55 protein-coding genes and 1 tRNA gene (2 of these 56 running past the window's edge) are annotated in these 56,689 nt (G+C 66.6%); 38 read left to right on the forward strand and 18 right to left on the reverse strand.

The genetic code is table 11. From position 1 onward, the window contains the following. A protein-coding gene (locus DK847_RS12110) for a trimethylamine methyltransferase family protein (protein ID WP_111198781.1) crosses the window boundary here: on the reverse strand, positions 1-649 show its 5' end (the start). The gene continues 899 nt to the left of window position 1, outside the view; only the first 649 of its 1,548 coding nucleotides appear in the window; its start codon is at positions 647-649; the stop codon falls past the left edge of the window. An 87-nt stretch (positions 650-736) separates the two neighbouring features. Then, positions 737-1,675 carry a LysR substrate-binding domain-containing protein gene (locus DK847_RS12115; RefSeq protein ID WP_146256106.1) on the reverse strand — a complete coding sequence of 313 codons (939 nt, stop codon included), beginning with the start codon at positions 1,673-1,675 and terminating at the stop codon, positions 737-739. A 195-nt stretch (positions 1,676-1,870) separates the two neighbouring features. On the opposite strand from DK847_RS12115, the gene DK847_RS12120 reads away from it, so the two are divergent. The 4 genes from DK847_RS12120 (at position 1,871) to DK847_RS12135 (ending at position 7,137) form a co-directional block, all read left to right on the forward strand. Next, entirely contained in the window at positions 1,871-3,442 is a 1,572-nt protein-coding gene (locus tag DK847_RS12120; RefSeq protein ID WP_111198783.1) for an amino acid permease, read from the forward strand. Positions 3,443-3,510: 68 nt separating this feature from the next. Next, complete coding sequence (locus tag DK847_RS12125; RefSeq protein ID WP_111198784.1) at positions 3,511-4,866, forward strand: NAD(P)/FAD-dependent oxidoreductase; 1,356 nt, start codon at positions 3,511-3,513, stop codon at positions 4,864-4,866. Next, a complete protein-coding gene (locus tag DK847_RS12130; RefSeq protein ID WP_161957249.1) occupies positions 4,853-5,719 on the forward strand; it encodes an NAD(P)/FAD-dependent oxidoreductase in 867 nt (288 codons plus the stop codon). The genes DK847_RS12125 and DK847_RS12130 overlap by 14 nt, the downstream gene beginning before the upstream one ends. Next, positions 5,716-7,137 carry an FGGY family carbohydrate kinase gene (locus tag DK847_RS12135; RefSeq protein ID WP_111198786.1) on the forward strand — a complete coding sequence of 474 codons (1,422 nt, stop codon included), beginning with the start codon at positions 5,716-5,718 and terminating at the stop codon, positions 7,135-7,137. The genes DK847_RS12130 and DK847_RS12135 overlap by 4 nt, the downstream gene beginning before the upstream one ends. Here DK847_RS12135 and DK847_RS12140 read toward each other — a convergent pair. The 9 genes from DK847_RS12140 to DK847_RS12180 all read right to left on the reverse strand — a co-directional run bounded on the left by DK847_RS12140 (position 7,134) and on the right by DK847_RS12180 (position 17,590). Continuing rightward, positions 7,134-7,658, reverse strand: coding sequence for a GNAT family N-acetyltransferase (locus tag DK847_RS12140; RefSeq protein WP_111198787.1), 525 nt, complete (start codon positions 7,656-7,658; stop codon positions 7,134-7,136). The two genes, DK847_RS12135 and DK847_RS12140, sit on opposite strands and share 4 nt — an antisense overlap. Positions 7,659-7,756: 98 nt before the next feature. After that, entirely contained in the window at positions 7,757-8,893 is a 1,137-nt protein-coding gene (locus DK847_RS12145; RefSeq protein ID WP_111198788.1) for a type III PLP-dependent enzyme, read from the reverse strand. A 319-nt stretch (positions 8,894-9,212) separates the two neighbouring features. After that, entirely contained in the window at positions 9,213-9,818 is a 606-nt protein-coding gene (locus tag DK847_RS12150) for a CDP-alcohol phosphatidyltransferase family protein (protein WP_111198789.1), read from the reverse strand. Next, positions 9,811-10,455, reverse strand: a complete 645-nt coding sequence (locus tag DK847_RS12155) for an ATP-binding cassette domain-containing protein (protein WP_111198790.1) — start codon at positions 10,453-10,455, stop codon at positions 9,811-9,813. Before DK847_RS12155 ends, DK847_RS12150 begins: the two co-directional genes overlap by 8 nt. After that, positions 10,446-12,044, reverse strand: coding sequence for an ABC transporter permease family protein (locus tag DK847_RS12160; protein WP_111198791.1), 1,599 nt, complete (start codon positions 12,042-12,044; stop codon positions 10,446-10,448). Before DK847_RS12160 ends, DK847_RS12155 begins: the two co-directional genes overlap by 10 nt. Continuing rightward, on the reverse strand, positions 12,041-13,234 hold the full coding sequence (locus DK847_RS12165) for an ABC transporter substrate-binding protein (protein ID WP_111198792.1): 1,194 nt from the start codon (positions 13,232-13,234) through the stop codon (positions 12,041-12,043). Before DK847_RS12165 ends, DK847_RS12160 begins: the two co-directional genes overlap by 4 nt. 185 nt (positions 13,235-13,419) lie before the next feature. Further along, a complete protein-coding gene (locus DK847_RS12170) occupies positions 13,420-15,018 on the reverse strand; it encodes a CRTAC1 family protein (RefSeq protein ID WP_111198793.1) in 1,599 nt (532 codons plus the stop codon). Beyond that, a complete protein-coding gene (locus DK847_RS12175; protein ID WP_245414594.1) occupies positions 15,015-16,337 on the reverse strand; it encodes a vanadium-dependent haloperoxidase in 1,323 nt (440 codons plus the stop codon). Before DK847_RS12175 ends, DK847_RS12170 begins: the two co-directional genes overlap by 4 nt. Next, entirely contained in the window at positions 16,334-17,590 is a 1,257-nt protein-coding gene (locus tag DK847_RS12180) for an ROK family transcriptional regulator (protein WP_111198794.1), read from the reverse strand. The genes DK847_RS12175 and DK847_RS12180 overlap by 4 nt, the downstream gene beginning before the upstream one ends. 220 nt (positions 17,591-17,810) lie before the next feature. On the opposite strand from DK847_RS12180, the gene DK847_RS12185 reads away from it, so the two are divergent. The 14 genes from DK847_RS12185 (at position 17,811) to DK847_RS12250 (ending at position 29,339) form a co-directional block, all read left to right on the forward strand. Further along, positions 17,811-18,866: a substrate-binding domain-containing protein gene (locus tag DK847_RS12185; RefSeq protein ID WP_111198795.1), complete on the forward strand. Its 1,056-nt coding sequence runs from the start codon at positions 17,811-17,813 to the stop codon at positions 18,864-18,866. A gap of 132 nt (positions 18,867-18,998) precedes the next feature. Then, complete coding sequence (locus DK847_RS12190) at positions 18,999-20,345, forward strand: sugar ABC transporter permease (protein ID WP_111198796.1); 1,347 nt, start codon at positions 18,999-19,001, stop codon at positions 20,343-20,345. Positions 20,346-20,357: 12 nt separating this feature from the next. Beyond that, positions 20,358-21,194 (forward strand): ATP-binding cassette domain-containing protein, encoded by an 837-nt coding sequence (locus tag DK847_RS12195; RefSeq protein ID WP_111198797.1) that lies wholly within the window; start codon positions 20,358-20,360, stop codon positions 21,192-21,194. Then, positions 21,191-22,111 carry a sugar kinase gene (locus DK847_RS12200; RefSeq protein WP_111198967.1) on the forward strand — a complete coding sequence of 307 codons (921 nt, stop codon included), beginning with the start codon at positions 21,191-21,193 and terminating at the stop codon, positions 22,109-22,111. The genes DK847_RS12195 and DK847_RS12200 overlap by 4 nt, the downstream gene beginning before the upstream one ends. An 81-nt stretch (positions 22,112-22,192) precedes the next feature. After that, on the forward strand, positions 22,193-22,711 hold the full coding sequence (locus tag DK847_RS12205; protein ID WP_161957250.1) for a hemerythrin domain-containing protein: 519 nt from the start codon (positions 22,193-22,195) through the stop codon (positions 22,709-22,711). 190 nt (positions 22,712-22,901) lie between these two features. Further along, a complete protein-coding gene (locus DK847_RS12210) occupies positions 22,902-23,198 on the forward strand; it encodes an STAS domain-containing protein (RefSeq protein WP_111198799.1) in 297 nt (98 codons plus the stop codon). After that, on the forward strand, positions 23,195-23,560 hold the full coding sequence (locus DK847_RS12215) for a response regulator (protein WP_111198800.1): 366 nt from the start codon (positions 23,195-23,197) through the stop codon (positions 23,558-23,560). The genes DK847_RS12210 and DK847_RS12215 overlap by 4 nt, the downstream gene beginning before the upstream one ends. 11 nt (positions 23,561-23,571) lie before the next feature. Next, positions 23,572-25,668, forward strand: coding sequence for a chemotaxis protein CheA (locus DK847_RS12220; protein WP_111198801.1), 2,097 nt, complete (start codon positions 23,572-23,574; stop codon positions 25,666-25,668). A 3-nt stretch (positions 25,669-25,671) separates the two neighbouring features. Continuing rightward, positions 25,672-26,142, forward strand: a complete 471-nt coding sequence (locus tag DK847_RS12225) for a chemotaxis protein CheW (RefSeq protein ID WP_111198802.1) — start codon at positions 25,672-25,674, stop codon at positions 26,140-26,142. A gap of 38 nt (positions 26,143-26,180) precedes the next feature. Then, positions 26,181-27,038 carry a CheR family methyltransferase gene (locus DK847_RS12230; protein WP_111198803.1) on the forward strand — a complete coding sequence of 286 codons (858 nt, stop codon included), beginning with the start codon at positions 26,181-26,183 and terminating at the stop codon, positions 27,036-27,038. Further along, positions 27,035-28,051, forward strand: coding sequence for a protein-glutamate methylesterase/protein-glutamine glutaminase (locus DK847_RS12235; protein ID WP_111198804.1), 1,017 nt, complete (start codon positions 27,035-27,037; stop codon positions 28,049-28,051). The genes DK847_RS12230 and DK847_RS12235 overlap by 4 nt, the downstream gene beginning before the upstream one ends. Positions 28,052-28,063: 12 nt before the next feature. Then, a complete protein-coding gene (locus DK847_RS12240) occupies positions 28,064-28,453 on the forward strand; it encodes a response regulator (RefSeq protein ID WP_111198805.1) in 390 nt (129 codons plus the stop codon). Beyond that, the gene (locus tag DK847_RS12245) at positions 28,453-28,977 is read left to right on the forward strand and encodes a chemotaxis protein CheD (RefSeq protein WP_111198806.1); all 525 of its coding nucleotides are present in this window, start codon (positions 28,453-28,455) and stop codon (positions 28,975-28,977) included. Before DK847_RS12240 ends, DK847_RS12245 begins: the two co-directional genes overlap by 1 nt. A gap of 2 nt (positions 28,978-28,979) precedes the next feature. Further along, positions 28,980-29,339, forward strand: coding sequence for a hypothetical protein (locus DK847_RS12250; protein WP_111198807.1), 360 nt, complete (start codon positions 28,980-28,982; stop codon positions 29,337-29,339). 45 nt (positions 29,340-29,384) lie between these two features. Here the strand turns inward: DK847_RS12250 and DK847_RS12255 are convergent, their stop codons facing one another. Further along, complete coding sequence (locus DK847_RS12255) at positions 29,385-30,032, reverse strand: hypothetical protein (RefSeq protein WP_111198808.1); 648 nt, start codon at positions 30,030-30,032, stop codon at positions 29,385-29,387. Positions 30,033-30,506: 474 nt separating this feature from the next. Between DK847_RS12255 and DK847_RS12260 the strand changes: the two genes are divergently transcribed. The 5 genes from DK847_RS12260 to DK847_RS12280 are packed head-to-tail and all read left to right on the forward strand — an operon-like array spanning position 30,507 to position 35,654. Further along, entirely contained in the window at positions 30,507-31,640 is a 1,134-nt protein-coding gene (locus tag DK847_RS12260) for an aminomethyl transferase family protein (protein ID WP_111198809.1), read from the forward strand. Between the two features lie 15 nt (positions 31,641-31,655). Then, on the forward strand, positions 31,656-32,261 hold the full coding sequence (locus DK847_RS12265; RefSeq protein WP_111198810.1) for a dimethylamine monooxygenase subunit DmmA family protein: 606 nt from the start codon (positions 31,656-31,658) through the stop codon (positions 32,259-32,261). Beyond that, positions 32,258-33,223, forward strand: a complete 966-nt coding sequence (locus DK847_RS12270) for a PDR/VanB family oxidoreductase (protein ID WP_111198811.1) — start codon at positions 32,258-32,260, stop codon at positions 33,221-33,223. Before DK847_RS12265 ends, DK847_RS12270 begins: the two co-directional genes overlap by 4 nt. Before the next feature lie 12 nt (positions 33,224-33,235). Further along, positions 33,236-34,279, forward strand: coding sequence for a heme-dependent oxidative N-demethylase family protein (locus DK847_RS12275; RefSeq protein WP_111198812.1), 1,044 nt, complete (start codon positions 33,236-33,238; stop codon positions 34,277-34,279). Positions 34,280-34,313: 34 nt separating this feature from the next. After that, a complete protein-coding gene (locus DK847_RS12280; RefSeq protein ID WP_111198813.1) occupies positions 34,314-35,654 on the forward strand; it encodes an NAD(P)-binding domain-containing protein in 1,341 nt (446 codons plus the stop codon). A gap of 267 nt (positions 35,655-35,921) precedes the next feature. Here the strand turns inward: DK847_RS12280 and DK847_RS12285 are convergent, their stop codons facing one another. Beyond that, the gene (locus DK847_RS12285) at positions 35,922-38,285 is read right to left on the reverse strand and encodes a trimethylamine N-oxide demethylase (protein WP_111198968.1); all 2,364 of its coding nucleotides are present in this window, start codon (positions 38,283-38,285) and stop codon (positions 35,922-35,924) included. A 227-nt stretch (positions 38,286-38,512) separates the two neighbouring features. On the opposite strand from DK847_RS12285, the gene DK847_RS12290 reads away from it, so the two are divergent. Together DK847_RS12290 and DK847_RS12295 are read left to right on the forward strand one after the other, a co-directional pair. Next, complete coding sequence (locus tag DK847_RS12290) at positions 38,513-40,276, forward strand: trimethylamine N-oxide permease (RefSeq protein WP_111198814.1); 1,764 nt, start codon at positions 38,513-38,515, stop codon at positions 40,274-40,276. A 112-nt stretch (positions 40,277-40,388) separates the two neighbouring features. Then, positions 40,389-40,751, forward strand: coding sequence for a cupin domain-containing protein (locus DK847_RS12295; protein ID WP_111198815.1), 363 nt, complete (start codon positions 40,389-40,391; stop codon positions 40,749-40,751). A 6-nt stretch (positions 40,752-40,757) separates the two neighbouring features. On the opposite strand, the gene DK847_RS12300 is transcribed toward DK847_RS12295, so the two are convergent. The 3 genes from DK847_RS12300 to DK847_RS20620 form a co-directional block, all read right to left on the reverse strand. Beyond that, entirely contained in the window at positions 40,758-41,918 is a 1,161-nt protein-coding gene (locus DK847_RS12300) for an LptF/LptG family permease (protein WP_111198816.1), read from the reverse strand. Between the two features lie 199 nt (positions 41,919-42,117). Further along, positions 42,118-42,193 (reverse strand) — tRNA-Ala (locus DK847_RS12305). 83 nt (positions 42,194-42,276) lie between these two features. Further along, on the reverse strand, positions 42,277-42,690 hold the full coding sequence (locus tag DK847_RS20620; RefSeq protein ID WP_161957251.1) for a TIGR02300 family protein: 414 nt from the start codon (positions 42,688-42,690) through the stop codon (positions 42,277-42,279). Between the two features lie 136 nt (positions 42,691-42,826). On the opposite strand from DK847_RS20620, the gene aroA reads away from it, so the two are divergent. After that, the gene (aroA, locus tag DK847_RS12315; RefSeq protein ID WP_111198970.1) at positions 42,827-44,170 is read left to right on the forward strand and encodes a 3-phosphoshikimate 1-carboxyvinyltransferase; all 1,344 of its coding nucleotides are present in this window, start codon (positions 42,827-42,829) and stop codon (positions 44,168-44,170) included. Next, the gene (cmk, locus tag DK847_RS12320) at positions 44,167-44,781 is read left to right on the forward strand and encodes a (d)CMP kinase (RefSeq protein WP_111198817.1); all 615 of its coding nucleotides are present in this window, start codon (positions 44,167-44,169) and stop codon (positions 44,779-44,781) included. The genes aroA and cmk overlap by 4 nt, the downstream gene beginning before the upstream one ends. Here the strand turns inward: cmk and DK847_RS12325 are convergent. Then, positions 44,778-45,248: a DUF1203 domain-containing protein gene (locus DK847_RS12325; RefSeq protein WP_111198818.1), complete on the reverse strand. Its 471-nt coding sequence runs from the start codon at positions 45,246-45,248 to the stop codon at positions 44,778-44,780. The genes cmk and DK847_RS12325 overlap by 4 nt on opposite strands. Positions 45,249-45,613: 365 nt before the next feature. Between DK847_RS12325 and rpsA the strand changes: the two genes are divergently transcribed. The 11 genes from rpsA to DK847_RS12380 all read left to right on the forward strand — a co-directional run bounded on the left by rpsA (position 45,614) and on the right by DK847_RS12380 (position 55,779). Continuing rightward, the gene (gene rpsA, locus DK847_RS12330; RefSeq protein WP_111198819.1) at positions 45,614-47,320 is read left to right on the forward strand and encodes a 30S ribosomal protein S1; all 1,707 of its coding nucleotides are present in this window, start codon (positions 45,614-45,616) and stop codon (positions 47,318-47,320) included. 245 nt (positions 47,321-47,565) lie between these two features. Beyond that, on the forward strand, positions 47,566-48,498 hold the full coding sequence (gene sppA / locus DK847_RS12335; protein WP_111198820.1) for a signal peptide peptidase SppA: 933 nt from the start codon (positions 47,566-47,568) through the stop codon (positions 48,496-48,498). Positions 48,499-48,511: 13 nt separating this feature from the next. Further along, a complete protein-coding gene (locus tag DK847_RS12340; protein WP_111198821.1) occupies positions 48,512-48,799 on the forward strand; it encodes an integration host factor subunit beta in 288 nt (95 codons plus the stop codon). Positions 48,800-48,834: 35 nt separating this feature from the next. Continuing rightward, complete coding sequence (locus DK847_RS12345) at positions 48,835-49,179, forward strand: LapA family protein (RefSeq protein WP_111198822.1); 345 nt, start codon at positions 48,835-48,837, stop codon at positions 49,177-49,179. Further along, a complete protein-coding gene (gene lhpI / locus DK847_RS12350; RefSeq protein WP_111198823.1) occupies positions 49,176-50,099 on the forward strand; it encodes a bifunctional Delta(1)-pyrroline-2-carboxylate/Delta(1)-piperideine-2-carboxylate reductase in 924 nt (307 codons plus the stop codon). The genes DK847_RS12345 and lhpI overlap by 4 nt, the downstream gene beginning before the upstream one ends. A gap of 34 nt (positions 50,100-50,133) precedes the next feature. Further along, the gene (gene pyrF / locus DK847_RS12355; RefSeq protein WP_111198824.1) at positions 50,134-50,835 is read left to right on the forward strand and encodes an orotidine-5'-phosphate decarboxylase; all 702 of its coding nucleotides are present in this window, start codon (positions 50,134-50,136) and stop codon (positions 50,833-50,835) included. Beyond that, a complete protein-coding gene (locus DK847_RS12360) occupies positions 50,825-51,472 on the forward strand; it encodes a phosphoribosylanthranilate isomerase (protein ID WP_111198825.1) in 648 nt (215 codons plus the stop codon). Before pyrF ends, DK847_RS12360 begins: the two co-directional genes overlap by 11 nt. A gap of 39 nt (positions 51,473-51,511) precedes the next feature. Then, positions 51,512-52,732, forward strand: a complete 1,221-nt coding sequence (gene trpB / locus DK847_RS12365) for a tryptophan synthase subunit beta (protein WP_111198826.1) — start codon at positions 51,512-51,514, stop codon at positions 52,730-52,732. Next, a complete protein-coding gene (gene trpA / locus DK847_RS12370) occupies positions 52,729-53,547 on the forward strand; it encodes a tryptophan synthase subunit alpha (RefSeq protein WP_111198827.1) in 819 nt (272 codons plus the stop codon). The genes trpB and trpA overlap by 4 nt, the downstream gene beginning before the upstream one ends. A gap of 4 nt (positions 53,548-53,551) precedes the next feature. Continuing rightward, positions 53,552-54,451, forward strand: a complete 900-nt coding sequence (gene accD / locus DK847_RS12375; protein ID WP_111198828.1) for an acetyl-CoA carboxylase, carboxyltransferase subunit beta — start codon at positions 53,552-53,554, stop codon at positions 54,449-54,451. A 2-nt stretch (positions 54,452-54,453) separates the two neighbouring features. Continuing rightward, positions 54,454-55,779 (forward strand): bifunctional folylpolyglutamate synthase/dihydrofolate synthase, encoded by a 1,326-nt coding sequence (locus tag DK847_RS12380; RefSeq protein WP_245414595.1) that lies wholly within the window; start codon positions 54,454-54,456, stop codon positions 55,777-55,779. A gap of 123 nt (positions 55,780-55,902) precedes the next feature. On the opposite strand, the gene DK847_RS12385 is transcribed toward DK847_RS12380, so the two are convergent. After that, positions 55,903-56,689: the 3' portion of a M24 family metallopeptidase gene (locus DK847_RS12385; RefSeq protein ID WP_111198829.1), read on the reverse strand. Its footprint extends 311 nt past the window's final position; only the last 787 of its 1,098 coding nucleotides appear in the window; its start codon lies off the right edge, out of view — the gene reads right to left on this strand; the stop codon is at positions 55,903-55,905.

Below are 56,689 nucleotides of genomic sequence, written 5' to 3' on the forward strand. Positions count from 1 at the left end.
TGCCGGACATCTTCATCACGTCCTCGGCGCGCTCCTTCGAGGTGACGATGCCCATGAAGGGCTTGTCGGAATGCGTCAGTGCCGAGTGGATGATGTGCAGGTGGCGCTTCGGCACCGGGATCTCCATCGGCTCGACGCAGATCGAGCTCGAGGAGTGGAGTGCGGGCAGCATGTAGGCGAGCTTGTGGAAGTTGTTGAGATCCTCGAGCGAGCCATAGCGGCGGACGTTGTCGAGGTCACGCACGTAGGGAGCCCCATACATCGGCACGAAGACGGAGTTGCGGCCGCCGATCCGCACCGTGCGCCCGGGATTGCGGGCGTTGAGGGTGAATTCCTCCGGCGCCTTCGCCACGAGGCTCATGAGCAGCGCCCGGTCGATGCGGACGCGGGTGCCTGTCACATTGGCGCCGGCGGCCTTCCACATGGCGATGGCCTCGTCGTCGCGGAACTCGCAGCCCACCTCCTCGAGGATCTTCAGCGATTCATCGTGGATCAGCTCCACCGCCTCGTCGGGGACGAGATTGTAGACCGGAATGTCGCGCACCAGCGTCGGGAAGGACGCCATGGGAGTGGCGCGCAGCGCGCGGCGACCGTCGCGCCCGCCGCTGCGGCGTGCGTTGGGGGTTGTGGCGGGGCTGGCGTCGGTCATTCTGCGTCTCCTGCTGCGAGCCGCCATAGAACGCCGCACCGGTGCCGGCTTCAAGCGAGGCTTTTGCGCCCCTTGCTTGAGTTCATCTCAAGCTGGCTGCTGCAGCAGCCAGTCGCGCAGGATCTCCGCTTCGGGCGTCAGCGGCTGGCGCGCTGGCCAGGTGAGATAGAAGGACTGCGGCGCCTCGATCTCCGCCGGGCCCGCCTTGGCCAGCAGCTTGCTTGCCAGCAGGGGCTTGACCAGGCTCATCCAGCCCAGCGCCACGCCCTGGCCCGCCTGCGCAGCCTGAAGTGCGATGACATAGGAGTTGAAGCGCCGCACATTGAGCTTGCGATGGGACGCGCCGGCAGCCTTCAGGAAATCGGCCCAGGTGGTCCAGGTCCAGTCCACGCCTTCGACCGACAGCAGCGGCAGGGACGAAAGGTCCTGCATGCTCTTCACCTTGTGGCGCGCCAGGAAGGCGGGTGCGGCCACCGCCACGATCCGGTCGCCGAACAGCAGTGTCGCGGTTTCGTCGGTGAAGCTGCCATCGCCATAGCGCACGCGCAGGTCGATATCCGCACGGCTCGCCTCATGCGGCCGGTCGGAGATGATGTGGTCGAGCACGATGTCCTGGTGCCTCGTCCAGAAGTCACCGAGCCGCGGCATCAGCCACAGCTGCGCGAAGGCCATGGTGGTGCCGATCGAGACGGAGCGCGGGCTTCCCGAGAGCCCGACCTGCCGGATCGTGCTCGACACGCGCTCGAAGGCATCCTTCAGGCTCTGGTAGACGGCGTGGCCCTCGGGGGTCAGTTCCAGTGCCCGGTGCAGGCGCAGGAACAGCGGCCGCCCGATCTGGTCCTCCAGCGCCTTCACCTGCTTCGACACGGCGCCAGGCGTGACGTTCAGTTCCGCGGCGGCGCGGGTGAGGCTCAGGTGGCGGGCGGCAGCCTCGAAGGCTGCGAGCGCGTTCAGCGAGGGGAGATCGTAGTGGCGGCGGACCATGGCATCGGACGTGGCAGTTCGGTTGACGTGAGGAAAGCTCACGCGAACAGAATGCACTGCCTCTCCCGCGCGCACAACTGCTCGCTTTGCAATCAGTTACGACACGTTGACCGATTGTAAATTCCGTTACAGAATGATCACGGGGAAAAGGGGCTTCGCTGGCCCAAGCCAGCGATTCCAGCACAGCAAACACAACAACACGCCAAGAATCCCCTGGGGCGTGGGGGAGATGCCTTTATGGAACACATGACCGAGGACGAAAAAGTCCTCCACAACATGGGTTATGCGCAGGAACTTGCGCGCCGCATGAGCGGGTTCTCGAACTTCGCGATTTCCTTCTCGATCATCTGCATCCTGGCCGGTGGCATCACCGCGTTCCCGGTGGCCTTCTCGTCGGGCGGCGGCTTCTCGGTGTCGATCGGCTGGCTGGTGGGCGGCTTCTTCGCCCTCGTGGTCGCCGCATCGGTCGGCCAGATCGCCTCGGCCTATCCGACTGCCGGCGGCCTCTATCACTGGGCCTCCATCCTCGGCGGCCGCGGCTGGGGCTGGCTCTGCGCCTGGATCAACCTCGTCGGCCTCATCTTCGTGGTCGCCTCGGTGAACTTCGGCGTCTACCTGCTGCTGAAGGACCTCGTGATCACCGGCGTCTTCGGCGTCGACACCTCGGCCTGGGGCGCGCTGCATGCCAGCATCTTCGTGACGATCTTCGCCGTCACCCAGGCGCTGTTCAATCATTTCGGCATCAAGATCACCACGATGCTGACGGACTTCTCCGGCTACCTGATCTTCGTGGTGGCGATCGGCCTCACGCTTTCGATGCTGATCTGGGGGGCGTCCTTCGACCTGTCGCGGCTGTTCACCTTCGTCAACAACTCGGGCGAGCCGGGCGGCCTCGTGGTGCCGGAGCCGCGCACCGCGCTGGTGGCCTTCCTCATCGGCCTGCTCTACCCGCTTTACACCATCACCGGCTTCGATGCCTCGGCGCACACCTCCGAGGAAACCATCAATGCCAGGTCCACCGTGCCGAAGGGCATGCTGAACTCGGTGTTCTGGTCGCTGCTGTTCGGCTTCTTCCTCGCCTCGTCCTTCGTGCTGGCCATGCCGGACACGACGGTGGCGGCAAAGGACGGCTTCAACTCCTTCTTCAACCTGTTCAACACCCTGCCGATGCCGGAGCTCCTGCGTGACCTGCTGGCCATCGGCATCGTGATCGCCAACTACATCTGCGGCCTCGCCGGCATGACCTCCACCTCGCGCATGATCTATGCCTTCGCGCGTGACGGCGGCCTTCCGGCCTCCAAGGCCCTGGCGACCATCCACCCCAAGCACCGCACGCCCGTCAATGCCATCTGGCTGACGGCGGCGCTGTCGGCGGGTGCCTGCTACTATGCGCCCTTCATGTTCGCGCTGGCCGCCGGCTGTGCGCTCTTCCTCTACATTTCCTACGCCATGCCGGTGGCCGCGGGCCTGTTCGCGGAAGGCAAGACCTGGACCGAGTACGGCCCGTTCCGCCTCGGTGCCTGGTCGAAGCCCTTCGCGATCATCACCATCATCGGCGTGGTCATCCTCGCCTATGCCGGCATTCAGCCGCCCTTCAACCCGATCATCCTGCCGCTGTTCCCGGACCTCGTGTTCCCGCTGAACCAGCTCACCAATCCGCTGATCTTCCTGGCGGTTGCGATGGGACTGGGCTGGTTCCTGTCGGAGCGCAAGCGCTTCAAGGGCCCGCCCATCGGCGAGGAGATCAAGCGCCGCCAAGCCGAGATCGCGGCCCGCGAGAAGGCGCTCGACGCGGCGGAAGCCTCGTAAGCCACACCACGTCCGAAGGGGCGGCGCGCAAGTGCCGCCCCTTTTTCGTTTGTGCTAGGATCGCAGCCATGCAGCGGAGCTTCGACATCGCGGTGATCGGCGGCGGCGTGGTGGGCCTCGCCATCCTGCGCCGCTTCGCCATGGCCGGTCTTTCCGCCGTGCTGCTGGAGCGCGGTGCCGATATCCTGAGCGGCGCCTCCAAGGGCAACAGCGCGCTGCTGCATACGGGCTTCGATGCGCCCACGGGAAGCCTCGAGCTCGCCTGCATGCAGGCGGGCCATGCCGAATATCTCGAAATCCGTGACCGGCTGAATCTGCCGCTGGTGAGGAGCTCCGCCCTCGTCGTGGCGTGGTCGGAGGAGGAGCAGGCGAAGCTCGACGGCATCGTGGCCAAGGCCCATGCCAACGGCGTCGCCGACGTGCGTCCTGTCGCGCGCGATGAATTGCGGCTGCTCGAGCCTGAACTCGCACCTGCAGCGCGCGCCGCCGTGCTGGTGCCGGGCGAACACATCATCGATGCCTGGTCCGCCCCGCTCGCCTATGCCCACCAGGCGCTGGCCCATGGCGCGGTGATCCTGCGCCATGCGGAGGTGACGGGCGGTGACTTTGCGAACGGAGCGTGGACGCTTGCCAGCAAGGCAGGTCCCGTCACTGCGCGCGTGGTCGTCAATGCCGCCGGGAATTTCGGCGACCTCGTGGAAGCGATCGCGCGGGCCTCTCCCTTCACCATCACGCCGCGCCGCGGGCAATTCGTGGTCTTTGACAAGCAGGCCTCCCGGCTGGTCGATGCCATCATCCTGCCCGTGCCCACCGAGCGCACCAAGGGCGTGGTGCTGTTCCGCACCGCCTTCGGCAATCTCGCCATCGGCCCCACGGCGGAGGACGTTCCTGAGCGCGAGGTGGCCGCGACCGACATCGCGACACTGGAAAAACTCAAGGCACGCGCGCTGGAGATGGTGCCCGCCCTGCAGGGCATCGGCGTCAACGCCATTTATGCGGGCTTGAGGCCCGCGACGGAACACAAGGACTATGTGATCGAAGCGCTGCCCGACCGCGGCTGGATCACCGTGGGCGGCATCCGCTCCACCGGCCTCACGGCCAGCCTCGGCATCGCGCGGCATGTGGCGGGGCTCTATGCGTCCAATTTCGGCGCGCTGCCTGAGGCGCCACAGCCTGTCTGGACGCCGGTGCCCAACCTCACCGAGGGGCGGCCGCGGCCCTACATGGACGGCGGCGAGATCGTCTGCCATTGCGAATGGGTGACGCGGGCTGAGATCGAGCGGGCCCTCGAAGGGCCTCTGCCCGCAGGCGACCTTGGCGGCCTCAAGCGCCGCACGCGCGCCATGATGGGGCGCTGCCAGGGCTTCAACTGTTCCGCCCATGTCGAGGCCATGTTCCGGGAGAAGACCTATGGAACGGCGTGACGTGGTCATCATCGGCGGCGGACCCGCAGGGCTTTCCGCCGGGCGGCGCTTTTCCGAACTGGGCATCGCTGCCACGGTGCTGGAGCGCGAACAGCAGGCGGGTGGCATTCCGCGCCATTGCGGGCATCTGGGCTTCGGCTGGCAGAGCCACCGCCGCATCTGGACCGGCCCGCGCTTTGCCCAGCAGCTGCGCGCAGACTCGGAGAAGCTCGACCTGCGCACCGGCCACACCGTGCTCGGCATCGACGGTGACATTCTGCGCGTCCAGAACGCGCAGGGCATCCACGACATGTCGGCCGGCAGGATTCTGCTTGCGACGGGCACGCGGGAATCACCGCGCGCCCCGCGCTTCGTCGGCGGCGCGCGCCCGCGCGGGGTGATGACCACCGGCGCGCTGCAGGCCAATGTCTATCTGCAGAACTTCAAGCCTTTCGAACGGCCTGTGATCATCGGCAGCGAACTGGTCGCCTTCTCCGCCATCCTCACCTGCCGCCACTTCGGCATCCGGCCCGTGGCGATGATCGAGGCGCAGGACAGCATCTCCGCGCCCCGCACCGGCGATCTCGTCGCGCGGCTTCTCTATGGCGTGCCGGTGTGGACGAAGACCAAGCTCGTCGCCATCGAGGGGCGCGCGCAGGTGGAGGCGGTGGAGATCGAGCGCGAGGGCCGGCATGAGCGCGTGGCCTGCGATGGCGTGATCTTCACGGGCCAATGGGTGCCGGAGGCCGCGCTGCTGGTGAACCGGCCGAAGGTGACGCTCGCCGGCAATGTGCATGGCGCGCTCAAGACCTCCGGCGCCTGCTGGCGCGAGGGCCGCGCGATCGCGGAGAAGATGGCAGGAGAATTGGCGTGAAAGTCGTTGCAGTCGACCAGGGCACCACGGGCACCAAGTCCTATGTCTATGACGCGGACGGACGCTTCACCTCCGTGGCCGGTTTCGAGCATGCGCAGGTCTATCCGCAGCCGGGCTGGGTGGAGCATGATCCGGACGAATTGCTGCGCCATGTCACCGAGGCCATCGCCGCGGCAGGAGAGGTCGACGCGATCGGCATCGACAACCAGGGCGAAACCGTCATCGCCTGGGACTCTGCGACGGGCCGCCCCATCCACAACGCCATCGTCTGGCAGGATGACCGCACCAAGGACGTGACCGCGCGGCTCAAGGCCGAGGGGGCCGAGGAGCTGACGCAGCGCGTGGCGGGCCTGCCGCTCGACCCTTACTTCTCCGCTGCCAAGCTGCGCTGGTTCATCGACCATGTGCCGGAGGCGAAGCAGCTGCTGAAGGAGAAGCGCCTGCGGCTCGGCACCTCCGAGGCCTTCTTCCTCGCGCGCCTGACCGGACACTTCGTCACCGACGTCACCAATGCCTCGCGCACCAGCCTGATGTCGCTCGATTCGTTCCAGTGGGATTCGCAGCTCTGCGATCTCTTCGGCGTGCCGGTGGAGTGCCTGCCGGAGATCAGGCCTTCGACCGGGCCCTTCGGCGAGCACAGGGGCGTGCCCGTCACCGCGAGCTTCGTCGACCAGCAGGCGGCCCTCTTCGGTCATGGTTGCTCAGGTCTGGGCGACGTGAAGATCACCTTCGGCACCGGCGCCTTCGCGCTGGCGATTGCCGGGGCGGAACGGTTGAATGGCAGCCGCTTCGGCATCGTGCCCACGGTCGCCTGGCAGCAGATGAGGGACAGGCCCCATTTCGCGCTGGAAGGCGGTGTCTACAATGCGGCCTCGGCGGTGAACTGGGCCAGGCAGCTCGGGCTTTTCAGCGACCTTGCGGAGATCAACGCCTTCGACAAGCCACCCGCCATCCTGCGTGACCTCGCCTTCGTGCCTGCGCTTTCGGGCCTCGCATGCCCGCACTGGGACCGCGCGGCCTCAGGAATGTGGATCGGGTTGGGGCTGGATACGACGCGCGCCGACCTGATGCAGAGCCTCATCGAGGGCGTGGCGCTGCGTGCGGCGGAGGTGATCGCGGCGATGGCCGAGTTGCTGCCGCTGTCGGCCACCGTCTCGGTCGATGGCGGCATGGCGCGAAACCCTTACCTCTTGCAGGTGCTGGCGGATGTGACGGGGCGGACCATCGTGGTTCCGTCCTCCACCGACCTCACGGCACTGGGAACCGCCCGCATGGCGATGCGGGGGCTGGGTGCGGCACGTCTTCCCGACATGCCGCCCCCGGCCAGCAGCGTGAAGCCGGTGGGGACCTATGGCCCTCAGGCGCGCAGCCGCTTCGCCACAGCGATAACGCGCGCCCGGGGCTGGAAGGAAGCTTAGGCGGCCTGCCGTTGAGCGGCCTCGCGCCGGCCGCAGCCGGCGACGAAACCTTCCGCGCCGTCGAGCGCACCGGGGATCAGTTCGATCCCGAGGAAGCGCGCGCGGTCCACCGGGCCCGGCAGGTGCAGGTCCGCCATCGGGGCACCCGAGAAGCCGAAGCGCGCATAGTAAGGCGCATCACCGACCAGGATGATGGCCGCATGGCCGAGGAGCTTCGCCTCGGCGATCGCATGGCGCATCAGTGCCGCGCCGATGCCCTTGCCCTGGTGCCTGCAGTCGACGGCCAGCGGCCCCAGCAGCAGGGCAGGGCCGGCGGAGCCCGCCACCACGTCCCACAGGCGCAGCGTGCCGACGAGCCTGCCCTTCTCGTCGACGGCGCTGAAGGCGAGGCCTTCCGACGGCAGGCGGCCCTCGCGCAGGCGCTCGGAGGTCTTGCGGCGGCGGCTCTTGCCGAAGGCGCGGTCGAGCAGGCGCTCGCGGGCGGCCACGTCGGCCTGGGTCTCGGTGCGGATCTGGATCATGTCGAAAGCCTTCCTGTCATCCCGGCGATACGCGCCGGAACCCAAAGAGTGAGGAGGTCCCCCGGCACGGGCCGGGGGCGACGGGAGTGTGGGTTACGTCAGATGACGTAGGACTTGAGCGGCGAGAAGCCGTTGAAGGCCACGGCCGCATAGGTCGTCGTATAGGCGCCGGTGGCCTCGATCAGGACCTCGTCACCCACGGTGAGCGTCACCGGCAGGTCGTAGGGCACCTTCTCGTAGAGCACGTCGGCCGAGTCGCAGGTCGGGCCTGCGATCACGCAGGGGGCCTTCTCGTCGCCGTCCTTCGCCGTCACGATCGGGTAGCGGATCGCCTCGTCCATCGTCTCGGCGAGGCCGCCGAACTTGCCGATGTCGAGGTAGACCCAGCGGTGGTTGTCGTTGGCGTGCTTCTTCGAGATCAGCACCACCTCGGCCTTCACCACGCCGGCATTGCCCACCATGCCGCGGCCCGGCTCGATGATCGTTTCGGGGATCGCGTTGCCGAAATGCTTGGTCAGCGCCTCGTGGATGGCATTGGCGTAGCTGCCCGTGCCCGGCACCTCTTTCAGGTACCTGGTCGGGAAGCCGCCGCCGAGGTTCACCATCTTGAGCGTGATGCCGCGAGCCTGCATAGCATCGAAGATCGCCTTCGACTCCTCGAGCGCCTGGTCCCAGGCCTCGAGCCTGGTCTGCTGCGAGCCGACGTGGAAGGAGATGCCATAGGCCTCGAGCCCCAGCCTGTGGGCATGCATCAGCACGTCCACCGCCATGGCGGGCTCGCAGCCGAACTTGCGCGACAGCGGCCACTCCGCACCGGCCCCATCGGTGAGGATGCGGCAGAACACCTGCGCGCCGGGGGCGGCGCGGGCGACCTTCTCCACTTCCTCGTCCGAATCGACGGCGAAGAGCTTTACTCCGAGGGCGTGGGCGCGCGCGATGTCGCGCTCCTTCTTGATGGTGTTGCCGAAGGAGATGCGGTCCGCCGTGGCGCCGGCGGCAAGGGCCATCTCGATTTCCGGCACCGAGGCGGTGTCGAAGCAGGAGCCCATGTCGGCCAGCATCTTGAGGATCTCCGGTGCCGGGTTGGCCTTCACCGCATAGAAGATGCGGGTGTCGGGCATGGCGCGGCGGAAGGCGCGGTAGTTGTCGGCAATGACCTCGAGGTCGACGACGAGGCACGGGCCTTCGGGACGTCGGTCACGCAGGAAGTCGAGAATGCGGGCGGTGGCGGCCATGGGTCTATCTCCCGGAATCAAGAATGCGTTGCCTGCGCCGGAATGATGACGCTCGCCCCGCGCTGTGGAGACGCGGGATACGCTCGGATCAGACTGACGTTCGCCTTGGCTTGATCGGGAATGTCCCAATCGCACATGGGGCAAGGATAGTGGTGCCTCTCAGTAACCCCGGCCTTTGGAGGAGCCGGCAGAGACCAAAAAGCCCGCACCGTCGTTGCTTTGGGGATGTCCTTGAGGCACGTGCGACTTTGGGCGAGCGCGATATGTTCCTGTTCGCCGTCACATGCAAGGATTTTTTGCCCCCGCGGGCAAAGTTTTTTCAGCCGAAGGCCTTCCAGCCGGCGTGAAGCCGCGTCGCCGCTGTCAGCGCACAGAGCGCTGCATAGAAATACGCCAGCACCGCGAAGTGCTCCGGCCACACGCACATGGCGAGGAAGCAGGCGATGGTCTCGGTGCCCTCGGTGAGGCCGCCGAGATAGTAGAAGGCCTTGGAGGGATAGTCGGTGCTCTTGAGGCCGCGCTTCTCCGCCAGCACGGCGAAGGCGAGGAAGCTCGTTCCCGTCACCACGAAAGCGGCGAGCAGCACGGCGGCGGCGAGTGCATTCTCGCCCGGTGCGGCGATACCGAAGGCCAGCGGGATCGCGGCGTAGAAGACGAAGTCGAGCGAGATGTCGAGGAAGGCGCCGCGCTCCGAGGAGGTGGAAAGCCGTGCGAGTGCGCCGTCGATGCCATCGAGGGCGCGGTTGGCGAGCAGTGGAACGAGCGCCAGCAGGCTGTGGCCGGAGGCCACCAGCCCGGCGGCCAGCATGCCAAGCGCAAAGCCCGCCAGCGTCACCTGGTCCGCCGTGATGCCACGCGCGGCCAGCCACCGGGCAGCGGCGTCGACGGCGGGCTTCACGAGCTTCAGGGCCAGCCGGTCAAGCATGGGCCACCTTGCCGTCCTTCAGCCGCAGCACGCGGCCGCCGGGCGGCACGTCGGCGTCATCATGCGTCACCATCAGGCAGGGAATGCGGCGGGCCGCGATGTGCTCGAACACGAAGCGGCGCATCGCCTGGCGCAGTTCCGCATCGAGCTTGTTGAAGGGCTCGTCCAGCAGCATGGCCCGGGGCTCCGCCACCAGGGCGCGCATGAGCGCCACGCGGGCGCGCTGGCCGCCCGACAGCGTGTGCGGCGGCCGGTCACCGAAGCCCGGCAGCTCCGCTTCGGCCAGCGCGGCGTCGACCTTCGCCAGCCGCTCCGCACGGGCCCCGCGCGGCATGCCGAAGAGCAGGTTCTCCGCCACGGTGAGATGCGGGAAGAGCAGGTCGTCCTGGAACAGCCGCCCGATGTGCCGCGCCTCGGGCGGCAGGCCGCCGAGGGCCGCGCCGTCGAGGCTCACGCCGCCCGCGGCGGTGAAGAGCGGGTCGAGGTCGCCTGCGATGAAGGACAGCAGCGTCGACTTGCCGGAGCCGCTGCCGCCCATCAGCGTCACCGTTTCGCCGGGCGCCACGGTGAGCGACAGGGGCTGGATCAAGCTCCAGTCTCCGAGGCGGATCGACACCTGCTCCAGCCTCAGCGCCATCGGGGCCTCCCCAGCAGGGCAGCGGCGAGGAAGGCGATGAGCGGCGGCGCGGCCAGCGCCAGTGCGAAGGCGGCGGTGAGGGCGCGGTTGCCGCCAGCGGCGAGCGTCACCGCCTCCATCGGCAGCGTGCTGAAGCGTCCCGCGGCGATGAGTTGTGCGGGCACGTATTGCGCGATCGACACGGCGAAGCCGATGGCGGCCGCCGTGAGCAGCGGCGCCTTCAGCAGCGGCAGCTTCACGGCGAGCAGCGCGCGCATGCGGGACGCGGAGAGGGCGCGTCCCGCCGCCACGTAACGCCCGTCGAAGCTGCGCCAGGGCCCTGCGAGCACGATCAGCACATAGGCGGCAACCGGTGTGAGATGCGCGAGGAATAGCCCGGCCAGCGTGCCGGTGAGGCCCAGCGGCAGGAACAGCCGGTATTGCCCGCCGGCACTCGCCATCTGCGGCAGGGCGAGGGCGACGAGCGCGAGGCCGATCACCCAGCGGTCACGCGACGGCGCCTGCGTTTCGAACCACATCATGGCCAGCATGACGGCCGTGATGGCGGCGGCGAGTGACAGCGTGAGGCTCAGCCACAGGGGCGCTGCCGTCACCTTCATCCAGGCCGCGCCATCCGCTGCTGGCGGCAGCAGCGCAGGGTAGGGCCAGCGCGGCGCCAGGGAGAGGATGACCAGCACCACCATCGCGAGGACGAGAATGGCAAGTGCAAAGGCCCCGACAAGCGCAGCGAGGCCGCGGGGTGCGCGCAGTGATGACGGACCCACGGTAAGAAGCCGGTGCAGCGGGCCATGGGCCTGCCGCAGCACCAGCGCCACGCCGCCCAGCAGCAGCGCGAGCGCGGCGGTGAGCAGCAGCACCATGGCGAGGCCCATGCCATTCATGGCCGTGTCCACGTCGTTGAGTGCATGCCAGATCACCACGGCCAGCGTCGGCGGCTGCGTCGGCCCCAGCACCAGCGCCATGTCCACCACCGTGGCGCCATAGACGAAGACGATCACCAGCGGCCAGCGCAAGTCCTTGAGCAGCGGCGGCAGCACCACGCGCAGGAAGGCGGAGCCCGGCGAATGGCCGAGGCTCGCTGCCGCGCGGCAGGCCTGCCGCAGCCGCAGCGCCGCGTCACCGCGTGACAGGATGCCGAGCCCGGCGGTGAGCAGGAAGGGCAGCTCCTTCAGGGCAAGGGCCAGCGACAGGGTCAGCCCCCAGGGGTCCTGGACCGTCACCCATTGCGGCGGCGCCTCGCCCCCGATGACGAGCCGCGCCAGCAACCCCGATGGCATGACGAGGAAGCCGAAGCCGATCGCGAAGGCGAGGTGCGGAATGGCGAGGCCCGCGGCCGCGAGGGATTGCAGGCTGTACCAGAGCCGGCTGCGGTAGAGCCCGGCGAGCAGCGTCAGCGTGAGGGCCAGCGCGAGAAGGGTGGAGATGGCCCCGGTGCCGAGCGACAGGGCGAGCGCCGGCCACAGCTGCGGATGCGCCAGCGCCATGCGCCAGGCCTCACTGTCGCCTGCTGCGGGCAGCAGCATCGCGAGGCCTGCAAGCAGCGGCAGCGCCCAGAACAGCAGCAGCGGTGCGGCACCTAGTCTCGTCATGCGCCGTAGCGTTCGAGCCAGGCCGCCTCGAGCAGCGGCACCCAGCTGCCATGCGGCTCGGGGATGGTGCGGGCGGGGTCCTTCACGGCACCCGGCGCATCACCGCCGGTGAACAGCGCGCGCTGCGCGGGCGTCAGCTTGTCCATGTCGAGCACGGTGGGGTCGCCCCAGATCTTGAGATCCGCCTTGCGCGCCTGGGCTTCGGGCGAGAGCAGGAAATCCGCCACCACCTGTGCGGCCGCCTTTGAATTCGAGTTGATCGGGATCGCCACGAAATGCGAGTTGCCGATGCTGCCGCCGCGGTTCTGCCAGGCAATGGTCGTGTCGGGCAGCGTGCCGGCGGAGACGAGGTTTGCCGCCTCGTTGGGGTTGAAGGTGAGGCCCATCAGCAATTCGCCGTCGGAGAGCATCTGCGTCACCTGCGCCTGGGTCGGCGGGAACTGCTTGCCCTCGCGCCACAGATAGGGGTGAAGCTGATCAAGGAACTCGAACAGCGGCTGCGTGGCCTCGGTGAAGGTGTCCTTGTCGATGGCGAGCGGCAGCAGCGCGCGGTCATCGATGGTCTCCACCAGCGCCTGCTTGACGAAGGTGGTGCCATGGAAATCGGGCGGTGCCGGATAGGTGATGCGGCCCGGTTCGTCGCGCGCCAGGTCGAGCAGCTCCAGCATCGACATGGGTGGCGTGTCGAGCTTCGCGCCGTCGGCGAAGAAGGTGAGCTGCGCCATGCCCCAGGGCGATTCGAGCCCCTCGGTGCCCTCGGCGAAATCGACGAGTGTCGTCGGCTTGCCGTCGGTGTCGACCAGCGCGAAATTGGGGAGGTCACCGGTGAAGGGGCCGAAGAGCAGCTGCTCCTCCTTCATCACGTGGAAGTTCTGGCCATTGATCCAGATGAGATCGACACTGCCTTGCCTGCCCGCCTTCACCTCGTCGCGCACCCGGCGCACGGCTTCCCCCGTGTCGCTGAGCTTCACATGCTCGAGGGTGATGCCATGACGCGTGGCGAGTTCACCCGCCGCCCAGGCGATATAGTCATTGACCTGCGGCGAGCCGGCCCAGGCATTGAAATAGACAGTCTGGCCCCTGGCCTGCTTCTCGATGTCGTCCCAGCTCTCCTCGGCGCGGGCAGGCGAGAGAAAGGGCGTCAGCGCCAAGAGGCTCGCGAAGCCGCGGCGGGTGAATGTCAGGGGCATGGGTCCGTCTCCGTCTGCAACCCTCATAAGGGGGTGGAGCGGAAAAGAAAATCAGCTTGGCGTGAAGGAACCAGCAGGGATCATCTTTCTCGAAGATCGTCATCCCGGCGAAAGCCGGGACCCAGCTTTCTGTCCGCTGGGTTACTGCCCGAAGCTGGGCCCCAGCTTTCGCTGGGGTGACGGGACTAACGGTTGGGCGTCCACGCCTCGGCCGCGGCCTTCGCCTTGTCCAGCACCGCGAAGCCATTGGCGTCGACTGTCATCGGTTTCCCCCAGTCCTCGCCCGGCCAGCGCACACGGACCTCGGCCTGCTTCGCATCGCCGATGCCGAAATGCACCCAGCCGGACTGGCCGGAGACATGGCCGCCGCCGGACACGACTTCCCGCGCCTGGCGGCCCAGCTCCGTCTTCACCTCGACCATCGCGCCGATGGCATTCACGTTGCCGCCGGGCTGCTGCAGCTTCACCTCGATCCAGTTGCCCGCCCCCGGCGTCACGTTGCGCCAGAGCTGTGTGGGCGCATAGCGGTTGACCACCAGCAGGTCGACGAGGCCATCGAGGTTGAAGTCGGTGAGCACGCCGCCGCGCGCCGTCTCGGTCGAGGCGACGCCCGCCTTGTCCGCCATCTCGATGAACGTGCCGTCTCGTGCCTGGACGAGCAGGTTGTTCGGATCCTTCATCGCGAAGTCCGGCATCTCGGAGACATTGCCCTTGGCGATGAAGATATCCGCAAGGCCATCATTGTTCACGTCCTGGAAATCGATGTGCCAGGCGGTGGAGGGCTTGAGGTCGTCGCCGGTGAAGGGCCGGTGCGCGGTGACGCCTTTCGGCCAGGCCACGTCCTTGAACGTCGGCTTGGCCGCGCCGCCATCCTTGGGCGGCTCCTTCAGCGTCTGCAGCTTGTTGTCGGCCATCGAGGTGATGGCATATTCCTGGTAGCCGTCGCCATCGAGGTCGTAGCCGGCGATCCCCATGCCCCAGATGCGCAGATAGGCCCAGCCGTCCTCCTTGGTGTAGAGCTTCGGTGGTTGGCCCGGCCGGACTTGCCACATCTGCTCCTGACCGCCCTCGTAATACTCGCGGTCATTTGCCATGCGCAGGTCGGCGGTGCCGGAATTGTTCCAGTCGGTGAACAGCATGGAGAGCGGGCAGTAGCTGGGCGTCAGCGCGACCGGCGCATCGAAGCCTTTGGCGCCGGGCTTCGGCCGCTGCATCACGTTGGGCGTGCAGGAGCCCCAGGGTTCGAGTTCCTGGGCGCGGTCGATGTAGTTGCCGATGGCGATGGTGGGCCACTGATTGCCCTTCTCCCAGGTCGCGGCATAGGCGGTGGACCAGCCGTCGCCGCCCGCGAAGCCCCAGTCCTCGTTGGCGCGGGTGAACTGGCAATCGCCCTTGCCCTTCATCACGATGTTCTCGCCCACGCGCAGCACCACCACATCCATGATGCCGTCGCCATCGATGTCGATGGGATAGGCGCCGGTCATGGCGTCGAACTCGAGGCCGCTCTGCTGCTTCGCGAATGTGAGCGCGCCACCCCTGGCGCTCCTGTTGACATAGAAGGCCGCGGGCATCTCGCCGCCGGCGATCAGCACGTCCTCGAAGCCGTCCCCGTTGCAGTCGAAGGCAGCGGCACCGCCGCCCACCATGTATTGCCACTGGCCGGTATAGACGCTGTCGATGCCGGAGGTCTTCGTCTCCTCGGTGAAGGCGGGCACGACCGGCGTGTCCGCCGCATGGGCCTGCCCCGCCGCGAGCATCAGCAGGGCAAGGGCAGCCCGCCTCATGCCGCGCTCCGCGTTCGCAGTGCGATGGCGAACTGCGCGATGCAGCGGCCCTGTTCGAGACCCTGCTCGATGGCGGGGCGGAAATGGATGCCGCCATACATGCGCGACATGCCGGCCTCGTCCGCGGCGGCCGTGAAGCTCGCGAACTTGCGCTCGCCCAGCCCGTCGCGCACATGGCTGCGGTCGGTGAAGGCGACGTTGTCGCCATAGATCGACGTCAGCACAGCTGCGGCAGCGCCCGACTCGGTCGAATGCCCGCTCGGATACTCCGGGAACGGAGGCGTGATGAGGAGCGGTTCCCACTTGGCGTCGATCAGCTTCTTGATGACGGTGACGGGGCGCACGTAGTCATACTGGTACTTGGCGTTCCAGCAGCCGATGAATCCATCCGCCATGGCAACGCCCAGCCGCATCATCACCTCGGCCGTCTCGTCGAGGCCCGCCTTCTTCTCTGCCAGCAGGTCATGCGCGATGGCGATCCAGTGGCCGGGCGGCGTGAAGGACAGCATCGGGTCATCCGACCAGAAGCGCGCGATGGCGACCTGTTCAGGCATCAGGCGCATGGTGACGTCATAGACCTCCTTCGCCTGCGCGTAGAACTCCGATGACGGGTCTTCGCTGTAGGTCGGCGGCGGCGGCAACCCGCAGCTGGCGCCCGACGGCATGGCGAAGCTGCGGTTCTGCCCCCATGTCGGCAGCAGCGGAACCTGCTGCTGGCGGATGGCGCTGGTCGGCACCCAGTGGCCGGGCTCCTTCGACACATCGTAAGCCATGGGAAAGCCCATGTTCTCGATCACCGCGCCGCCATCATCCTTGGACCAGTCGATGATCGCCGCCTTCAGCGTCTCGCCATAGGCGAGGCTCGCCTCCACCACGTCACCGGGAAGCCCCTGCAGCGCCGCGCCCTTCAGCTTCTTCTCGGCCGCAGCCATGACGCGCTGGCCGGTTGGGCCCGTATTGCCGAAGAAGGTCTTGACGGCGGAGGCCATCACGCAATGGGTGATGACGGCATCGCTGTAGCGCTTGGCGGGATCGCGCGGCGGCAGGGCCTTCAACCCGTTGAGCTGGCCTTCGAGCGAGACGAGCGAAGTGGAGCCCGAGGCCACCGCCTGGTAGGCGGCGACACCGAGATAGGCGAAGGCGCGGCTGGCCACGGGCGGTGAATAGGTGGCGGTGTGGCGCACCAGCATCAGCACCACCTTGTACCATTGCCGCAGGATCGCGCCGCCATTGTCCTCCGCCAGGGCGAGGCGCCCGGAAAGGCCCAGCAGCGCGGCGGCAGCCACGCCTTTCAAAGCACTGCGGCGGGTCATCATCATGCGACGGTCTCCAGTTCGCGGCCCTTCTTCAGGGGTCCATGTGCAAAGATCTCGCGGTCGACGTGGCGCAGCGCCCGGTCGATCGTGCCCTTGATGATCATGTCGGTGTCGATCGGCACCACCTCGATCTCGACGGTGCGGCGAAGCTCGTCGACGACACCCTGCTCCAGCGCGCGCTCGAGATGCGGGCGGATCAGCGGCATGGCGCGGGTGCCGGGCCCCGCCAGCACGATGCGCGCCGGCGTGAGGATGGCGATGAGGCGGGCAAGCCCGAAGCCCAGCGCCTCGCCGGCCTTGGCATAGGCCGAGACCGCGGCGGGCTCGCCGCGATGCGCCGCGGCCTCCAGCGCCAGCATGTCGTCCGGCGGAATGGCGTTGGACGAGGGCGGCTGCGTGGCGGCATGGCCCGAGGCCCAGCGCAGAAGGCTGTAATCCGCCACATAGGCCTCGACGCAGCCGCGGCGGCCGCACCGGCACAGCGGGCCGTCCGGCAGGTGGTTCATGTGGCCGAACTCGGCGGCAGCCCCGGTGGGCCCGTGATAGACTTGGCCGTTGATGATGAGGCCCATGCCCACGCCCCAGCCCATGAAGACCACGGCCGCGGTGCCTCCGTAGCGCTTGCGGTCGCTGCCGATCAGCCCCTCGGCGATCATGTTGGCGTCATTGGCCACCCGGCAGGCAATGCCAAGGCGCTCTTCGATCGCCGCCGCCACCGAGATGTTCCGCCCACGGAAGGCCGGGCTCCACACCACCGTGCCGGCCTGCGAATCGGCCACGCCCTGCACCGCGATGCCGACCCGGGCCACGCGCCGCGTGGGGACGCGCGCCTTGGTGAGCAGCGCCGTGATCTCGTCCGCCACCAGCTTGCCGAAGGCGGCCGAGTCGGCGTCATGGGTGGCGCTGCGCGAGGTGCGGCGCGCCAGGATGGCGCCGCGCGCGTCTGCCAGCGCCAGTTCAAGGCCGTCGATCGACACCTTCACGGCCACCACATTGGCGCCCTTCGGGTTGAAGTCGATCTGCGTCGTCGGCCGGCCGCGGCGCTGCGGGCCCTCGGCGGCGGTATGGGGCGTATGCGCCTCCTCCAGGATGCCGTCGCCAATCAGCTGCGAGGAGATCGAGGTGATCGAGGCGGGGGAAAGCCCGGTGTGGCGGCCCATGTCGACCCGCGCCATGGCGCCATGCTGGCGCAGCGCCTCGAGCAGCAGGAGACGGTTCTGCCGGCGCACGAGGTCGCTGTCGGCCTTCTCCCGCATGGTCCTCCCTGTTTCGCATGTGCAACATTCTTTTGCGTTGCACTATTTTGTTTTGGTTATTTTGCATGTTGACTCCGAACACGGATTGTCGCAACATTTTTTTGGACGCCGAAATAAAACAACAGATCGTCCATGGCCCAGGAACCCCGTGCGGTGGCGTGACAGCTGCTCCAGGGAGGCGTCCCACGGGAACCATACGGCTTGGAGGAGGACCCAACGAATGCTTCGCAAGATCCTGACACTGGCGGCCGGCGCTGCGGCGCTCACCGCTGCCAGCCTGGCGACGACCCCGGCCATGGCTGCCGGCAAGAACATCTGCGTCTCCTGGAAGACCTTCCAGGAAGAGCGCTGGAAGACCGACGAAGCGGCGATCAAGGCCGTGGTGGAAGCGGCCGGCAACAAGTATTTCTCGGCTGACGCGCAGGGCTCCGCCGCCAAGCAGCAGGCCGACATCGAAGGCCTGATCACCCAGGGCTGCAACGTCATTCTCGTCGTCGCCTTCGACTCCGACGCCATCCTGCCGGCCTTCCAGGCCGCGGCTGACGCCGGCGTGAAGATGATCTCCTACGACGTGCTCGTCGAGCATCCCGATGCGCTCTACGTGACCTTCGACAACGTGGGCGTTGGCCGCCTGATGGCCAAGACCATGCTCGAGAAGGGCAAGCAGGAAGGCAACTTCGCCTTCATCAAGGGCGACAAGGGCGACCCGAACGCCACCTTCCTGTTCCAGGGCATCATGGAAGTGCTGAAGCCGAACATCGACGCCGGCAAGATCAAGAACGTCTGTGAAACCTTCACCGACGGCTGGAAGCCGGATGCCGCCCAGAAGAACATGGAGCAGTGCCTGACCTCGGTGAACAACAAGGTCGATGCGGTGATCTCCGAGAACGACGGCATGGCCGGCGGCGTCGTTGCCGCTCTCGAGGCCCAGGGCCTCGCCGGCACCGTGCCGGTCACCGGCCAGGACGGCGACAAGGCCGCCCTGAACCGCGTGGCGCTCGGCACCCAGCTCGTGTCGGTCTGGAAGGACTCGCGCGTGCTCGGCAAGGCTGCGGCCGAATTTGCCAACATGATCGCCGACGGCAAGGCCAACACCGACATCCCGAATGTCGGCAAGTTCAACTCCGGCGCCAAGGGCGTCGAGGTGAACGCCGTGCTGATCGCCCCGAACCCGATCACCAAGGCCAACCTGAACGACGTCATCGACGGCGGCTGGGTGACGAAGGACGAAGTCTGCGCCGGCGTGGCGGCAGGCTCGGTCGACGCGTGCAAGTAAAGGGCTGCACGCCGGGACTGTGACACGACTGGCCGCGCCACTCCCCATGGGGTGGCGCGGTTTTCATGAGGCCGGGCGCCGCCAGAAGCGCCGCACACAAAACACCAGACAGCCTGAAGGGAGGACCCGCCGATGGCCGCCATCGACAATACCCAGAGCCCCGCACTGGAACGCGAAGGCGCGGTGACGCGCTTCCTGCGCGCCACCGAAATCGACTCGCGCATGCTCGGCATGCTGGGCGCGCTGCTGGTCATCTGGGTCGGCTTCGATCTCGCCAGCGCCTTCATCCGCGGCGGCGACGGCCTCCTCGGCGGCACCTTCCTCACGCCCCGCAACCTGTGGATCCTGCTGGTCCAGACCTCCTCCATCGCGGTGATGACCACGGGCATGGTGCTGATCATCGTCATGCGCCACATCGACCTCTCCGTGGGCTCCGTCCTGGGCTTCACTGCCGTCTGCATCGGCACCATGCAGGTCTACTGGCTGGGGCCGGCACTGGGCGTTGGCCATCCGGCGATCTGGATCATCACGCTTGTCCTCGGGCTTGCCCTGGGTGCCGCCATCGGCGCGCTGCACGGCACGCTCATCGCCTATTTCGGCATTCCCTCCTTCATCGTCACGCTGGGCGGCCTCATCGTCTGGCGCGGTGCCGCCTGGTCGGTCATCCGCGGCGAGACGGTGGCGCCCATGGACAAGAACTTCAAGCTCATCGGCGGCGGCATCTCCGGCATCACGCCCGGTTCGATCGGCGCCACGGCAAGCTGGGTGCTCGGTTTCATCATCTGCGCGGCCATCGTGGCGCTGATCTGGAACGGCCGCCAGCAGAGGAAGCGCTTCAACTTCGTGCTGAAGCCGGTGTGGGCCGAGGTGCTGCTCGCCGCCGCCGGCTGTGCGGCCGTCCTCGGCATCACCTTCGTGCTCAACTCCTATTACTGGCCCAAGGGCGTGGTCGACCGCTGGGCCCAGCAGACCGGGGCCACCATTCCGCCCGAGGGGCTCAACATCTCCTTCGGCTATTCCATCCCGGTGCTGATCGCGCTGTTCGTCGGCATCGCCATGACCTTCGTCGCCAACCGCACCCGCTTCGGCCGCTACATCTATGCGATCGGCGGCAACCCGGAAGCGGCCGAGCTCGCCGGCATCAACACCAAGAAGATCACCCTCATGGTGTTCTCGCTGATGGGCATGCTGGCGGCGATCTCCGCCTCCATCTCCTCGGCCCGCCTCGACTCGGCCACCAATGCGCTGGGCCAGTTCGACGAGCTCTACGTCATCGCCGCGGCGGTGATCGGCGGCACCTCGCTGGCCGGCGGCCTCGGCACCATCTACGGCGCCATGCTCGGCGCCCTCGTCATGCAGTCGCTGCAGTCGGGCATGACGCTGCTCAACTTCGAATCCGCCACCAAGGACATGGTGGTGGGCTGTGTCCTGGTCTTCGCCGTCTTCGTCGACCAGGTCTATCGCCGTCGCGTCAAGTAAGGGGAGCGCACCATGTCAACGCACGCACACGCCCACAAGCACCCCACCGAAGTCCCGCGCTCCGGCCCGCCGCTGATCGAGATGAAGGACATTTCCATCGCCTTCGGCGGCATCAAGGCGGTGGACCACGCCTCGGTCGACCTCTATCCCGGCGAGGTCGTTGGCCTGCTCGGCCACAACGGTGCGGGCAAGTCGACGCTGATCAAGATCCTGTCGGGCGCCTACCAGCGCGACCATGGCGACATCTTCATCAATGGCGAGAAGGTGGACATCGCCAACCCGCGTGACGCCAAGGCGCTGGGCATCGAGACGATCTACCAGACGCTGGCGCTCGCCGACAATGTCGATGCGGCCGCCAACCTCTATCTCGGCCGCGAGCTGCGCACCTCCTGGGGCACGCTGGACGACGTCGCCATGGAGGCCGAGTGCCGCAAGGTGATGGGCCGCCTCAACCCCAATTTCCGCCGCTTCAAGGAGCCGGTGAAGGCGCTTTCCGGCGGCCAGCGCCAGTCGGTCGCCATCGCGCGCGCCATCCACTTCAATGCCCGCATCCTGATCATGGACGAGCCGACGGCGGCGCTGGGCCCGCAGGAGACCGCGCAGGTCGGCGAGCTCATCAAGCAGCTGAAGGCGGAAGGCATCGGCATCTTCCTCATCAGCCACGACCTGCATGACGTGTTCGACCTCGCCGACCGCCTCACGGTGATGAAGAACGGCCGCGTCGTCGGCACGGCGCGGACCTCCGACGTCGACCATGACGAGGTGCTCGGCATGATCATTGCCGGCAAGTGCCCGCCCGGCGCCATTCCCGGCCCGGGCGCCCTGCAGAGCCCGGCAGCCGCGGCGTGAGCCGTTTCGGCGTCCTCGCCCTCGGCGAGCCGCTCTATGAACTGAACCGCCAGCCGGACGGCAACTGGCTGACGGGCTTCGGCGGCGACACGCTCAACGTGGCCATCGCCGCCGCGCGTCTCGGCTGTCCCGCCGCCTATGTCACGCGGCTGGGGGACGACATCTTCGCCACCGAACTGCGCGAGCTGATGCAGCGCGAGGCCATCGACACCTCTGCCGTCGCGGTGGACGCGGGTGCCCCCACGGGCCTCTACTTCGTCACCCATGGCGCGGCCGGCCATGTCTTCACCTATCGCCGCGCCGGCTCCGCCGCCAGCCGCATGACGCCGGCGGACCTTGATCAGGGCCTCATCGCCGCCGCCACCTTCCTGCATGTCTCCGGCATCAGCCAGGCGATCAGCCGCGGCGCGGCGGAGACCGTCGCCGCCGCCATCGCCATGGCCCGCGCCGCCGGCACGCGGGTGTCCTTCGACACCAATTTCCGGCCGCGCCTGTGGAGCGCCCCCGAGGCCCGCCCCCTGGCGGAAGCCGCCGCCGCCGCGGCCGACGTCTTCAAGACCTCCGCCGAGGATGCCGCCGCCCTCTTCGGCCTCACCGAGCCCGCCGCCATCGCCCGCCACGTGCTGGGCCTCGGCGCCCGCGCCGTTGTCGTCACGCTGGGCCGGGACGGGGTGGCGCTGGCCACCGCGGCGGGGCTGGAGCGTCTGCCCGGCCGCGCCGTCGCCACGCGCGATGCCACCGGCGCGGGGGATGCCTTCACCGGTGCCTTGCTGGCGCAGCTGGCGCTGGGCGAGGAGTTGGCCAGTGCTGCACGTTTTGCGAATGTCGCGGCCGCCCTTTCCACCCAGGGCTATGGCGCCATCGCGCCCCTGCCGGGGCGCCAGGCGGTGGACGCCGCCCTGCGGGCCGCCGATTGATCTGGATCAAGGCCCCTTGGGTCCCGGCCCTTGAAATTGGGCGATGATTTCAGGAACCAGCCGTTGATGTCGGACCACGCCGTGAGTGACAGACCGAACCCTCTGGCGCGCAATCCGCTGGACATGATCGCCAGCGCCCATGCCCTGCAGGTGCAGATGTGCGACGCCATGGAGCGCATCGCCGATGGCCTGCCGGACGAGGTGGACCGCCGCCTCTGCGCCCAGGTCGCCTCCTGCCTGCAGTTCGACCTGCCGCTGCACCACCATGACGAGGAAGAAGGCCTCTTCCCGCTGCTCATGAAGCGGGCGAAACCCGAGGACGGGCTGGACCAGATCCTGGCGCGGCTGGCCTCCGAACATTCCTCCGACAACGACTTCGCCTCGGAGATCGCCGAGGCGCTGGAAACCCTGGGGCAGGGCGGCCGCCCCGCCAATCCGGAGATGCTGGGCTACATGCTGCGCGGCTTCTTCGAGCGCTACCGCCGCCATGTGCACTGGGAAAACCAGCTCGTCATGCCGCTCGCCCGCCTCCGCCTCACCCGCGAGGACCTCGACGAGCTGCAGGCCACCATGAACGAGAACCGCCGCCAGGCCAGCTAGGCCGCGAATTCCATTCCTCCTTCCCCACCGGGAGAACGGAATGGACTGCGGCGGCCATCCGCCCTGCCTGCGCGGCCAGGGATTGATTGACCGACGTCCCTCCAGCCTGACACAAACTTGCCTGCCTAGCCTCTGACCCGAACAGCAGCGGAGCGGGAGGCCATGCGCATGTCCATCGACAAGGTGCCGGATGAGCGATAGTCCGGGCATCACCACCCTGCGCCTCAGGCCCTCGCTCGACCCGACCGCCATCGAGGAGCTGCTGCGCGACCTCAGGAAGGCCCGCAACACGGCGGTTGTGGTGGAGGCGGGCGACGTCGCCCGCGTCTCCACCGTGGCGCTGCAGGCGCTGCTCTCCGCCTGGATGACCTGGCGCTCCGACGGGCACGACTTCCATGTCGCCGCCGCCTCTCCCGCCCTCGTCGATGCCGCGGCACTGCTCGGCCTCCCCAGGGACTTTCTCGCCCGTGAAGGACTTGCCTCATGACCGTCACCATCCTCACCGTCAATGATTCCCGCACCATGCGCGACATGCTGCGCATGGCCCTCGTCGATGCCGGCTTCCGGGTCGTGCAGGCCGAGGATGGCCTGCATGGTCTCGACGTGCTGCGCCAGGAGGTGCCGCATGTGGTCATCACCGACATCAACATGCCGCGCATGGATGGTTTCGGCTTCATCGAGGCGGTGCGGCAGGACCAGCAGTACCGCGCCATCCCCATCCTGGTGCTGACCACCGAGAGCGACGACGAGAAGAAGGCCCGCGCAAGGCGGGCCGGTGCCACCGGCTGGATCGTCAAGCCCTTCGACCCGGCGAAGCTCGTCGCCGCCATCCGCCGCGTCGCCGCCTGAGGAGTGTGCTGATGGACCCGATGGCCGAAATCCGCCTCACCTTCTTCCAGGAATGCGAGGAACAGCTGGCCGCCCTCGAGAATGGCCTGCTCGCCATGCAGGAAGGCGAGACCGATTCCGAAACCGTCAACGCCGTGTTCCGCGCCGTGCATTCGATCAAGGGCGGGGCGGGGGCCTTCAAGCTCGACGCGCTGGTGAGCTTCGCCCATGTCTTCGAGACGGCGCTGGACAAGGTGCGCTCCGGCAGCCTCGCGCCCGATGCCGATGCGATGAAGCTGTTCCTGCGCGCCGCCGATGCGCTGGCCGATCTTGTGGCGGCGAGCCGCGACGGCGCGGTGGAGGACGCCAGCCCCTATGTGGCGATCGAGGAGGAATTCAACGCCCTCATCGGCGGCGGCCCGGCGGAGGAGGAGGATGAATTCGCCGGCATGGACTTCCAGCCCATCGTCACCGCCTTCGACGAGCCCGCGCCGGCGCGCAACCGCTATGCGATCCGCTTCCGTCCGCTGCGCGAACTCTATGCCAAGGCCAATGAACCACTGGCCCTGCTGCGCGAGCTTGCCCGGCTCGGGACGCTCGAGTCCCAGTGCGACATCAAGAACCTGCCCTTCCTCGACACCTTCGAACCCGAGGACAGCTATCTCTCCTGGGAGCTCCAGCTCGACACCGACGCCTCCCTCGCCGCCGTGAAGGAGGTCTTCGACTTCGTCGAGGGCGACTGCGACCTGGCAATCGCGGCGCAGCCGCCCGCCGAACAGGCAGCGCCTGTGCCGCAGGAGATGGACATCACCGCCATCCTGCGCAAGGTGCGCGAGGAAGCCCCTGCCATCGCCGCCGCCGCCGCTGCGGCGGCCCCCGCGCAGCCCGAGGCCGAAGCCGCCCCCAAGGCCAGGGCGGTGGTGCAGCCAACGATCCGCGTCGACCTCGACCGCGTCGACCGGCTCATCAATCTCGTGGGCGAGCTCGTCATCAACCAGGCCATGCTCACCCAGCGCGTGCTGCATTCGAGCCACGTGCGCGACCGCGAGGTGACATCGAGCCTCGAGGAACTCGAACGCCTGACGCGCGAGATCCAGGAAAGCGTCATGGCCATCCGCGCCCAGCCGGTGCGCCCGCTGTTCCAGCGCATGTCCCGGATCGTGCGCGAGGTGGCCGATGCCACCGCCAAGGACGTGCGGCTGCGCACCGAGGGCGAGGCGACGGAGGTCGACAAGACGGTGGTCGAGCTCCTTGCCGATCCGCTCACCCACATGATCCGCAATGCGGTGGACCACGGCCTCGAAAGCCCCGAGCAGCGAACCGCTGCCGGCAAGCCGCCCGAGGGCACGGTCAGGCTTGCCGCGGCGCATCGCTCCGGCCGCGTCATCATCGAGGTCAGCGACGATGGCCAGGGCATCAACCGGCCCAGGGTGCTGCAGAAGGCCATCGCCAACGGCCTGGTGCCGCCCGACGCGCAGCTCTCCGACAGCGAGATCGACAACCTGCTCTTCCTGCCCGGCTTCTCCACCGCCAGTTCGGTGTCCAACATTTCGGGCCGCGGCGTGGGCATGGATGTGGTCAAGCGCTCGATCCAGGCCCTGGGCGGCCGCATCTCGATCTCCTCCGCGCCGGGGCAGGGCTCCACCTTCACGCTCTCGCTCCCGCTCACGCTCGCGGTGCTCGACGGCATCGTGGTCACGGTCGACGAGCAGGTCTTCGTGATACCGCTCACCGCCATCGTCGAGACGGTGAAGCACGAGCCCTCGCGCATCCATCACCTAGGGGATCACTCCTTCGTGCTGCGGGTGCGCGACGTGCTGGTGCCGCTGGTCGACGTCGGCGCCGAGCTGGGCGTGAGGGCGCCCGCCTCCGACCTCCGCTCCGGTGTGGCCATCCTCATCGAGACGGCCAACGGCACCAGGAGCGCGCTGCTCGTCGACAACATCCAGGACCAGCGCCAGGTGGTGATCAAGAGCCTCGAGACCAACTACATGCGCGTCGATGGCATCGCCGCCGCCACCATCCTCGGCGATGGCCGCGTGGCGATGATCCTCGACGTCGATGCCCTGGTCGGCCCGCGCCACCATGACTGGGCGCAGGCCGAAATCCCCCTTGCCAAAGCGAGCTGAGACATGATCGAGAAATCCGCCCGGGAGCTGACCCGCGAAGCCGAATTCGTCGCCTTCCGCGCCGGCGGCCTCGAGTTCTGCATCAACATCATGTCGGTGCGCGAGATCCGCGGCTGGACGCCGGCCACCGCCATCCCGCGGGCACCCTCCTACATCCGCGGCGTCATCAACCTGCGCGGCGTGGTGCTGCCCATCGTCGACCTGGGGGTAAGGCTCGGCCTTCCCGGCACCGAGCCCACGGCGCGCCACGTCATCATCGTCGCCCAGGTGGGCGAGCGCGCCGCGGGGCTGCTGGTCGACTCGGTCTCCGACATCCTGTCGGTCGAGGACACCTCGATCCAGCCCACGCCGGATGTCGCCTCGCAGCTCGCGCGCATGTTCGTGCGCGGCGTCATCGCCATGGATGGCCGCATGATCTCGGTCATCACCATGGACAACGTGCTGCCCGCGGGCATCGAGCTGGAAGCGGCATGAAGGGCGTGACATGAAGGACGTGACATGAAGGACGTGACATGAAGGACCGGGCGCTCGCCTCCGGCGAGTTCGGCTTCGACCGGAGCGACTTCGCCTTCATCGCCACCACGCTCTACGAGGATGCGGGGATCAGCCTTCCTGCCTCCAAGGCCAACCTCGTCTATTCGCGCCTCGCCAAGCGGCTGCGTGCGCTGGGGCTGGAAAGCTTCCGCGACTATTGCGAGCTCGTCGGCTCCGACGAGGGCAGCGAGGAGCGCACCCAGATGATCGCGGCGCTCACCACCAACGTCACCCGCTTCTTCCGCGAGCCGCACCACTTCGATCACCTGCGCCGCAAGGTGGTGGAGCCGGCCGCGGCCGAGATCCGGCAGGGCCGGCGCCTGCGCATCTGGTCGGCCGGCTGCTCGTCGGGGCAGGAGCCCTATTCCATCGCGCTCACCCTGCTCTCGGTCATCCCCGATGCGCGCGCCTATGACGTCAGGATCCTCGCCACCGACATCAACCCCATCGTGCTGGAGCAGGCGCGCAAGGCCACCTATCCGGCCGAGGAGGTGGTGAGCGTTCCCGCCGACATGCGCAAGAGCTGGATGGAGCCCACCGGCATCGGCACGCTGCGCCTCGACGAGGCGCCGCGCGGCCTCGTGTCCTTCCGGCCGCTCAACCTCATCGGCAGCTGGCCGATGAAGGGGCCCTTCGATGCCGTGTTCTGCCGCAACGTGGTGATCTATTTCGACGAGAAGACCCAGATGCGACTGCTCACCCGCCTGTCGTCACTGCTCCGGCCCGGCGGCTACCTCTATCTCGGCCATTCCGAACGCATGGTGGGCCCGGCCGAAGCGTTGTTCCGCCTCGAGGGCACGACGACCTACCGGAAGCTCGGGGGCGACCACGCATGAGCCGCATCCGGGTCCTGGTCGTCGATGACAGTCCCACCATGCGCCAGCTCGTCACCCGCGCGCTGCAGGCGGATGGCGGGATCGAGGTGGCGGGTGCCGCCGCCTCGGCGCTGGAGGCGCGCGACCTCATCAAGCAGCTGAACCCCGACGTGATGACGCTCGACGTCGAGATGCCGGAAATGGACGGCCTCTCCTTCCTCGAGCGCGTCATGCGGCTTCGGCCCATGCCCGTGGTCATGGTCTCGACGCTGACCGCGCAGGGCACCGAAACGGCGATCTCGGCGCTGGCGCTGGGGGCTGTGGACTGCGTGGTGAAGCCGTCGGCGGCGAATCCGACGAGCTTCGACGAGCTTCCCGCCAAGGTGAAGGTGGCCGCCCGGGTGAAGCGCCGCGTGCCGGCCGCCGAGCCGGAGCCCGCGCCTGGCTTCCGCGGCAGCTACCAGCCCGGCAACAAGGTGATCGCCATCGGCTCCTCCACCGGCGGCGTCGAGGCGCTGATCGCGGTGCTCACGCGCTTTCCGGCCAATTGCGTGCCCACCGTCGTCACCCAGCACATGCCGCCGGTCTTCACCCGCAACCTGGCGCAGCGGCTGGACCGCATGTGCGCCCCCCAGGTGCTGGAGGCCACCCATGGCGCCCCCCTGAAGGTGGGTACCATCTATGTGGCACCCGGCGGCGACATGCACCTCGAGGTGTCGGCGCAGTCCTGCCTGCTGAAGCCGGGCGGCCCGGTGAACGGCCATTGCCCCTCCGTCGACCGGCTGTTCCAGTCGGTGGCGCGCAGCATCGGCCCGCGCGCCGTCGGCGCCCTGCTCACCGGCATGGGCCGCGATGGCGCGCAGGGGCTGCTCGAGATGCGCCGGGCCGGCGCCCGCACCTTTGCGCAGGATGAGGCAAGCTCCGTCGTCTACGGCATGCCGCGCGCCGCCATGGAACTGGGCGCGGCCGAACATCAATATTCCCTCACCCGCATCGGCCCGGCCCTCGTCGAGGCCGCGGCGGCGAAAAGCTAGTGGAGTCCCTTCATGCCCTTCATGCAGCACCTCAAGGTGATGGTGGTCGACGATACCTCGGTGAGCCGCATGCTGCTCGTCGACGGCCTGAACGAGATCGGCATCAAGAACACCGTGCTCGCCGCCGATGGCGAACAGGCGCTGCAGCTGATGATGCAGGGGCCCTGCCACATCGTGTTCTCCGACATGAACATGCCGAAGCTCAACGGGCTGCAGCTGCTGAAGGCGCTGCGCGAATACCAGCCCACCCGGCAATGCTGCTTCATCCTCGTCACCGGCAAGGGCGACCGCGCCATGATCGAGGAGGGCAAGAAATACGGCCTCAACAACTTCCTCGCCAAGCCCTTCACCACGGCGACACTCAAGGCCGCGATCGAGGCCGTGGTGGGCAAGCTCGTCTGATGCAGCATCCAGGCCACCACCCGCGCATCAACATCGTGCAGGGCGAATACCACGTGAGCGGCGACAGGGCACTCTCCATCACCACGCTGCTCGGCTCCTGTGTTGCCGCCTGCCTGCATGATCCGGTGGCGCAGGTGGGTGGCATGAATCATTTCCTGCTGCCGGGTGACGAGGCCGCCACGGCGCTCTTTGCGCGCCACGGCGTGCACCTCATGGAGCTGCTCATCAACGGCCTGCTCAAGAAGGGCGCGGCGCGCGAGCGGCTGGAGGCCAAGCTGTTCGGCGGGGCCCGCACCATGCAGGGCCTGGGCGACATCGGCGCCGGCAATGCCAGGTTCGCGCAGGAGTTCCTCCGGCGCGAGGGCATCACCGTCACCGGCGGCAGCCTCGGCGGCGAAACCGGCCGCCGCATCCAGTTCTGGCCCGCCTCCGGCCGGGTGATGCAGAAACTCGTGCGCGCCGTGGAGGAAAAGCCGCTTGCCGACGCCGTCCTGCCCAGTGCGGGCGATCTGGAGCTGTTCTGACCATGAGCCACCTGCCGCTGCCCGTCCTGCTGTCGCAGCTCTCGCATGAACTCGGCGCCCTGCAGCTCATGGCCGCCGACATGGAGGCCACGGTGGATGACATGATCGAGCGCCACGCCGGCGTGCTCGACGCGCGCTCGATCCAGAACCTGCAGCTTCTCGACATCCTGAACCAGACGCTGCTGGCGCTGGCGCAATATGCCGCCAACACCGCAGCGCTGTGTTCGCCCGAGTGGAAGGCCGATGGCGTCGCCACCGTCCACGGCATCACCCTCGCCAGCCTCGCCCACCGCCTGTCACGCGGCACCGGCCAGGCCGTGAAGGTGGAGGCCGAGAGCTATGAGCTGTTCTCGGACGCGTGAGACGATGCCTTCTCCCGCCGCGGCCAGCGATGGGAAAAGGTTTGCTCACTCGTTCGAATAATCACCCTCTCCATCACCATCGCTCCGCCAGTCATTGTCATAGCCATCGCCGCCGCCGGAGGAGCCGCTGTCATTGTCCCAGCCCGGCACCCGGCTGCGGTCACGCTTGCCGCGCCAGGTCTGGCGCTCCTGGTAATACTCGTTGGGCGTGTAGCCGCCCTCGCCATCGCCCCAGCTGCCATGGTGGCGGTGATGCCAGTCCATGCCGTCCATCCCCATCCCCATGCCCATCCCCATCCCCATTCCCCAACCCGCGGGGTAGCAGGCGAAGGAGCCGAAGCCGCCCATCGGCGCCGGGCTCACGCAGGTCATCATGCCCTGCATCATCGGCTGGCCGCCCCAGCCACCCTGATTCCACGGCGGGCTGCCGGAGGACGTGCCATGGATATTGGGGTTGGGTGACTGGCTCCCCGGCGTGGCGCTGCCGCTGGTTTCGGGCGCGGTGGAACTGCTGCCCATCCCGGTGGTCGACCCGCTGCCCGTATTGCTGCCGGTCGCGCTGGAGGGGCCGTCCGTTCCTGGCGTGGTGGCCGTCGGCGGCGTGCCGGTTCCCGTGGCGGTGGACTGCGCCAGCGCGCCGGTGGCGAGTGCGGTCGAAGCAATGAGGGCCAGCAGCAGGGAGGTCTTCATCATGGTTCTCCTGATCGGGGGTGTGATCGGGGGAGAACAGTGCGCCCGCCCGCGCAGTTCCGGTGCGGGCGGCAAATCCATGAAGGGCAGGGGCCACAAGCGTGCGGCGGGCGAGGAGCGCCATCAGGGCAATGATCAAGCGGATCAGCATTGCAGTCCCTCCCGTCCGCCGCACCACCGGCGGCCGGGGAGGGATATGGCACGGCCTGGCGGATAAGTCAAGAAAATCCTATTTAAGGAATAAACATTATAGACCTCGCATATGCGCATCCGCTCATGTCGCATCCGCCCGGTGGTCAAATCGCCGCACGCCGCGTGCATCACCTTCACGCCGCACGCGCTGCGTGCTTCAGTTCGGGCATTCCGCTGCCATCCATTCGCGACGCAATTCCCCCATGAGACGACTTGCGCTTCTCCGATTCCCGTGTACAGTTCGGAAAAAATAATTCCATACAGGAAACACAGAGGAGGAGACTGATGCCGCTTTCCTGGAGATTTTCGGTCCTTGGCGACCGTCACCGTGCCCTGGGCTCGAAGCTCGAAGACTGGAGCGGCATGGGCACCGCCTGGACCTATGACAAGGACATCTACGCCGAGCACATCGCCGTCCGCACCAAAGCCGGCCTGATGGACGTCTCAGGGCTGAAGAAGGTCCACCTCGTGGGCCCGCACGCCATCGCGGTGCTCGACTACATCACCACCCGCGACATGAACAAGGTCTATCCCGGCAAGTCGGTCTATGCCTGCATGCTCAACGACCGCGGCATGTTCACCGACGACTGCATCGTCTACCGCACCGGCCCCAATTCCTGGATGCTGGTCCACGGTTCGGGTACCGCGCATGAGGAAGTGATCAAGCAGTCGCTGGGCCGCAACGTCGCCGTGCTGTTCGATGACGATCTCCATGATCTCTCGCTGCAGGGCCCGGTCGCCGTCGATTTCCTCGCCCAGCACGTGCCGGGAATCCGCGACCTCAAGTACTTCCACCACATGCAGACCACGCTGTTCGGCGCCCCCGTCATGATCTCGCGCACCGGCTACACCGGCGAGCGCGGCTACGAGATCTTCGTGCGCGGCCAGGACGCGCCCATGGTGTGGGACACCATCCTCGAGAAGGGCAAGTCGATGGGCATCATCCCCGTCTGCTTCAGCGTGCTCGACATGCTGCGCGTCGAGAGCTACCTGCTGTTCTATCCCTACGACAACTCGCAGATGTATCCCTTCCCCGACCAGCCCCCGGGCGATTCGCTGTGGGAACTCGGCCTCGACTTCACGGTGAGCCCTGGCAAGACCGGCTTCCGCGGTGCCGAGGAGCACTACAAGCTCAAGGGCAAGGAACGCTTCAAGATCTTCGGCGTGCTGGTCGAGCACGACGGTCCGGTGGACCTTGGCGACGAGGTCTGGGCCGATGGCCGCAAGGTCGGCGTCGTCACCTGCCCCAGCTACTCGAAGCTCACCAAGAAGAGCATGGGCATCGCCCGCCTCGAGGTTCCCTATGCCAAGCAGGGAACCCCGCTCGAGATCCGCGGCAAGAACGTGAAGGCCAAGGCGATTGCCCACACCATCACCTTCGACGATCCGGAAAAGAAAAAGCGCACCGCGGTGGGCTAAGGAAAGAAAGGGCGAATGCTCGTAGCTGGTATCAAGAGCCGCCCTGTGTACGGCGGACTGAACGTCGCAAGCCACGCCAAGCGGCACCTCTTCGCCCTCGAGGGCGAAGGGGCGCTCGCCCTGATCGACCAGGTCAGGGCGGCGGGGCCGGACTTCCTCCGGAAGTCGGACATCCTTTATGTCGCTTCGGGCTCCGCCGCTCACGAACACGACAAGGCATTGGCGAAGCTGGGCGCCGACACGTTGTGGGTGGCGCCCACCATCCCCGTCCTCCTCAACCGTCTGAACGTCATGCTTGGCCAGGCCCACATGGGCACCCACATCTATCTCTCGGGCACCGAGGGCTTCATGGGGCAGGCCCAGCAGGTGGCGATGAACCACGGCGCCGACCCCGCCTCGCTCCACATGGAGCATCGCGGCTCCACGGCGCGGCGCGTGCAGTGCGTGCACTGCAAGGGCATCACCGACAGCGTGACGACGAGCCCCTACACCTGCACGCATTGCGGCCTGTCGCTCCTGGTGCGTGACCACTATTCCCGCCGTCTCGGCGCCTTCCAGGGCGTCTGCATCGATGCGGAGGAGCCCGGTACCGCGCCCAAGCCGGAGGAATTGTTCCCGTGACCATCAACACCGAAATGAAGGTCCGCGTGGCGAAGATCACGCAGGTGGCGGACCAGGTGAAGCGCTTCCGCTTCGAGCGCGTCGACGGCCAGCCCATGCCGGTCTTCTCCGGCGGTGCGCATGTCATCGTGTCGATGCGGGACGGCAAGGCGCTGCGCCGCAATCCCTATTCACTCATGTCCTCTCCTGCGGACACCGCGGGCTATGAGATCAGCGTGCTGCGCGTGGAAAACTCGCGCGGCGGCTCGGCCTTCCTGCACGAGACGCTGAAGGAGGGCGATGAACTCGTCCTCAGCCAGCCGGTCAACCTCTTTGCCTACGACCATCGCGGCAAGAAGCACATCATGATGGCGGGCGGCATCGGCATTACCCCCTTCATCGCCATGATGGACCAGATGGAGCGCGAGGGGAAAAACTTCGAACTGCACTATGCGGTGAGAACCCGCACCCACGGCGCCTACTGGAAGGAACTGCAGCAGCGCTATGGTGCGCATCGCGTGAAGGTCTATTGCGACGCGGAGAAGCTGTTCATTCCCGTCGAGAAGGTGCTGGAGAACCAGCCGCTCGGAACCCACCTCTATGTCTGCGGCCCTGCCGGCATGATCAATGGCGTGCTCGGCAAGGCGCGTGATCTCGGCTGGCCGAAGCAGAACCTGCACTCGGAGGAATTCCTGGCGCCGCCGCCGGGCAAGGCCTTCCAGGTCAAGCTCGCGAAGTCGAACCGCACCATCGACGTGGCGCCACACCAGAGCATTCTCGAAGCGCTCGAGGCCAATGGCGTCGACGCACCCTATCTCTGCCGCGGCGGTGCCTGCGGACAATGCGAAACCGGCGTGATCTCGTGTGACGGCGAGCTCGAGCACAACGACCACTTCCTCGAGCCGGACGACAAGGCCTCGGGAAAGAAGATCATGATCTGCGTGTCCCGCATCAAGGGCAACGCCGTCACCCTCGACCTCTAGGAGTTCGCGTCCATGAACATCACATTCAAGAACGAAACCTTCCGCGACGACTACACCTTCAGGAATTCCCCCGAGGCGATCCGCCGCTTCCCCTTCCCCTTCAACGAAGACAAGTACATGTATTCGGTGAACATGGAGCCCCATGTTCCCGCCGGTCCCGCCGGCCACGCCTATAACAAGCCGATCGACGTCGACGAGCACTACCTTGGCGAAATGGCCGACCGCGCCAAGGTGCTGAAGGAAGATCCGCTGCGCTACCAGGCGCTGCCGCACATGATGGCCGCCCAGTGGGACACGCTGGAGCTCCTGATGGAAGCGCAGGCCGAAGGCTACCCCGAGCACTTCACGCTGGAGAAGAACGGCGACCAGTGGCGCTGGATCAACCGCCCGATGGGCATCGACCAGACCTTCACCTTCGGCGACGCCTCGACGCTGCCGATGGAGCCTCTCGAATTCATCACCCGGCAGGTGCAGGGCGATGTGGTCATCGTCGACCAGCGCGACGGCCAGCTGTGGTGCGATGCCGGCATGGTCACGACCCAGGCCGACTGGTCGCTCGACTTCGACATCGGCATGAACTTCCACGAGTGGCACGGCCCCGTGCCGCTGGCCCACGAGATCGGCGTGTTCGACCGCGCGCTCAAGTTCCTGCTGAACCTCCAGCAGGGCAAGCCGGTGCGCCGCCTCAACTGGACCATGACGATCAACCCGCGCCTCGACACGAGCCCGGAGAACTATCACAAGTGGGGTGCCGACCGCGCCACCGTGACGCCGGAGAATGTCGGCAACAAGGTGCACCTGCGCTGCGAACTGCAGACGCTGTGGCGCCTGCCGCGCTCCAACGCCATCCTCTTCGTCATCCGCTGCTACCTGATCAAGATGGAAGAGCTGGTGACCGTGCCCAAATGGGCGCGCCGCTTCCACCGCGTGCTCCGTGACCTGCCGCCGGAGCTGGCGGACTACAAGGGTCTGACCCGCTACCGCCCGACCACCATCGAGTGGTTGTCGAAGTTTGACGACGGCCAGCCGACCTCTCCCGGCATCTATCCGGAATGAGCAAGGCAAAGAAGACAAGCACTAGGGAGACACCATGACGAGAGTTGCAGTTATCGGCGCAGGCCCTTCGGGCCTGGCGGCGCTTCGCGCCTTCCAGTCCGCGAAGAAGAAGGGGGCCAAGATCCCCGAGATCGTCTGCTATGAAAAGCAGGACGACTGGGGCGGCCTTTGGAAATACACCTGGCGCACCGGCCTCGATGAATATGGCGAGCCCGTGCACTGCTCCATGTACCGCTACCTGTGGTCCAACGGGCCCAAGGAGTGCCTCGAATTCGCCGACTACACCTTCGAAGAGCATTTCGGCAAGCCGATCGCCTCCTACCCGCCGCGCGCCGTGCTGTGGGACTATATCGTCGGCCGCGTGAAGAAGGCGGGTGTGCGCAAGTGGATCCGCTTCAACACGCCCGTGCGCATGGTCGAGTACGACAAGAAGAAAAAGAAGTTCCTGGTGACGGCGCACAACCGCCCGAAGGACATCATGACCACCGAGGAATATGACTACGTCATCTGCGCCTCGGGCCACTTCTCGACTCCGATCACGCCGTTCTTCCCCGGCCTCGATTCGTTCAACGGGCGCGTGCTGCACGCCCATGACTTCCGTGATGCCCTGGAATTCAAGGGCAAGGACGTGCTGATCATCGGCCGCAGCTATTCGGCCGAGGACATCGGCTCGCAGTGCTGGAAATACGGTGCCAAGTCGGTGACCACCACCTACCGCTCGCGTCCGATGGGCTTCAAGTGGCCGAAGAACTTCGAGGAGCGCCCGCTCCTCCAGAAGGTCGAGGGCAAGACGGCCTATTTCAAGGACGGCACGAAGAAGGATGTCGACGCCATCATCCTGTGCACCGGCTACCAGCACTACTTCCCCTACCTGCCGGAGGAGCTGCGCCTCAAGACGCACAACCGCCTGTGGCCGGAGAACCTCTACAAGGGCGTTGTGTGGCAGGACAATCCGAAGTTCTTCTACATCGGAATGCAGGACCAGTATTACACCTTCAACATGTTCGACGCCCAGGCGTGGTACGTGCGTGACATCATCCTCGGCCGTATCAAGCTGCCCAAGCCCGATGCCATGAAGAAGGACTGGAAGAAGTGGCTTGCCCGCGAGAAGAAGCTCGCAGGGCCGGAGCAGGACATCAAGTTCCAGGGCGACTACGTCAAGGAGCTGATCGACGCGACGGACTATCCGAGCTTCGACATCGAGGGCGTCAACAAGACCTTCCTCGTGTGGGAGCACCACAAGGCAGAGGACATCATGGGCTTCCGCAACAACTCCTACCGCTCGCTGATGACGGGCACGATGAGCCCCAAGCACCACACGCCGTGGAAGGACGCGCTGGACGACTCGCTCGAGGCTTACCTCGCCAACAAGTAAGCCTGCTGAGGTTACATTCCCACAATCATCATGCCCGGGCTTGTCCCGGGCATCCTTTTTGACGGGTGCGAAAAAGATCGCCGGGACGAGCCCGGCGATGATGGCGTTCTGGGGATTCGGCAGCCTGGACGAAGGTGAGGAGTGCCGCTGACACATTCACCTCCACGTCACCCTCGCCGGGCTCGACCCGGCGATCCTTTTCGCGGCCACCAAAGAAGATGCCCGGGGCGAGCCCGGGCATGATGAACGTGGAGAGGAGATGAAGCCCTACGACCTTGGCCTGGTCTTCTCCGGATCATATGCCGCGAACTTCACGATCTTCGCGGGCAGCCGCTTCTGGTGGCCGTCGAGCTTGCCGATCTCGACCTCCGTGCCGAGCTCCGCGTTGAGCGCGTCGACCCTCGCGAGCGCGATGTTCTTGCCGAGGATGGGCGAGCGCATGGAAGAGGTGACGACGCCCACCTGGGCGCGGCCGATGTGCACGCAGTCGCCGTGGCCCACCGCCTCGTTCGATGCGATCTCGAGGCCGACGAGCTTCCTGCGCGGGTGCTCCTTGCGCTTGATGAGCGCCTCCTTGCCGATGAAGTCGTCGCCCTTGGTCTTCAAGGGCACGGCGAAGCCGATGCCGGCCTCGAAGGGGTCGGTCTCGGAATCGAACTCGTAATGCGCGAAGATCAGGCCCGCCTCGATGCGCACCATGTCGAGCGCCTCGAGGCCCATGGGCTTGAGGCCATATTTCTTGCCTGCCTCCCAGACGGCGTCGAACACCGCATTGGCATCCTTGGGGTGGCAGAAGATCTCGTAGCCCAGTTCACCCGTGTAGCCGGTACGCGAGACGACCACGGGTGCCCCCTCGAAGTGGCCGATGCGGGCGGGCGTGAAGCGGAACCACTCGAGCTCAGCCATCGATGGCTGTGCGGGTGGCGTCCAGATGATCTCCTTCAGCAGCTCGCGGCTGTTGGGGCCCTGCACCGCGATGTTGTGCAGCTGGTCGGTGGAGGACCTGACCCACACCTTGTATCCCATCTTCTCGGCCACCTCGCGCAGCCAGATGCCGGAATAGTCATCGCCGCCGATCCAGCGGAAGTTGTTGGGGCCGAGACGGAACACCGTGCCGTCGTCGATCATCCCGCCGTTCTCGTAGCACATGGCGGTATAGACCACCTGGCCGGTGGCGAGCTTGCGGATGTCGCGCGTCACGCAATACTGCATCAGCGCCTCGGCATCGGGTCCCGTCACCTCGAACTTGCGCAAGGGAGAGAGGTCCATCACCACGCATTTCTCGCGGGCCGCCCAGTATTCCTCGATCGGCCCGTCATTGTTGAAGCGGGTGGGCAGCCAGTAGCCGCGATACTCGGTGAAGTTCCGGGTGAGTGCGGAAAAGCGCTCGTGGAAGGCGGTCTGCTTGGTCAGCTGCGCGTCGGCGTCCGGTGTCATGCGATAGGCCACTGCTCTCTGGAAGGTTTCTTTTGCCGCATAGGTGCGGATGTGGATGTCGGTCGGGTCCCAGGCATTGGCCGCGTCGATGTCGTCGGGGCAGGAGGAGGAGACGCAGACGATGTCGGTCAGGGCCCGCATCAGCACATAGTCACCCGGGCGCGACCACGGCTCGTCGAGATAGAGCTGGTTCTGGTGGTCGATATTGGTGTTGTAGAAGTAGTTGAGCGCCTCCCAGCCCTTGCGCGGGGCGACGCCATAGGGTGCCAGCGCCCGGTTGAAGTTCTCGGTGCAGTTCACGTGGCCGGGATAGCCCATGTCGTCGTAGTAGCGGCTGTTGCAGGCGGTGGCGAAGGCATCATGACGGCCCACCGTGTCCTGCACGATCTCGACGAGGGGCTCGAACTCGCGGTCGAAAGCCTTCGATGGTAGGCCCGGTGTCGGGTAGCTGCGGCCGAGGAGCGTGCGGGTGACGGTCGAGTCCAGTGCGTAGTCGAGGCCCTTGTCCACCTTGCGGGCGGCCAGCGCCTGGAAGTCGGTGCATTGCCGGCCCGAGACGTCGATCACCTGGATCCATTCGCCGGCGCGCACCAGATAGGCCTGCGCCGTGGCGGCCCCGATGCGGATGTCGTGAACGGGATCGGCCAGCGGCTCGGGCAGGATGTCCAGCGCCTTGCCGCCTTTCGGTGCCGCGCGGGTGATTCGCAACTCGACGGTGGTGGCGGTGTCCTGCGCCTCCGGGCTCATGTCGCCCGCGGGCGCTGCAACAATCAGCAGTCCGTTCCGCGCAACCTTCAGCTCGGCACCGGTGCCGGCGCTGCTCGCGGCGCCGAACAGTCCGATCGAAGAGGCCTTTGCGAGATCGATGCCGCGCCGGCGCAGCGCGCCAAGGGTGCGGGCGGCTCCCTCGCCGTTGCGCGACAGGATGGCCTTCAGGCCTTCGCCCGCGCCATCCGCCTTGGCGCCCAGTGCAGCGGCATCGAACGTGCCATCCGCCCCGCAGAACAGCACTTCGCAGGCCTGCCCGCCTTCGATGTCGGTGAGGCGCAGCGCGTCACCCGCCTTCACCTCGACGACCACCGATCCGGCACCCGGAACCGGATAGCGCTCCACCCGCTCCGGCAGTGTCCGCACCCCCGGCCGCAGGATGCGGCTCGCCGGCGGGGCCGTGTTGCGTCGCAATAAATCCAGCATCAATGACCCTTCCCTAGGGGTACGTTTCGAACGTCTTTTGAAACTATAAGTGAGTTTCTCTTGACCGTCGATATAACCGCATTCAAAATTATTTCCTGAGGGATCGAGGGGGAACGGCGGCAGGCTCCGCTGCCTCATTTCTTGCCCGTTGGACAAACGACCCGCCCGAAAGAGGCGGGCGCGCCTCCGGGGGATGGGAATTGGGAACCAACGGAGGATAAGACTACATGTCACAACAATCGAACTCGGGCGAACTCGTCCGGGCGCTGGACTGGAAGGGCGCCTTCTGGGTCGCGGCCGGCGTGCCGCCGCTCGTGCTCTTCTCCATCGGCGGCATCGCCGGCACCACGGGCAAGCTCGCCTTCCTGGTGTGGATGATCTCCATGGTGATGGGCTTCCTGCAGTCCTTCACCTATGCCGAAATCGCCGGCATGTTCGCCAACAAGTCGGGCGGCGCCTCGGTGTACGGAGCAACGGCCTGGCTGCGCTATTCGAAGTTCATCGCGCCCCTTTCGGTGTGGTGCAACTGGTTCGCCTGGAGCCCGGTCCTCTCGCTCGGCTGCGCCATCGCGGCGGGCTATATCCTGAACTCCCTGTTCCCCATCCCCGCGGCGGATTCGCAGATGGTGCTGGACTGGGTGGCGGCCAACCTCGCCAACTATACCGAGACCACGCAGTCGGTCGTCGACTACATCGCCGCCAATGCCGGAACGGCACCCGCCGATGCCATCAAGGCGGTGGCCACCAATGATGCCGTCGCGGCCCTCACCCCGGCGATCCGCAGCTGGGAGGCCTTCGGCTTCGACATCCCCGGCCTCGGCGTGCTGCACTTCAACACCACCTTCGTGATCGGCGCCGTCCTGATGCTGATCATGTTCGCGATCCAGCATCGCGGCATCGCCTCCACCGCGAGCGCGCAGAAGGTGCTGGCCATCATCGTGCTCGTGCCGCTGTTCCTCGTCGGCATCGTGCCGATCATCACCGGCCAGATCGACTATGCCAACGTCACCGGCCTCGTGCCGCCTGCCGCCGCCTATTCGGCGGAGGAGGGCACCTGGAACATCGGCGGCTGGACGCTGTTCCTCGGCGGCCTCTACATCGCCGCCTGGTCGACCTACGGCTTCGAGACCGCGGTGTGCTACACCCGCGAGCTCAAGAACCCCAAGACCGACACCTTCCGGGCCATCTTCTACTCGGGGCTCCTGTGCTGCGTGTTCTTCTTCCTCGTGCCCTTCTCCTTCCAGGGTGTCCTGGGCCACGCGGGCATGCTCGCCCCCGGCATCGTCGATGGCACGGGTGTCGGTGAAGCGCTCGGCAACATGGTGGGCGGCGGCAAGGTCATCACCCAGATCTTCGTGATCCTGATGATCCTGGCGCTCTTCCTCGCCATCATGACGGCAATGGCCGGTTCGTCCCGCACCCTCTACCAGGGTTCGAAAGACGGCTGGCTGCCGAAGTACCTGAGCCACGTCAACAAGCATGGCGCCCCCACGGGTGCGATGTGGACGGACTTCGCCTTCAACCTGTTCCTGCTGGCGCTGGCCTCCGACATCGCGGGGTACTTCTACGTGCTCGCCATCTCGAACGTCGGCTACATCATCTTCAACTTCCTGAACCTCAACGCGGGCTGGATGCACCGTGTGGACTCGGGGCACGTCGAACGCGCTTGGAAGGCGCCGACCTGGCTCATCGGCTTCAATACCATCCTGGCCTTCGTCAACGCGCTGTTCCTCGGCGCCGGCGCCAAGGTCTGGGGCTATTCGAGCGCGCTGTGGGTCGGCTTCGTGATGGCGGCGCTGATCATCCCGGTGTTCATCTTCCGCCACTACATCCAGGATGGCGGCCAGTTCCCCAAGGAAGCGCTCGATGATCTCGGCATCGTCGGCGGCGGCCTGGGCGAGCGCAAGGCGGGCGTGCTGCCCTACCTCGCTCTCGTGGCGGGCATCTGCGTGGTGCTGTGGGCCAACTGGTTCTTCGTGCTGCCGGGCTGACGCCGGCCACGCGACAATCCGACGACCGTGCGGGGCCCTTCGGGGCCCCGCATGCGTCTTGCGGGGGAGCCGCTCTCTTCCTACACTCCAGTCAACAGGGAGAACGTGCACCATGAAGCAGATCGCCGCCACCGAGCGCATCGTCGCCAACTACAAGACCGCGCCCTACAAGGCCTACATCGATGCCGACGGCCGCGAGATCCCGGGCCAGTCCTTCGTGCAGTTCGATGACACCTTCCCGGAAGGGGCAGGCTTCACCCTCTACCGCATGGCACCCGGTTCCTCGAGCCAGCCGCATGAGCACACCTGCCATGAGCAGTTCTTCGTCATCGAGGGCGAGGTCACCGACAATGACGGCTATGTCTACAAGGCCGGTGACTTCGTGCTGCTGAAGACCGGAACGCAGCATTTCTCGACCACCGAGAAGGGTGCCACCCTCGTGGTCTTCGTGAGAGAGCTGGAAAGGAACCTCTAGCTTCGCTCAGGGGGTCTGCGGCTTGCCGCGCAGCCGCGCCAGCGGATCGCCAGCCGGCCCCCAGCGCGAGAGCGCGGCGGACAGGCGGTCCGGCAGCGTGCCGATGCCCGTCGTCGTCTTGTAGAACAGCACGACCGAGGTGGCGAAGAACACGCCATAGGTGAACCACAGCAGCGCCGCGGGCCCGATGGCCAGTTCCTTGCCGACGTCGCCGGCGAACTCCACCAGCTGGTGGTAGATGATGACGATGAGCAGGGCGATGATCGACTGGTAGATGTTCTTCTTGCGGGCGCTCTGCACGCCCAGCGCCACCGCCATCAGCGGCAGGAACAGGCAGGAGAGCGCGATCACCAGCCGCTTGTGGGCGTTGGAGGAAATATCCGCCACGCTGGCATCGGCGAGGGCCGTGTTCTGGGCGAGGAGCTCCGGCATCAGCAGCTCCTGCTCGTCCTCGCCGCGCGGCCGGAAGGGCGCCACCGCATTGCCCACCGGCACGTCGATGACGTCGAAGTTCAGCGACTGCACGTTGTCGGGCTCCGCACCGTTCTCGATCAGCAGGCGCTGCCCATCATAGAGCCTCAGGCTCAGCCTTTCGCCCAGCTTGGTGATGTTGCCGCGCGGCGCCGCGATGGTCATGCTGCCGCCCTTGTCGAGGGGCTCGTAGATCAGGATCTTCTGGAAGCTGTGACGGTCGGGGTTGATCTTCTCCACGAAGATGGTCCGCGGGCCCACATTCATGAAGGTGCTGTCGCGCACCCTGAGGTAGAAGTCGGCGTTCTCCAGCTTGTAGGCGAGGGCGCGGTAGGTGTAGCGCCCCATCGGCTGCAGCCAGCCCACCACCGCGACGTTGATGGCGGCGAACACCACCCCCAGCACCACCAGCGCCCGGAAGGTGCGGCCCACCGAAGACCCGGTGGCCTGCAGGATGTTCACCTCCGAGCTCACCGTCAGCTGCCGCACCGTGGTGTAGCTGCCCCAGTACAGCGCCAGCGGCAGCATGAAGGCGAGGTAATGCGGCACGAAGGCGGCCAGCAGCCGCGCCACGATGATGAGGCCCTGGTCATTGCCCAGCACCAGGTCGAACACGATCAGGAAGCGCGCCGCCGACAGCACCAGCAGGCCGATGAGGATGGTTCCCATGATCGGCAGAAGCGCCTGGCGCAGCACATAGCGGTCAATGATGGTCAGAAGGACCTCGCCTGACAGGGGGAAACGTTTCCAAACAGCCTAAAAAACCATGATATATCTGCGAAGCCAAGCCCCAATAATCCGGGAAAGCTGCATGCGGCGCAATGCGCCCGTACCCGTGGCGCGGGCTTGATACAACCACGAAGTCATGACGGATGCCGCATGGTGCGGCGGAGGATGGTGGAGCCAGGCGGAATCGAACCGCCGACCTCTTGAATGCCATTCAAGCGCTCTCCCAACTGAGCTATGACCCCTTGTAACCATCGGTCTCGCCACATGGGGGTGGCGAAGCGGGGCGGAACCTAGTTCCGCCGCCGCTGACACGCAAGAACTATTTTCAGACTTCTTCCTCGTCTTCCTTGCCGCCGGTGTCGAGCAGGCCCGACATGTTGTCGCCCTCCTCTTCCTCCTCGACCAGGAAGGTGTCGTCCTCGGCCTCGTCGCCGGCCTCTTCGCCGAGATCCACGTCCTCGATGCCTGCGGTCTCGTCATCGTCGCCGGTGTCGGGCGCTTCCGCATCCTCGAGGCTGATGAGCTCGACGTCCGCCACTTCGGCATCCTCGACCTCCTCCACGACGCGCGGCTTGGGCGCGGGGGCCATGGCGGGCATGTCGCCCTTGGACGGCAGGATCGAGGCCGCCACGAAGTTGGCGTTGCACTTCGGGCAGACGATCGGGTTCTTCATCAGGTCGTAGAAGCGGGCAGCACAGGACGGGCACGTCCGCTTGGTTCCGAGTTCAGCCTTGACCACGGGTGATCCTTTCGACGGAAAAGCTTTGATTGGGCGCTCCATGGCACTTCTGGACGGCAATGTCAAAACCCCGGATGCCCAAGGGCTGGAAGCCGGCCGGATCATCGTGTATCGGAGCGGGCCTGACGGAGCGACCATGACCAGCCACACCCCCGCCGACCCCCTTCCGCTCACCTCCAGCCGCGCCGGCGCCCTGAACGGACGCATCCGCGTGCCGGGCGACAAGTCCATGTCCCACCGGGCGCTGATGTTCGGGGCCATTGCCATCGGGGAAACCACCATCCGGGGGTTGCTGGAGGCCGAGGACGTGATCAACACGGCGAAGGCCATGACGGCCCTGGGGGCTGACGCCACGCGCGGGCCCGATGGCGTCTGGCGCGTCCAGGGCGTGGGGGTCGCAGGCCTGCGCTCGCCCGCCCAGCCGCTCGACTTCGGCAATTCCGGCACCGGCGTGCGCCTGGCCATGGGCCTGATGGCCACGACCCCGCTCACCGCCACCTGCGTGGGCGACGCCTCGCTGTCCAAGCGCCCCATGGGCCGCGTCACCGTTCCGCTCAGCCAGTTCGGCACCCAGTTCGAGACGGCCGAGGGCAACCGCCTGCCGCTCACGCTGAAAGGTGCCAGGAACCCGGTGCCCGTCACCTACACGCTGCCCGTCGCCTCCGCCCAGGTGAAGTCCGCCGTGCTCTTGGCCGGCCTCAACACGCCGGGCAAGACGACGGTGATCGAACCCACCCCGACGCGTGACCACACCGAGCGCATGCTGAAAGGTTTCGGCGCGAAGATCGCGGTCGAGAAGAAGGCCGACGGCAACCACATCACCATCGAGGGCCAGCATGAGCTGAAGGCGCAGGACCTCGACGTGCCGGGCGATCCGTCGTCCGCCGCTTTCCCGATGGTCGCGGCGCTGATCACGCCCGGCTCCGACATCGTGATCGAGAACATCATGCTGAACCCCACCCGCACGGGGCTCATCGACACGCTGGTCGAGATGGGCGGCAACATCACGATCGAGAACCGCAGGCTGGCGGGGGGCGAGGAGGTGGGCGACCTCCATGTGAAGCATTCGCAGCTGAAGGGCATCACGGTTCCCGCCGCGCGCGCGCCGTCGATGATCGATGAATATCCGGTGCTCTCGGTCGCCGCATCCTTCGCCAACGGCGTCACCCGCATGGAGGGCCTCGAGGAACTGCGCGTCAAGGAATCGGACCGCCTCGCCGCGGTCGAAGCAGGCCTCCACGCCAATGGCGTCACCACGCGGTCGGGCCATGACTGGCTCGAGGTGGATGGCGGGGGCGCCAGGGGCGGCGGCACGGTGGTAACCCACATGGACCATCGCATCGCCATGTCCTTCCTCGTCATGGGCCTCGCTTCGGCGGAAGCCACGAAAGTGGACGACAGCCGCTTCATCGCGACCAGCTTCCCGGACTTCACCGGCCTCATGAACGGCATGGGCGCCAGGCTGAAGCCCGCCGCATGATCATCGCCGTCGACGGCCCCGCCGCCGCCGGCAAGGGCACCATCGCCCGCGCGCTTGCCAGGCATTACGGCTATCACTTCCTCGACACGGGTGCCCTCTACCGCATGGTGGGCCTCGCCGCGATCCGCGCCGGCGGCGAGCCGATCACCACCGTTTCCGCAATCACGGCTGCAAAGAGCCTCGACCCTTCGCACTTCTCCGACGCCGAGCTGCGCAACGAGAAGGCCGGCGCCGCCGCCTCCATCGTCGCCGTGATCCCGGAGGTCCGCGCAGCCCTCCTCGACCTCCAGCGCAACTTCGCGAAGAAGCCCCCCGGTGCCGTCCTCGACGGCCGCGACATCGGCACCGTCGTCTGCCCCGACGCCCACGCCAAGCTCTTCATTACCGCCAGCGCGGAGGTGCGCGCCAAGCGCCGGCAGATCGAACTGGGTGCGGCGGATTACGCGGTCGTGCTCGCCGAGATACGCGCCCGTGACGAGCGCGACTCGAAGCGCGCCACGGCCCCTCTCGTGGCCGCCGCCGACGCGGTGGTGATCGATACCTCCGAGATGGACGTCACGGCGGCGGTGGCGGCGGCGATTGATGCCGTCGAGGCGCGGCGCAGGCCCTAGGGCGCGCGGTCGATCCGACCGGAATAGCAGCCCTGCCTCGCATTGTGGACGTGGATGTAGCTGACGGCCGGATCGGCGAAGAAGCGTGCGATGACCGGTTCGATGGCGGTGCCCTCCACCACATCGGCATCGCGCATCATGCCGCCCGCGTCGAAGGCCCGCAGCGACAGAAGCCGCCGCCGCATCACCGGCGGCACCTCGTCCACCGCATCATAGGCCTGCGTGGCGCCCTCGCGCACGAAAATGGCATGCGAGGCACGGTAGGGCGTGTCCGCGGGCTGACTCACGTGGTTGAGCAGCAGCACGGTCTCGCCCGGCTCCGCATCCCGCATCTCGATCCGGTCCGGATAGCCCGGAGACATGTCGACGACGTAGCGCTTCACGCCGAACCTCTGCAGGTCATCGTCGGCGAGGCCGAAAAGGTGGCGGAAGGGCTCTGGTGACAATCCGGTGATGCGAAAGGCCATGGGCGTCTCCTGTCATGCCGCCATCTGGCAATCCCGCAGCCTGCTCCGCCACCCGATTCCTGACCCGTTGGCCCGATAGGTCCCTTTCCCTTGCCCCACCCCCAAATTTCACCTATATGCGGCCCCGTTGCAGGACGTCCGGCCTCGGGGCCGTGGCGGACATGAACCGGGGTGCCTCACCGCACCCCATATTGTTTCACCGCTTCGAAGACCGCTAACTGTCTGCCTGGACAGGGTTTTCTGGCTTGGAACGCAGGGTCGAGTTTGCCCCTCCGGCGCCCATTTCAACCCAGGGAGCCTGTGGGGACGTCCTAGCGGTTTTTTCCGCCGGGCCAGCCTCGATTTGAACAGGACACGTAACACACATGGCGAAATCCGCCGTCTCGCTCACCCCCACCCGTGAAGACTTCGAATCTCTCCTCGCCGAGAGCTATTCCGACAATCCGGCCTCCGAAGGCAGCGTGGTCAAGGGCCGCGTCGTCAACATCGAAAACGACTTTGCGATCATCGACGTCGGTCTGAAGACCGAGGGCAAGATCGCCGTCAAGGAATTCGCCCAGCCGGGCAAGGCCTCGGAACTCAAGGTCGGCGACACCGTCGAAGTCTATCTCGAGCGCATCGAGAATGCGATGGGCGAGGCTGTGCTCTCGCGTGACAAGGCCCGCCGCGAGGAGGCCTGGACCCGCCTCGAGCAGATGTCGAATGCCAACGAGCGCGTCGAAGGCGTGATCTTTGGCCGCGTCAAGGGCGGCTTCACCGTCGACCTCGGCGGCGCCGTGGCGTTCCTTCCCGGTTCGCAGGTCGACGTCCGCCCGATCCGCGACGTGGGCCCGCTGATGAACGTTCCGCAGCCCTTCCAGATCCTCAAGATGGATCGCCGCCGCGGCAACATCGTCGTGTCGCGCCGCGCCATCATGGAAGAGACCCGCGCCGAGCAGCGCTCCGAACTCGTCCAGAACCTCGCCGAAGGCCAGGTGGTCGAGGGCGTGGTCAAGAACATCACCGATTACGGTGCGTTCGTTGACCTCGGCGGCATCGACGGCCTGCTGCACGTCACCGACATCGCGTGGAAGCGCGTCAACCATCCCTCCGACGTGCTCCATGTCGGCCAGACGGTGAAGGTCCAGATCATCCGCATCAACCCCGAGACGCAGCGCATCTCGCTCGGCATGAAGCAGCTGGACAAGGATCCGTGGGAAGTCGTCACCGAGCGCTATCCGATCGGCGCCAAGGTGAAGGGCAAGGTCACCAACATCACCGACTACGGCGCCTTCGTGGAACTGGAAGACGGCATCGAAGGCCTGATCCACGTGTCCGAAATGAGCTGGACCAAGAAGAACGTGCACCCCGGCAAGATCCTCTCGACCTCGGAAGCGGTCGAGGTGCAGGTGCTCGACATCGACTCGGCCAAGCGCCGCATCTCGCTGGGCCTCAAGCAGACCCAGAAGAACCCGTGGGAAGCCTTCGCGGACAAGTATCCGACCGGCACCGACGTCGAGGGCGAGATCAAGAACATCACCGAATTCGGCCTGTTCATCGGTCTCGACGGCGATGTGGACGGCATGGTCCACCTCTCCGACATCGACTGGAAGCGCTCGGGCGAAGAAGCCATCAAGGACTTCAAGAAGGGCGACCGCGTCAAGGCGCGCGTCCTCGATGTGGACCGTGAGAAGGAGCGCATCTCGCTCGGCATCAAGCAGCTGGGCTCCGATCCGCTGGCCTCGGCCGCCGGCATCAAGAAGGGCGACACGGTCACCTGCGAAGTCCTCAAGGTCGAAGAGAACGGCCTCGAGGTGAAGGTCGCCGGCACCGACATGACGGCCTACGTCAAGCGCGCCGACCTGGCCCGTGACCGCGCCGAACAGCGCCCCGAGCGTTTCGCCGTGGGGGAGAAGTTCGACGCCAAGGTCACCATCTTCGACCAGAAGGCCCGCAAGATGAACGTCTCGATCAAGGCCCTCGAGATCGCCGAAGAGAAGGAAGCCGTGGCTCAGTACGGTTCCTCCGACTCGGGCGCCTCGCTTGGCGACATCCTCGGCGCTGCGCTCAAGAAGCAGAAGACCGACGAGTAAGCGAGACGACAAGAATCGAACAGGACGGCCGGGGAAACCCGGCCGTTTTGCTTTTGTGACTTTGACAGAAGTCATCATCGCCGGGCTTGTCCCGGCGATCCTCTTTGGCGGCCGTGGAAAGGATGCCCGGGACGAGCCCGGGCATGATGAGCGACGTGCAGCGGGGGCGATGAGTTGGATGGATGGAGCGTTTCCATCCGCCCGCAACACCCTATATAAGCCCCACACCACCACGGGAGCCCCGCATGATCTCCGAAGCCGAACTCATCGTCGACCGCCGCAAGCTGAAGCGCCGCGTCACCTTCTGGCGCATCCTGGCTGTCGTGCTGGGCATCGCGACCGTGGCGGCCCTGCTGTGGAGCCAGGGCTGGACGGGGGGCGACCAGATCGCCCGGGTGCGGATCGACGGCCTCATCACCGGCGACCAGAAGACCATGGACCTCTTGAAGCGCGTCGAGCGCGAGGACCGTGTCAAGGCGGTGATCCTCAGGATCGACAGTCCGGGCGGGACCACCGCCGGCTCCGAGGCGGTTTATGACGCCGTGCGCAAGATTTCCGAGAAGAAGCCCGTCGTCGCCGTCATGGACACGGTGGCGGCCTCGGGTGGCTACATCACCGCACTCGCCGCCGACCGCATCGTGGCGCGCGGCAACACCATCACCGGCTCGATCGGCGTGATCTTCTCCATGCCGGAATTCTCCAAGCTGCTGGCGACCGTCGGCGTGCAGATGGAGGAATTGAAATCGGGCGACCTGAAGGCCGAGCCCTCGCCCTACAAGCCGATGACGGAGAAGGCCCGCGCCGCCTCCATGGAACTCGTCATGGACGGCTTCGCCTGGTTCAAGGGCCTGGTGGCGGAGCGCCGGAACCTGCCCATGCCCACCGTGGACGTGCTGTCGGACGGCCGCGTCTATACCGGGCGCCAGGCGGTGGCCAACAGGCTCATCGACGAGCTGGGTGACGAGGGAACAGCCATCGCCTGGATGGAAAAGGACAAGGGTGTTGCCGCCCGGCTCCCCATCCGCGACTGGGAGCCCGAACGGGAAGGGGAGGGCTTCGGGCTCGGCTTCTCGGCGGCTGACCTGGTCCTCAAGTCCTTGGGCCTCAAGGGCTTCCAGGAAGCGGCCCAAAGGGCACAGCTTGACGGGCTGCTCGTGCTTTGGCACCCTGCCCAGTAACAAGGGAAGCGCCATGATCAAGTCCGAGCTCGTCCAGAAGATCGCGGAAAAGAACCCGCACCTCTATCACCGCGACATCGAGCGCATCGTCAACACGGTGCTCGACGAGATCATCAATGCCCTGAAGGAAGGCGACCGGGTGGAGCTGCGCGGCTTCGGCGCCTTCTCCGCCAAGGCCCGCAACGCCCGCATGGGCCGCAACCCGCGCACCGGTGAATCGGTCGAGGTGGTAGCCAAGCGCGTGCCCTTCTTCAAGACCGGCAAGGAACTGCGCGAGCGGCTGAACCTGCCCAAGGCGTGATTGTGCGCCGGGGCCTCAGGGCGTAGAACAGGGCCATGACGTTCAAGCGCATCATCAGCTGGGTCGTGGGCCTGCCCATCGCCGTCATCGGCGTGGGCTTCGCGGTGGCCAACCGCGAGTGGGTCACCGTCTCCTTCGATCCCATCAACCGGCTTCAGCCCTTCGCCACCATCGCCATGCCGCTGTGGGTGCTGTTCTTCGCGGGCATCTTCGTCGGTATCTTCGTGGGCTGGTTCGTGGCCTGGCGCGGTGCGGGAAAGCACCGCCGCAGCGCGCGGGATGCGAAGATCGAGCTGATCCGCGCCCAGCAGCACCATGAGCGCGAGAAGCGCGAGCTGCAGCAGCAGCTTCCTGCCATCCGCCCGGAACACGTCTCGTGAAGATCCTGACCCAGGCCGACGTGGCGCGGCTCGGCGCCTACCGGGACATTGTGGAGGCCCTGCGCGAAGGCTTCCGCGCCGAGATCGAAACCCCGGTGCGCCACCATCATGACATCACCGATGTCGCGACGCTGCTCCTCATGCCGGCCTGGTCGAAGGACTGGGCCGGGCTCAAGACCGTTGTCTTCAAGTCCGACAATGCGGCGCAAGGCCTGCCGACGATCCAGGCAAGCTACCTCCTCATCGAGCAGAAGACCGGCGAGACGGTCGCCATGATGGATGGCGGCGAGATCACCCGCCGCCGCACCGCCGCGGCCTCGGCACTGGCCGCTGACTACCTCGCGCGCAAGGATGCGGAGACCATGACGCTGGTGGGTGCAGGTGCGCTCAGCTCCCATTTCGCGCTGGCCCATGCTGCGGTCAGGCCGGTGAAGCGGGTCTTCATCTACACCCGCTCGCTCCCCAAGGGCGAGGCGCTGGCCGCCGAACTGGCGCAGCGTGGGCTCGAAGCGCATGCGGTGACCGACCTCGAACACGCGGTGCGCCAGTCGGACATCGTCACCTGCGTCACGACGTCGACGGCCCCCATCGTCAAGGGCGCATGGCTGAAGCCGGGTGCCCATGTCGACCTCGCCGGGGCCTTCAAGCCGACGATGCGCGAGACCGACGGCGACGTGGTGGCGCGCTCCTCCGTCTATGTCGACACGCGCGAGGGGGCGCTGGCCGAGGCGGGCGATCTCCTGCAGGCGCGCGACGAGGGCAAGTTCGACTTCGCCCATGTGAAGGGCGACCTCTTCGACCTGTGCCGGGGCAAGGTTCAGGGCCGGGCCTCGGACGAGGAAATCACGCTCTTCAAGTCCGCCGGCACGGCCATAGAGGACCTTGCCACCGCCATCATGCTGTATCAAAAGGCCCGCTGACCTGCCATACCGGCAGGGAACAGGGAGCTCCCGCATGCCCGCCAACCCGATCTGCGTCGCCATCGACACGCCGGACCTCGAGAAGGCCGTGGCGCTGGCGAAAACGCTGAAGCCGCATGTGGGCTGGGCCAAGATCGGCATGGAGTTCTTCTATGCCCATGGGCTTGCCGGCTACACGCGCGTCGCGGAGACGGGCTTGCCTATCTTCCTCGACCTGAAGCTCCACGACATCCCGAACACGGTCGCCTCCGCCATGAAGGCGCTGATGAAGATCACGCCCACGCCGGGCATCGTGAACCTGCACGCCACCGGCGGCCTCGACATGATGAAGGCCGCGGCGGACGCCGTCGACGGCCGGGCGAAGCTCATCGCCGTGACGATCCTCACGAGCCTGTCGGATGACGATATCTGGGCCGCCGGCTTCGAGACGGCGAAGAACACCGAAGCCCATGCCCGCTCGCTGGCAGAGCTCACCAAGCGCGCCGGCCTCGATGGCGTGGTCTGCAGCCCGCATGACCTCGTCGGCATCCGCCATGACCTTGGCCGCGACTTCCTCACCGTCGTCCCGGGAATCCGCCCGGCGGACGCCGCGGTGCAAGACCAGAAGCGCGTAGCCACGCCGGCCGCGGCGCTGGAGGCGGGTGCCGACATCCTCGTCATCGGCCGCGCCATCACCGGGGCGGCAGACCCGGCCAGGGCGGCGCAGGACATTCTGGGGACGCTCCATGCCGGTTGAGGTCAAGATCTGCGGGCTCTCGACGCCGGAGACGGTGGATGCGGCGCTGGATGCCGGTGCCGATCTCGTGGGTTTCGTGTTCTTCCCCAAAAGCCCGCGCAACGTCACGCTGGAACAGGCGGCGACGCTCGCCGCCCGGGCGCGCGGCAAGGCCAGGATCGTCACCCTCGTGGTCGATGCCGACGATGCGCTACTGGAAGCGATTGCGGCCGAGGTCCGGCCCGATCTCATCCAGGCCCATGGCTCCGAGACGCCGGAGCGCATCGCCCAGATCGCCCAGCTGACGGCGAAGCCCGTCATCAAGGCCATCCGGGTGAAGGACGACGCCGACATTGACGCGGCGGCGGATTATTCCACCGTGGCGAGCCTTATCCTCTATGATGCCAAGGCGCCGGAGACGCTGGGCAATGCGCTGCCGGGCGGCAATGGCCATGCTTTCGACTGGGGCCTGCTGGAGGGGGGGAAACGCCCCGCCTTCATGCTCGCGGGCGGGTTGACGCCCGAGAATGTCGCAGAGGCCATCCGGGTCACCGGTGCGCCCGTAGTGGATGTGTCGTCAGGCGTCGAATCCGCCCCCGGCATCAAGGATATCGACCTCATCCGGAAATTCATTGAGGCCGCCAAGTCAGCCCGCTAGAACCGGGCCAGCATACGACAAGAAGGCAGTATCAGCCCCATGAACGTGAACACCCCCAATTCCTTCCGCACGGGCCCTGACGAGAACGGGTTGTTCGGCATCTATGGCGGCCGTTTCGTCGCCGAGACGCTGATGCCGCTGATCCTGGAACTCGAGCAGGCCTACAAGGCCGCCAAGGCCGACCCGAGCTTCCAGGCGGAGCTCGACTCGTTCCTCGAGCATTATGTCGGCCGCCCCAGCCCGCTCTATTTCGCCGAGCGCATGACGGAGCACCTCGGCGGCGCCAAGATCTATTTCAAGCGCGACGAGCTGAACCATACCGGCGCCCACAAGATCAACAACGTGATGGGCCAGATCCTGCTCGCCCGCCGCATGGGCAAGAAGCGCATCATCGCCGAGACCGGCGCCGGCCAGCATGGTGTGGCCACCGCCACCGCCTGCGCCCGCTTCGGCCTCGAATGCATCGTCTACATGGGTGAAGTGGACATGGAGCGGCAGAAGCCCAACGTGTTCCGCATGAAGCTCCTGGGCGCCGAGGTGGTTCCCGCCAAGTCCGGCTCGCGCACGCTGAAGGACGCGCTGAACGAGGCACTGCGCGACTGGGTGGCCAATGTCGAGGACACCTTCTACTGCATCGGCACCGTCGCGGGCCCTCACCCGTATCCCGAAATGGTGCGCGACTTCCAGTCGGTGATCGGCCGCGAGACCAAGGAGCAGATGCTGAAGCGCGAAGGCCGCCTGCCGGACTCGCTCGTCGCGGCCATCGGCGGCGGCTCCAATGCCATGGGCCTGTTCCATCCCTTCCTCGATGACAAGGACGTCGAGATCATCGGCGTCGAAGCGGCGGGCCTCGGCCTCAAGACCAAGACCAAGCATGCGGCCTCGATCACCGGCGGCAAGCCGGGCGTGCTGCATGGCAACCGCACCTATCTGCTGATGGATGACGATGGCCAGATCATCGAGGGCCATTCGATCTCTGCGGGCCTCGACTATCCCGGCATCGGCCCGGAGCACGCCTGGCTTCATGACATGAAGCGCGTCGAATATGTTTCCGCCACCGACAAGGAGGCGCTGGACGCCTTCCAGCTCTGCTGCAAGCTCGAGGGCATCATTCCGGCACTCGAACCCTCGCATGCGCTGGCGCATGTGATGAAGATCGCGCCCAAGAAGCCGAAGGACCATCTGATGGTCATGAATCTCTGCGGCCGCGGCGACAAGGACATCTTCACGGTGGCCGACATCCTGGGAGCAAAGCTGTGACGACCCGCATCGACCGCCGCTTCGAGGCCCTGAAGAAGGAAGGCCGCGCCGCCCTCGTCACCTTCGTGACGGCGGGTGACCCGGACTATGACACCTCGCTCAAGATCATCGCAGGGCTTCCCAAGGCCGGTGCCGACGTGATCGAGATCGGCATGCCCTTCACCGACCCGATGGCCGATGGCCCGGCGATCCAGGCCGCTGGGCTGCGCGCACTGGCCGCCGGCCAGAACATGAAGAAGACGCTGAAGCTGGTGAAGGACTTCCGCAAGCAGGACAAGGACACGCCCATCGTGCTGATGGGCTATTACAACCCGGTCTATGTCTATGGCGTCGAGAAGTTCCTGAAGGACTCGAAGACCGCGGGTGTGGACGGCTACATCATCGTCGACCTGCCGCCGGAGGAAGACGGCGAGTTCTGCATTCCCGCCCTCAAGGCCGGGCAGAACTTCATCCGCCTCGCCACGCCGACAACGGATGACCATCGCGCCCCCACCGTGTTCCACAACACGAGCGGATTCGTCTATTACGTCTCGGTGCTCGGCATCACCGGCACCAAGGCGCCGGACCTCAAGAGCGTGAAGGCCAACGTCAACCGCCTGAGGAAGCACACGAAGCTCCCCATCTGCGTCGGCTTCGGCGTCAAGTCGGCCGAGCAGGCCCGTGCCATCGCCAAGGATGCCGACGGCGTGGTGGTCGGCTCGGCGCTGGTGCAGGCCGTCGAGAAGAGCCTCACAAAAGCCGGAAAACCCACCTCTAAGACGGCCAAGGCCGTGCATGCACTGGTCTCGGACATCGCCCAAGGCGTGAGGAGCTAGTCACTTGAACTGGATCAAGAACTTCGTCCGCCCAAAAATCCGGTCGATCCTCGGCACCGACAAGCGCGAGGTGCCGGAGAACATGTGGGTGAAGGATCCCGACTCCGGCCAGATGGTCTTCTACAAGGACCTCGAGGCCAACCAGCATGTCATGCCGCAATCCGGCTATCACATGCGCATGCCGCCCGACGTGCGGCTGAAGTCCATGTTCGACGACGGCGCCTATGAGAAGATCGCCATGCCGCAGGTGCCGGCGGATCCGCTGAAGTTCCGCGACGAACGGAAGTATGCCGACCGCATCAAGGAAGCCCGCACCAAGAACGGCGTCGACGACTGCATCCAGGCCGGCGTTGGCGAACTCGACGGCTTCCCCGTGACCATCGCCGTGCAGGACTTCGCCTTCATGGGCGGCTCGCTCGGCATGGCCGCAGGTGAAGCGATCGTCACCGCCATGCGCAAGGCGGTGGAGAAGAAGACGCCCTTCATCTTCTTCATCTCGTCCGGCGGTGCCCGCATGCAGGAGGGCGTGCTGTCGCTGATGCAGATGCCACGCACCACGGTTGCCGTGCAGGAACTGCGCGCCAACAAGCTGCCCTACATCGTGGTGCTCACGCATCCGACCACCGGCGGCGTGACCGCCTCCTACGCCATGCTGGGTGACGTGCACATTTCCGAACCCGGTGCGCTCATCGGCTTCGCCGGCCAGCGCGTCATCGAGCAGACGATCCGGGAGAAGCTCCCCAACGGCTTCCAGCGAGCGGAATATCTCGAGGAGCATGGCATGGTGGACATGGTCGTCCACCGCCACCAGATGCGCGAGGTGCTGTCGCGCATGGTGCGCATGCTGATGAAGGCACCCTCGCGCGAAATCCCCTCGACCGCTGTCGTTCCCGTCGAGGCCTGATCTTGGCCCTCAGCGACGCCATCCTGACGCGGCTCCTGTCGCTGCACCCGAAGATCATCGACCTGAGCCTCGGCCGCATGGAGGCGCTGCTGGCGAAGCTTGGTCATCCGGAGAGGAAGCTGCCGCCGGTGATCCACGTCGCGGGCACCAACGGCAAGGGCTCTACCGTCGCCTATCTCCGCCACATCATGGCGGCCGCAGGCCTCAAGGCCCATGCCTATACCTCGCCGCATCTGGTGAAGTTCCACGAGCGCATCCGTGTTGCGGGCGAGCTGATCTCCGAAGCCGATCTCACGGCGCTGCTGGAGGAATGCGAGCAGGTGAATGGCGGGTTGCCCATCACCTTCTTCGAGATCACCACGGCCGCCGCCTTCCTCGCCTATAGCCGCACGCCGGCCGATTACCTGATCCTCGAGGTGGGCCTGGGCGGCAGGCTCGATGCCACAAATGTCATCGACCCCGCGGTCTCCGTCATCACCACCATCGACTATGACCACCAGCAATATCTGGGCGACACGCTGAGCCTCATCGCGCATGAGAAGGCGGGCATCCTGAAGCGTGGGCGTCCGGCCATCATCGGCGTCCAGCCTGACGAGGCCCGCGCCGAGATCGAGCGCGTGGGCGAGCGGGTGCGTGCGACGCTCCACATCGCAGGCCAGGACTGGTCGTCCTACGAGCAGCATGGCCGCCTCGTCTTCCAGGACGAGAAGGGCCTGCTCGACCTGCCGCTGCCGCAGTTGAAGGGCCGCCACCAGATCGACAATGCCGGCAACGCCATCGCCACGCTGCGCGTGCTGGATGATCCGCGCATCACCGACGCCCACATCGCCGAGGGCCTGAAGTCGACCACCTGGCCCGCCCGCATGCAGCGGCTGGGGCAGGGCGCGCTCTCGGCACTTGTTCCCGCCGGGTCGGAACTCTGGCTCGACGGCGGCCACAACCCGTCTGCCGGCCGTGTGCTGGCCCAGGCCTTCTCGGAACTCAACGAAAGGCATTCGCGCCCGCTGGTCATGGTCTGGGGCATGCTCAACACCAAGGATGTCGGCAGCTTCATCGGCTGCTTCGCCGGCATCGCCAGCCGCGTGATCACCATCACGATTCCGGACGAGGAGAATGCGGTGCCGGCAGACAAGCTTGCCGAGTCTGCCCGTGCGCATGGCCTGCAGGCGGAAACCGCGCCCAATCTCGACGCGGCACTGCGCCAGGCGTCATCGACCGTGCCGGCCCCGCGCATCCTCATCTGCGGCTCGCTCTACCTCGCCGGCCGCGTGCTCGCGGCACATGGCAATGAGGAGATGACGAAAGTGAGCGGGGCAGGGAGACGATAGGGACGCCATGCGCACCCCACACATTCATCATGCCCGGGCTTGTCCCGGGCATCCTTTTTCCAGGTCACCAAGGAGGATCGCCGGGACGAGCCCGGCGATGATGAAGGCAGGAGGTGTGGGGCTCTACCCCACGATCCTGAGCTCGCGCGGGAAGCTCGTCAGGCACTCGATGCCGTCTTCCGTCACCACCACATCGTCCTCGATGCGAACGCCCGCCTCGCCCTCGCGGTAGAGGCCGGGCTCGATGGTGAAGACCATGCCGGGTTCGAGGACATCCCTGTTGCCCCGCATGATCTGCGGCGCCTCGTGCACGTCGAGGCCCAGGCCATGGCCGGTCTTGTGGCGGCAGAATTGCGCGAATTGCGACTGCTCGAGCACGGTCAGCACGGCATCGTCGACGTCGGAGGCGGTGATGCCTGGGCGGGAAATTTCACGGCCCCTCGTGTTGGCGGCCAGCACCGTCTCGTAGAAGGCGCGGTCGTAGTCGGACACCTCCTTCACGAAGAAGGTGCGGGTGATGTCGGCGCTATAGCCCTGGTAGGTGCCGCCGAAGTCGATCAGCAGAGGGTCACCCGGCTTCAGGTGATAGTCGGGTCGTGCGTGGGCATGGGGCTTTGCGGCATTGTCGCCCGCCGCCACGATGGGTGCGAAGGAAAGGCCATCGGCGCCATGCGAGAACAGGTTGCGCAGCAGGATGCCCTCGACCTCCGTCTCGGTCATGCCGACCCTCACCTCGGCGAGTGTTGCCTCGAGCGCCGCTTCGGAAATGCGGATCGCCTTGCGCTGCAGTTCGATCTCGTCAGGTGTCTTGTGCAGCCGGACCCTGGAGATCTCGCAATGAATGTCGATGAATTCCGCGCCGGGCAATGCCTGCTGCAGGGCGAAGAGGTCGAACACCCGCATGCGCTGT

The sequence above is a fragment of the Aestuariivirga litoralis genome (assembly GCF_003234965.1).
Classification (GTDB): Bacteria; Pseudomonadota; Alphaproteobacteria; order Rhizobiales; family Aestuariivirgaceae; genus Aestuariivirga; species Aestuariivirga litoralis.

Bases quoted from the DNA above. Each gene is read 5' to 3' on its own strand.
- DK847_RS12190 (WP_111198796.1), top strand. From the start codon at position 18,999: ATGGCCGCCATCGACAATACCCAGAGCCCCGCACTGGAACGCGAAGGC.
- DK847_RS12170 (WP_111198793.1), bottom strand. From the start codon at position 15,018: ATGAGGCGGGCTGCCCTTGCCCTGCTGATGCTCGCGGCGGGGCAGGCC.
- DK847_RS12160 (WP_111198791.1), bottom strand. From the start codon at position 12,044: ATGACGAGACTAGGTGCCGCACCGCTGCTGCTGTTCTGGGCGCTGCCG.
- DK847_RS12245 (WP_111198806.1), top strand. From the start codon at position 28,453: ATGCAGCATCCAGGCCACCACCCGCGCATCAACATCGTGCAGGGCGAA.
- DK847_RS12145 (WP_111198788.1), bottom strand. From the start codon at position 8,893: ATGGCCGCCACCGCCCGCATTCTCGACTTCCTGCGTGACCGACGTCCC.
- DK847_RS12225 (WP_111198802.1), top strand. From the start codon at position 25,672: ATGATCGAGAAATCCGCCCGGGAGCTGACCCGCGAAGCCGAATTCGTC.
- DK847_RS12255 (WP_111198808.1), bottom strand. From the start codon at position 30,032: ATGATGAAGACCTCCCTGCTGCTGGCCCTCATTGCTTCGACCGCACTC.
- DK847_RS12220 (WP_111198801.1), top strand. From the start codon at position 23,572: ATGGACCCGATGGCCGAAATCCGCCTCACCTTCTTCCAGGAATGCGAG.
- DK847_RS12280 (WP_111198813.1), top strand. From the start codon at position 34,314: ATGACGAGAGTTGCAGTTATCGGCGCAGGCCCTTCGGGCCTGGCGGCG.
- DK847_RS12295 (WP_111198815.1), top strand. From the start codon at position 40,389: ATGAAGCAGATCGCCGCCACCGAGCGCATCGTCGCCAACTACAAGACC.
- DK847_RS12195 (WP_111198797.1), top strand. From the start codon at position 20,358: ATGTCAACGCACGCACACGCCCACAAGCACCCCACCGAAGTCCCGCGC.
- DK847_RS12140 (WP_111198787.1), bottom strand. From the start codon at position 7,658: ATGATCCAGATCCGCACCGAGACCCAGGCCGACGTGGCCGCCCGCGAG.
- DK847_RS12185 (WP_111198795.1), top strand. From the start codon at position 17,811: ATGCTTCGCAAGATCCTGACACTGGCGGCCGGCGCTGCGGCGCTCACC.
- DK847_RS12235 (WP_111198804.1), top strand. From the start codon at position 27,035: ATGAGCCGCATCCGGGTCCTGGTCGTCGATGACAGTCCCACCATGCGC.
- DK847_RS12285 (WP_111198968.1), bottom strand. From the start codon at position 38,285: ATGCTGGATTTATTGCGACGCAACACGGCCCCGCCGGCGAGCCGCATC.
- DK847_RS12210 (WP_111198799.1), top strand. From the start codon at position 22,902: ATGAGCGATAGTCCGGGCATCACCACCCTGCGCCTCAGGCCCTCGCTC.
- DK847_RS12240 (WP_111198805.1), top strand. From the start codon at position 28,064: ATGCCCTTCATGCAGCACCTCAAGGTGATGGTGGTCGACGATACCTCG.
- DK847_RS12120 (WP_111198783.1), top strand. From the start codon at position 1,871: ATGGAACACATGACCGAGGACGAAAAAGTCCTCCACAACATGGGTTAT.
- DK847_RS12180 (WP_111198794.1), bottom strand. From the start codon at position 17,590: ATGCGGGAGAAGGCCGACAGCGACCTCGTGCGCCGGCAGAACCGTCTC.
- DK847_RS12275 (WP_111198812.1), top strand. From the start codon at position 33,236: ATGAACATCACATTCAAGAACGAAACCTTCCGCGACGACTACACCTTC.
- cmk (WP_111198817.1), top strand. From the start codon at position 44,167: ATGATCATCGCCGTCGACGGCCCCGCCGCCGCCGGCAAGGGCACCATC.
- DK847_RS12155 (WP_111198790.1), bottom strand. From the start codon at position 10,455: ATGGCGCTGAGGCTGGAGCAGGTGTCGATCCGCCTCGGAGACTGGAGC.
- DK847_RS12125 (WP_111198784.1), top strand. From the start codon at position 3,511: ATGCAGCGGAGCTTCGACATCGCGGTGATCGGCGGCGGCGTGGTGGGC.
- DK847_RS12215 (WP_111198800.1), top strand. From the start codon at position 23,195: ATGACCGTCACCATCCTCACCGTCAATGATTCCCGCACCATGCGCGAC.
- pyrF (WP_111198824.1), top strand. From the start codon at position 50,134: ATGCCCGCCAACCCGATCTGCGTCGCCATCGACACGCCGGACCTCGAG.
- DK847_RS12360 (WP_111198825.1), top strand. From the start codon at position 50,825: ATGCCGGTTGAGGTCAAGATCTGCGGGCTCTCGACGCCGGAGACGGTG.
- trpB (WP_111198826.1), top strand. From the start codon at position 51,512: ATGAACGTGAACACCCCCAATTCCTTCCGCACGGGCCCTGACGAGAAC.
- DK847_RS12150 (WP_111198789.1), bottom strand. From the start codon at position 9,818: ATGCTTGACCGGCTGGCCCTGAAGCTCGTGAAGCCCGCCGTCGACGCC.
- aroA (WP_111198970.1), top strand. From the start codon at position 42,827: ATGACCAGCCACACCCCCGCCGACCCCCTTCCGCTCACCTCCAGCCGC.
- DK847_RS12265 (WP_111198810.1), top strand. From the start codon at position 31,656: ATGCTCGTAGCTGGTATCAAGAGCCGCCCTGTGTACGGCGGACTGAAC.
- DK847_RS12340 (WP_111198821.1), top strand. From the start codon at position 48,512: ATGATCAAGTCCGAGCTCGTCCAGAAGATCGCGGAAAAGAACCCGCAC.
- DK847_RS12325 (WP_111198818.1), bottom strand. From the start codon at position 45,248: ATGGCCTTTCGCATCACCGGATTGTCACCAGAGCCCTTCCGCCACCTT.
- sppA (WP_111198820.1), top strand. From the start codon at position 47,566: ATGATCTCCGAAGCCGAACTCATCGTCGACCGCCGCAAGCTGAAGCGC.
- DK847_RS12290 (WP_111198814.1), top strand. From the start codon at position 38,513: ATGTCACAACAATCGAACTCGGGCGAACTCGTCCGGGCGCTGGACTGG.
- DK847_RS12260 (WP_111198809.1), top strand. From the start codon at position 30,507: ATGCCGCTTTCCTGGAGATTTTCGGTCCTTGGCGACCGTCACCGTGCC.
- DK847_RS12175 (WP_245414594.1), bottom strand. From the start codon at position 16,337: ATGATGATGACCCGCCGCAGTGCTTTGAAAGGCGTGGCTGCCGCCGCG.
- DK847_RS12345 (WP_111198822.1), top strand. From the start codon at position 48,835: ATGACGTTCAAGCGCATCATCAGCTGGGTCGTGGGCCTGCCCATCGCC.
- rpsA (WP_111198819.1), top strand. From the start codon at position 45,614: ATGGCGAAATCCGCCGTCTCGCTCACCCCCACCCGTGAAGACTTCGAA.
- DK847_RS12165 (WP_111198792.1), bottom strand. From the start codon at position 13,234: ATGCCCCTGACATTCACCCGCCGCGGCTTCGCGAGCCTCTTGGCGCTG.
- DK847_RS12130 (WP_161957249.1), top strand. From the start codon at position 4,853: ATGGAACGGCGTGACGTGGTCATCATCGGCGGCGGACCCGCAGGGCTT.
- DK847_RS12230 (WP_111198803.1), top strand. From the start codon at position 26,181: ATGAAGGACCGGGCGCTCGCCTCCGGCGAGTTCGGCTTCGACCGGAGC.
- DK847_RS12250 (WP_111198807.1), top strand. From the start codon at position 28,980: ATGAGCCACCTGCCGCTGCCCGTCCTGCTGTCGCAGCTCTCGCATGAA.